This is a genomic window from Thermoactinomyces sp. DSM 45891, from assembly GCF_900119485.1.
GTDB lineage: Bacteria > Bacillota > Bacilli > Thermoactinomycetales > Thermoactinomycetaceae > Baia.
In genome coordinates this window covers 7,697-65,367 of sequence record NZ_FPJZ01000002.1, presented here as the reverse complement: position 1 = coordinate 65,367, position 57,671 = coordinate 7,697, and the positions used below count along the sequence as shown (strand labels likewise).

Here is a 57,671-nt window from a genome sequence, read left to right as displayed (position 1 = left end):
CATCATAGGGGTATTGCGTAGAAGGTGTAATAAGTGAATCTTGATCCCTTGGACATCCATCTTCGCACAAGCTTCAACCGTCTGTAGCATCATTTCGCGTGTTTCGCCCGGTAGCCCATGAATGATATGTACACAGGTTCGAATACCGTGTTTACGCAGTTTTTCTACTCCATCTAAGAAGCACTGGAAGTCATGAGCGCGATTAATTAAATCTGCCGTCTCTTCGTGCATCGTTTGCAGTCCCAGCTCTACCCAGAGATAGGTGCGTTGATTTAGTTCTGCAAGATATTCGACAACGTCATCTGGTAAACAATCCGGACGAGTAGCGATGGAGAGGCCCACAACTCCCTCTTGTTCCAAAACAGTCTCGTACATCTCACGTAGTTCTTCTACAGGTGCATACGTGTTACTAAATGCTTGAAAATAACCGATATATTTCGCATCAGGCCACTTATCGTGCATCTTTTTCTTTACATCCTGAAATTGTTTTACTAGATCATCTCTGCGGTTTCCAGCAAAATCCCCTGATCCACGTGCACTACAAAAAGTACAGCCTCCTGTAGTGATCTCTCCATCCCGATTCGGACAGGTAAATCCACCGTCTAAAGCCACCTTAAAAATCTTCTGTCCATGTACTTGTCTTAAATGAGAGTTCCAAGTATGATAACGCTTTTCTCCCCACATGAGAGGAGTAAGCTGATTGTGTTTCATTGATTGAGCCATGATTTTTCTACCTCTTTTCTACGTGTTTATTATACATGATCTATGTAGGGATGTTGAATAGCTATAGTGATGTAGGATTTCCATACAAAAATCGTATAAAAATGTCCTATGAGGAAAGATTATCCACTAATAAGTCTTATAGGGATGTGGAGGACTGTGGTAAAGCTTTATTATTTGAGCTGTGGATAGATACATGCCTTGGTCTATACATCATCCAATATCTGGTTTTACAATAACCGAATCCCACTCGATTCATGAGAAACCCACTGCCTGCAAAAGATAACCATAAGTGGATTCATTGACAATCCTTTTACTTGGTGTATTATTGGTTTATAAATAATTGTAGTACATATAAAAGTGTACTGAATACAGACTCATTATAGGTATTTTCACATCTGTTATACTACAGAGTAATCATTTTACTATAACAGTGCTACAAAGAAACTATGAGGTGATACAAATGGCAAAAACCACGAAAAGTGGAGGCGGTCTTGCAGGGGCTGAATTGCAAATTCAAGAAATGCAAGCGTTTCAAGTACTTTCTCCAGATGGAAAGGTAAACGAAGCGAATCTTCCTGAATTGAGCGATGATCAATTACGTGAACTAATGCGCCGTATGGTATATACACGTGTATGGGACCAACGTGCAGTTGGCTTGGCACGTCAAGGGCGTTTAGGTTTCTACGCTCCAGTATCCGGGCAAGAAGCTTCTATGATCGGAAGCCAATTTGCATTGGAAAAAGAAGACTTTATCCTACCAGGATACCGTGATATTCCACAACTTCATTTCCATGGTTATCCGATGTACCAAGGATTCCTTTGGTCACGAGGTCACCAACACGGTGGACAGATTCCGGAAGATGTAAACGTTTTAATGCCGCAAATCATCATTGGTGCACAGTATGTCCAAACTTCAGGTGTGGCAATGGCATTTAAACGACGTGGCGAGAAACGTATTGCAATCACATATACCGGTGATGGTGGAAGTTCACAAGGTGACTTCTATGAAGCGATGAACTTTGCTGGTGTATTTAAGCTCCCGGCTGTATTTATTGTTCAAAATAACCGTTATGCGATTTCAACTCCGGTATCCAAACAAACCGTTGCGAAAACCATTGCTCAAAAAGGCTTAGCGGCAGGGATTCGTAGTGTTCAAGTGGATGGAATGGACGTTCTTGCAGTATATGCAGCAGTGAAGGATGCGAGAGAACGTGCTCTAAACGGGGAACCTACTTTGATCGAGACTCTTTGTTATCGCCTTGGACCTCACTCGATGTCAGGGGATGACCCAACTCGTTATCGGATTAAAGATGAATCACCTGGTTATGAGGAAAACGAGCCACTCATTCGTTTCCGTAAGTACCTAGAGAGCAAAAATCTTTGGACAGAAGAAGACGAAAATAAAGTGATTGAAGAAACGAAAGCAGCTGTAGCAGAGGCAATTAAGAAAGCAGATCAATACGAGAAGATGACGATTCCAAACTTGATTGATACTGTATACGAAACAACGCCAGCTCATTTAGAAAAACAGAAACAAGAGTACTTGGCGAAGGAGGGGAAATAATCCATGGCAACAATGACGATGGTAAAAGCGATCAACGATGCAATGCGAATCGCACTCGAAAAAGATCCAAACGTGATGATTTTCGGGGAAGACGTGGGTAAAAACGGTGGTGTATTCCGTGCAACAGACGGGCTTCAAGCTAAGTTTGGAGTAGATCGTGTAATGGATACTCCTCTTGCTGAGTCGGGAATTGGTGGTTTGGCAGTAGGATTAGGTATACAAGGCTTCCGTCCGATTGCAGAGATGCAATTTATCGGCTTTATCTTTGAAGCGCTGGATTCCATTATGGTACAGGCACCTCGTATGCGTTTCCGGTCTGGAGGACGTTATCATAACCCAGTCACATTCCGTGCGCCATTCGGTGGTGGAGTGAAATCTCCTGAGCTTCATAGTGATAGCTTAGAAGGCCTCTTGATCCAGACACCTGGTATCAAAGTGGTATGTCCTTCAAACCCATATGATGCAAAAGGATTACTACTATCCTCGATTAAGGATAATGACCCTGTGTTTTTCCTTGAGCACTTGAAACTATATTTCTCTCTAAAAGGCGAAGTGCCAGAAGACGAATACACTGTGCCAATTGGGAAGGCAAATGTTGTACGTGAAGGTACAGATGTAACGATTTTCACATACGGCGCGATGGTTCATACTTCTGTGAAAGCGGCTGAAATCGCTGAAAAAGATCTAAATAAAAAAGTAGAAGTAGTCGATTTACGTACCCTGAGCCCACTTGATGTGGAAACGATTGTTTCTTCTGTTGAAAAAACACATCGTGCGATTGTGGTACAAGAGGCACAACGAACAGCTGGTGTAGCCCCTGAGTTAATTTCTGTGATTAATGAAAATGCTCTCCTCTCACTTGATGCACCAGTGAAGAGAGTGACCGGCTTTGATACCCCGCTAGGCCATCCACTGATTGAAGACGAGTGGATCCCGAATACGAAACGCATTGTGAATGCAATCGAAGAAGTTTGCAATTTCTAATTAGACTGATGGAACCCATCCTGTGAGTGGAACACTTGCCGGATGGTTCATTTTCGTAGAAATCGTTAAGGAGGAAACAAGTCCATGGCATTATACCAATTTCAGTTGCCAGACGTAGGGGAAGGAATTCACGAGGGTGAAATCGTTAAGTTGTTTGTAAAACCTGGTGATAAGATCGAAGAGTTTGAGCCGTTTGCTGAGATTCAAACGGATAAAGCAGTTGTAGAAATCCCTTCTCCTGTAACAGGTGTTGTGAAAGAATTGAAAGTAGAAGAGGGTCAAATCGCGATGGTTCATTCTGTTATTGCGGTGATTGAGGCAGAAGGCGAAGTTCCAGCAGCAGAGGGTACAGAAGAAACCCCAGCAACGGAAGAGAAGCAATCAGAGGAAGTAGCAAAAGAGACATCGGAAGAGAAGCCGTCTACTCCAGTAGCTGTCCAAGAGGAAGTAGCTTTTCATATAAATGTAAAAGCGATGCCTTCTGTGCGTAAGATGGCAAGGGATATGGGTGTAGACTTAACTCGTGTTAAAGGTACAGGTAAAAATGGCCGAGTATTAGCAGAGGATGTAAAAGCATTTTCTACTGGAGAGACAACCGAAGAAGTTGTATTGCCAACGGAAGCGATATCTGCTACAGAGTCGGTAGAAGAGACTCCTCAAGCTACCTCAGCACCAGCCACTCCAGCACCAGCAGCATCGAAAGCGCCACTGGAAAGTCATGGTACAGAGGAGCGTATGCCATTACGCGGTATTCGTCGTACGATTGCCAAGAGAATGGTAGAATCAAAGCATACAGCACCACACGTTACCATTATGGATGAAATAGACGTAACAGAATTGATTGAGCTTCGTAAATGGGCAAAAGATGAAGCAGCGAAAGCAAACGTCAAACTTACCTATCTACCATTTATCATGAAGGCTGTTGTATCTGCGTTGAAAGAGTTCCCGATGTTAAACGCTTCGATAGATGATGCGGCGGAAGAAATTGTTGTGAAGAAGTACTATCACATTGGAATGGCGGCAGCGACAGATAATGGCTTGATGGTTCCGGTTCTTCGCGATGCGGATCGTAAGTCGATTTTCCAACTGGCACAAGAAGTAACAGATAAAGCGGGCCGTGCTCGTGAGATGAAATTGGCGGCAGATGAGCTAAAAGGCTCGACATTCAGCATTTCCAGCTTAGGTAATCTAGGTGGACAAAACTTTACACCAATCATCAACCACCCTGAAGTGGCAATCTTGGGTGTGGGGTCTATTGAGCAGAAGGCAGTAGTCGTAGATGGCGAGATCGTCATTCGTTCGATGATGCATGTCTCTGTTAGCTTTGACCATCGCCTCATCGATGGAGACTTAGCAGCTCGTTTTATCAGTAAACTGAAGAAGTTGCTTAGCAGTCCAAAACTTTTAATGATGGAGATGTGATCACATGGTAGTAGGAGATCTAGCACAAGAAGTGGATGTAGTCGTAGTTGGTGCTGGCCCTGGTGGTTATGTAGCTGCCATTCGTGCCGCACAACTCGGCAAAAGTGTTGTTATCGTGGACAAAGATGAAGTAGGGGGCGTATGCCTCAATCGTGGATGTATTCCATCTAAGGCAATCATTAGCGCATCCGAGCGTTTGATGCACATTCGTGAAGCAAGTCATGTTGGAATCGAAGTTTCAGGCGATGTAACAGTAAACATGCCGAAGTTGATCGAATGGAAAAACGGAGTAGTGAAAAAGTTGACTGGCGGCGTAAGTCAGCTTCTGAAAGGAAATAAAATTGAAGTAGCCAAAGGTGAAGTCTATTTTACAGGACCTAACTCACTACGCGTTATGACAGACGACTCCAGTCAATCCTTCAAATATAACGATGTCATTATTGCAACCGGCTCTCGTCCAGCTGAGTTAAAAATTCTTCCTTTTGATGGTAAACGAATCTTGTCCAGTACAGAAGCGCTAAATCTACAAGAAGTTCCGAAGAAACTCATCGTAGTTGGCGGTGGGTATATCGGCTTAGAGCTCGGAACTGCCTATGCGAAGCTAGGTGCAGAAGTAACGATTCTCGAAGGAACCAAATCTTTGCTTCCTGGTACAGAAGCAACTCTTACTAAAATGGTTACTCGTAAGCTAAAAAAGCTAGGCGTAACCATCGTCACGGAAGCAATGGTACAAGGTGGCGAAGTGAACGGGGATGAAGTAACCGTTCGTGCAACTGTTAAAGGCGAAGAGAGATCGTTTGTGGCAGATTATGCATTGGTATCAGTAGGTAGAAAGCCGAATACGGAAGAAATCGGCTTGGAAAACGTAGGCGTTGAACTAGATGATCGTGGTTTTATTAAAATCGATAAACAGTGTAAGACAAATGTGTCGGGTGTATATGCAATCGGAGACTGTGCTGGTGGCGCGCTACTTGCTCATAAAGCAAGCTATGAAGGAAAAATTGCTGCTGAGGTATTAGCAGGGATGAATAGCGTAATCGATTATCAAGCCATGCCATTTGTTATCTTTAGTGATCCAGAGATTGCCTATACAGGTCTCACTGAAGAACAAGCAAAAGAAGAAGGCTACGAAGTGATAACCAGTCGTTTTGCTTTTGCGGCGAACGGTCGTGCTCTTTCAATGGAAAATGCAGATGGATTTGTCCAAGTGGTAGCAGAGAAAGAAACGAAGCAACTACTAGGCGTACAAATCGTCGGACCAGAAGCATCTTCCTTGATTTCCGAGGCTGTATTTGCGATTGAAATGGGTGCCAATGCAGAGGACATCGCCCTTACGATCCATGCACATCCAACGCTTCCAGAAACATTCATGGAAGCGGCTGAAGGGATCCTTGGGCATGCGATTCATATGGTGAATAAGAAGTAGTAAATAGTTAGTTCATATTGGTTTGGACAAAGAGGGTGGATCTACGAAAATAGATTCATCCTCTTTTTGTTGACTTATATTATCATGAAGAATATATTTATATGATATAAAAATGAGGAGATATGCGAAAAGTGACAACTCGAAAGAATGGTTTCATGATAAAGCGTGGCCTGGATGAGAAGGATCTAGAAGAGATAAAAAATTTATCTAAGATATGTAATGAATACGAAAAAATCGAAGTCAAACTAAACTGGGATATGTTACAGAGTCGCTCGAAAGAGGAAGTAAATGACTTTTTTTATTATGAAAATGGGATTCTAGTGGGGTTTTTGGGATTGTATGTATTTAACCTGCGTGAGGCAGAGATTGGAGGCATGGTGCTCCCAGATGCTCGTCGCAAAGGGATTTTCCAAAAATTATTGGAACAAGCGATCGAAGAGTTAAAGAGGCGAGGTATTCCGAATCTATTGCTCGTGGTCGATCACAATTCAGAGTCTGGTCAACGATTTGCCAAGGCGCAAATAGAGACCCAATATAAATTTTCTGAATACTGCATGACTCTGAGTGAGGCTAAGCAACAACCAAAGCGCTTTGAGGATGTAATGTTCCGAAAAGCGGAGCCTGAGGACGTCAATTTTATTGTCGATGGCATGGAGATTTCATTTCAGTTACCGAAAGGGGATATTAAGCCAGAGAGATTTCATCAGCCAGATACAAGGGCCTTTCTAATTATAAAAGGACAAGAAAAAATAGGTGTTTTATCTGTACAGCTTGGCGATGAGGGAGCATTTATCTTTGGGTTTTGTTTGCTTCCTGAGTATCAAGGGCGTGGTTACGGGAGACAAGTTCTTTCAGAGATTGTGCAGATGCTGTTAAAAGAAGGGGAAGCGACTCAATTTCTAGATGTGGCCAGTGAAAATAAGCGTGCATTGAAGTTGTATCAGGATTGTGGATTTGTCGTAATCGGATGCAATGATTACTTTGAAAAGAAACTTGGGAGATAGGAGAGATGAATAATCCATATATCCATTCGCACATTTCTAAAACCATTCCAATTATCCCGTAATTTTACAGCTCTTTGGACCGGTCAGATTTTATCTCATTTGGGCGATGCGGCATTGTGGGTTGTGCTCCCTCTTTGTGCATACTCTCTTAGTCAATCCACACTAGATATGGGATGGATTATGGGCCTTCTTATGCTCCCGCAAGTTATCTTACTGCCTTTTGCTGGTATGATTGTCGATCGGGTATCTCGTACTAAGTTGCTGATTATCACCGAATTGGTTCGATGTATATTAGTGGGGATCCTTACCTGTTTAAGCTTGTTACAATATTTATCTATTACCACATTATCCATTTTTGTAGTCATGTATGGCATGATGAATGCATTATTTCAACCAGCGTATATGGCTTTGCGTGCTCAAGTATTTACGGAGGATATTCGAAATGCGGCTCTATCCCTAACACAAATTAGCCAAGAGCTTGCTCGCTTAGTAGCCCCTGTATTAGGTGGAGCAATGGTAGGGCTTATTTCTGTAGGTGCGGGGTTTGGAACTGTTGCAGTCTTATTGTTTATTTCGATTGTTGTTCTCACTTTTGTACGAGTAGATAAGCCTACCTCCAAAAATGACACTTCCCCTGTGTTACATAACTTTAGACACGAATTGTTGGGAGGATTTATAGAGATTCGAAAGCATCCATGGATCTGGATCACCATCTTAGCATTTACGATTATAAATATCGGATTTGCAGGTATTACAACGATTCTTCTACCATGGTTAATGAAGGTACACCTACATCTCTCTGATCTCAGTTATGGTTTAGTGAGTAGTGCTGGAGCGATTGGAGCGATTATAGCGGCGTTATTTTATGGACGAAAAAGTACACATCGTCGTGGATATGTTGCCTATATTAGTGTGTTGATTAATTCAGTAGCATTAGCGTGTCTTGCTTTTGTTAGTACTACAGTGGGGATCATGATGCTAATAGCCATTGCCAATGGAGCGATCATGGTGTTTGCATTAATTTGGGAAGGAAGTTTATTGGAATTAGTGCCGGAGGAATCATATGGTCGTGTTGCCAGTTTAGATTTATTCGGGTCATGGACTTTGTTACCTATTGGAAATGTAATGAGTGGCTGGCTTGCTAGTTGGCTTGGTGGAGTAGAGGCAATTTGGCTGGAAGGCACATTAATGTTTTGTGTAGCTTTAGGTGTGCTATTTATCCCTGCTATCCGAAGGTTTAATTAAATCGTGCAAAGAGGATGAGTCTACACAAATAGACTCATCCTCTTTCTCAATCTCTATATCGGTTCACAAATGCTAGTAGTCCGTGTAAAGATAAATGTGTCATGAGGGTAATGACAATATAAATGAATATCCAAAATCCAAACCCCTCACGAAAGCCAATCAGATACCATAACGAGAAAAAAATACCTGTGATTGCAGAGCCAAACCACCAGTTACGAAATAGAACACAACTTAGCATTCCCCATATGACAGCAATTGTGGGGAAGATGACCGTGATGAGAATCGTGTGATCTGTATACATTTGCCAAAGCTCTTCCATAAATCGATCCCCCTTTATAGAGAACCACAGTATAATTATAACAAATTTATGTATTTTCTGATATATTATTCTCTAATTGTCTTGCTTAGGGAATAGGGTGATTGATCATGGCCATATATAGATAAGGATCCATATAATGACCATGATAAACAAATGGAAACCCTCTCAAAGTAGAGAGGGTTTCCATTTTACACTCTTATACTAACTCCAGCGTAACCATAGTCGTTAAGTCGATTTTTCTCTTTATACTGCCATTGAAGAGATGTATGGTGCGCTCGTCAGGCTCAATGCGATCGACAAAGCCGCAAAACTGTCGATGGCCAAAAGGTGTGCGGTAAACAAGTAGAATAGGGCTGTTGCTCTCATATGCTTTTTGAATTCGATCAATTAAGTCGATGGTATGCTCTAAGCTAAACATAGGTGCTTTGTGTTGATTTTGAAAAGGTTGTTGTACATGACCCGAATCTTTATGTATGTTCATCTTTATCACACTCCAGAACAAATGTTCTTATCTATATCTTAATCATACCCGAATATTTGTTCGTGTCAAGAAGGTGTGAGAAAAATAAAAAAACCTCTCTCATTTTAGAGAAGGTTTCGATTGGTCGGGATGACACGATTCGAACGTGCGACCCCCTGGTCCCAAACCAGGTGCTCTACCAAGCTGAGCCACATCCCGATAATCATATGTATTATTTCCAAACGACATATAAAATCCTACCATTAATATAGAATCTAGTCAACACTTATTTATAAAAAATTGCCCGTTTCGATCCGATCAGTTATGATAAAATGGAATAAATTTGAGAAGAAAATCTTTTGTTTATGAATTGTATAGCTTCTTTTCCAATCAGGATCTTTTATAAAGGAAGGGGCTTGGACTTGAAAACACATATTAAGATCGAAGTGCGTCCTACTGAAATTGATGTCATGGGCCATGTAAATAATGCAAAGTACCTAGAGTACATGGAGTGGAGCCGAGAAGACTGGTATAACAAAGTTGGGTTGCCTTTTGATGTATTTACAGAGATGAACGTGGGGACTGTATCTGTAAACATTAACATCAATTATCGCAAAGAAGCAAAGCTAGGACAGCATCTTACGATATCCACGGAACCACTTCGCAAGGGAAAGACCAGTTTTGTACTAAAGCATGAAATTTATAATCAAGATGGGGAACTTGTTGCAGACGCGCAAGTTGTTTCTGTTACCATCGACTTAAGTACTCGAAAAAGTGTGTTACTTCCAGATGCGCTACAAACTCACTTCCCCGAATGTTGTCAAGCTACATAGGACCAAAAAAACGATGATGCTTTTTTAGGAGCCTCATCGTTTTTTAATTAATTATTTTTCTTCATATCGCGAAGCTCTTCTAAGATGCCTTCGATTTCCATCATTGTAAGCTGACCTTGTTTCTTTTGAATCAATTGGTAGATTTCAAGAAGATCCTGGAAATGAGAGAGTCGAAAGTCTTGTGGAGAAATGAGGGCTGCATTTACAAGTTTTAAGCTAGATTTGATTTCTTCAACAACCCAAATAAGATTTTCTTCTGATGCTATGTGGCGATCCATAAGGAGAATACTTCCTTTCTAATTTAACTACTTCCCATCATTGTAACATGAGTAGAGGAGCTTGTCAGATGAACCAAGAGCCTTGTCTATATCCCGATCTCTATGTTCGTTTTTTGTATGAATTTCATGAGACGAGAGATTATTTTGAGTGCCATGAATTACTAGAGGATTTATGGATGGAAGAAGCGCGAGAGCCTTTTTATCAAGGGCTGCTTCAAATTGCGGTTGGACTTTTTCATCATCGAAATGAAAACATAGGTGGCGCTCGAAAAATGTTTGATTTGGCGTTGCAAAAATTAGCTTACTATCCGAATCATTGGATGGGAATCGATGTCCGGCAAACTCGTCAAAAAGTATCTATCGTGAAAGAAAAAATGGAGCAAGATCCATCCGTTCCGTTTGAGCCGATGGAGATTGTTATATTGGATAAAGTCTTACAAGAACTTGTTCATCAGTTAAAAACCAAGTGATTGTTTGATTAAAGCTAGGCTTTCTCTCGCTTTATGATAGGGCATAAACAAAACTTTGGAGTGGACAGGGGCGATGAGTGAATCTTTTAGTCCGGTTTGCTTCGCATACTGCAAAGCGCGCGTCATGTGGTAGTCATGTGTGATAATGACAATGTTATCGATCTGGGTATTGGTTAGTAACTTCATTGTGTTTTCAAGATTTTGCTGGGTGTTTGAGGACTGATCTTCTAGCAGAATCCGATCTTGAGGAACCTTTTTTTGTACAAGATATTCTTTCATAGCAAGAGCTTCCGTTACGCCTTCTTCTTCTAGTCCACCTGAAACAATGACGTATTCTACTTTTTTATCTCGGTATAGTTTTGCTGCTACCTCTAATCGTTCGACTAGGGCAGGACTTGGTTTTCCATTCCACAATGCTGCTCCTAGAACAACCCCAGCATCTGCGTGGGATGATTGAGTAGGGGTATCATCGTATTGGGATACCTTAAGATAGAAATATCCAATGATGAGAAGGAGAAGTAGGATAAAGGCTAGAGAGAGGGTTAGGATCCATTTTGTCATATTCATCATCTATTCTATTCCTCCTAGACTGGTTGTAGCAGGACATTTAAGTAAGTTGGCACTCAGATTGGAACGGTGGGTTTGGATGAGAGAGAATAAATTTTCCGTTATCACGGTTTAGGTCGATGATGAGTCCATCCATCCAAGCACGCTCCGCAGGAACCCACGTAAACGGGATGTTCTTTATTTTTATGGATTCGAAGTGAGGTAATACCTCCGTCAAATCAATGGCGAAGGAAGGAGTTCCGCAACCGGATGTGTGCGCCATCACACGAAATGCTAGCGATTCGTCTGCGTGTTCTTGATGTAGAATATAAAGTAATTTTGCTGCGGCTAAGTCGGATATTTGTACTTTCATGCTGTAGACCTCCTGTCGAACCTTCTAGATGAAATGATAGCAGAAAATGAAAGGTAGTGGAAATCCTACATATTTGAAATCAGTTCATATATAACTCGATTTCTACAGTGATGAGAATATGGTAAGATTAGGTTTGTAACCTTGTTAAGGAGGAGAATACATAATGGCACAAGAACGTCATGGAGCAATTACATTTAAAGGGGGTCCTGTGACCCTAGTAGGACCTGAGGTGAAAGTGGGCGATCAAGCACCTGAATTCACCGTGCTTGCAAATGATTTAACCCCAGTAACCCTCGCTAGTTCAGCTGGACAAGTTCGTCTGATTAGCGTGGTTCCTTCTGTAGACACCGGAGTATGCGATGCGCAAACTCGTCGCTTCAATGAAGCAGCGGCTAAATTAGATAATGCTGTTGTATTAACAGTGAGTATGGATCTTCCATTTGCTCAGAAGCGTTGGTGTGCGGCGGCTGGCATTGACCAAGTGCAAACAGTGTCTGATCATCGTGATGCTTCATTTGGTACGGCTTATGGCGTGCTTATTAAAGAACTTCGTCTATTAGCACGTGGGGTATTTGTGGTAGATCGTAATGATAAAGTGACCTATGTAGAGTATGTTTCAGAAGCTACGAATCATCCGAATTACGAAGCGGCTATCGAAGCGGCTAAAAAAGCTCTATAAGGATAGGAATGTTTCGAGAGGAAGCTTGGTGTCTATTATTAGATGCTGAGCTTTTTTAATTTGATGACAAAATAATAGGAATAATATCTTTCTTTATGTCTGCTTACCTGATATATTGTCTGTATATGGAAAAAGAGGTGGGTTCATGGAAGAACAACTAAAAGAACTTACGATGATGGTGAGAGCTATCTATGATCAACAATTAATCATGAATGCCAAGATAGATGGATTAGATAAGCGAGTTGGTAACATAGAAGATCGCTTGGACCGGATTGAAAACAGAATGGATGGCTTAGAGCAACGAATGGACAAGCTAGAAAACAGGATGGATGGCTTAGAGCAACGAATGGACAAGCTAGAAAACAGAATGGATGGCTTAGAACAGCGAATGGACAAGCTAGAAAACAGAATGGATCAAGTTGATCACATAGCAGAAAGTCTCAAACAAGGCACCCATAATCTTGACATCAAAGTAGATCGAGCAGTGGGCTTACTTGACCAAAAAGTGACCCAGATCGAGCAAGAAGGGGATGATACACAGGAACGACTCAAATACATTCGAACCGTTCTCATTCGCCATGATGAAGAAATCCTAGCACTTGGTTTAAAACGTACTGTATAAGATTACCTTCTAAATGATGCTAAGTTGACTCCCTATCTGTTTATTAGGAGCGAGTGGGTGTTCCTTGGTGAAAGATCATCTTCCATTTTTTATTAAATTGCCTCCAAATGGAGCTGCGTAACGTGTTTAGTTCTCGGATTTCATCATGAATATGATACGTTACCATAACTACATCATCTGCTAATGGATGAAGTTGAAACTGAGTAAGTGTTAGCTTTCGGGTATCACGAGAGCCAATCACATCATAATCCTTCCTTATCCACACATTTCCCGAACTACCAAATTCAAAATAGGTATCAGATAGATACTCTGCATAAAGTTCTTTCGTTGGTTTGAGTAATTTGGTTTCTAGTTCGAATAGGTAATTTTCTAGAATTGCTAGGTCTGTACGATTCAATTTATGACAACTCCTTTTTCAGTGAGATTGTATAACTAGAACAGCCTCCTTCACATCGAAAGAGGCTGTTCGTATGAAATCAATTACATGATTTAAACGTTCACTTCTGTACTAAGGATCTGACGAAGTACGGTTTGCAAGATACCACCATTACGGTAATATTCAACGTCTACTACGCTATCCAGACGTGCTTTTGCATCAAATTCTACAACAGAACCATCTGCTTTGTTTACACGAACTTGCAAGATTTGACCCGGTTCCACTTGATCGTTTAGACCTGGAATATCAATGATCTCTTCGCCTGTTAGATTGAGAGACTTCCAAGAGACACCGTTTGTGAACTCAAGAGGAAGTACACCCATTCCTACTAGATTACTACGATGAATCCGCTCGAAGCTCTCAGCAATGACTGCTTTGACCCCGAGTAGATTTGTACCTTTTGCCGCCCAGTCACGGGAGCTACCTGTACCATACTCCTTACCAGCGAAGATTACGAGTGGAATACCTGCTTCTTGATACTTCATGGAAGCATCATAGATCGAGGTTACTTGACCTGTAGGAATATGTTTTGTGACGCCGCCTTCTGAACCAGGTACCATTAGGTTGCGTAGACGAATGTTAGCAAAGGTTCCGCGGGTCATCACTTGGTCATTACCACGACGGGCACCATACGAGTTAAAGTCTTTTATATCTACATGGTTGGCTTGCAAGAGCTGTCCAGCTGGGCTAGATGGCTTGATATTACCTGCTGGTGAGATATGGTCGGTTGTGACGGAATCTCCAAGCAGTGCAAGCACACGAGCGCCTTGGATGTTTTGGATTGGCTCTACATCCGCAGAGAGATTTTGGAAGAATGGAGGCTCTTGAATATAGGTAGAGTCTGCATCCCAATCATAAAGTGTGCCTTCTGGAGCTGGGATTTGGTTCCAACGCTCATTGGCATCAAATACTTTGCCGTATTGCTCGATAAACTGTTCACGTGAGATCGCTTCGGACAATACTTCGCTTACTTCAGCAGAGGATGGCCAGATATCTTTGAGGAAAACAGGTTTTCCGTCCTTATCTGTGCCGATTGCTTCTGTTGCAAAATCGATATCTACTGTACCTGCCAATGCATACGCCACTACAAGCGGCGGAGAAGCCAAGTAGTTTGCTTTTACAGATGGATGTACACGACCTTCGAAGTTACGGTTTCCAGAGAGCACGGAAGCAACTGTCAAATCATTGGACTCAATCGCATGGCTGATATGATCTTGTAATGGACCGGAGTTACCGATACAAGTTGCGCAGCCGTAGCCGGCAATATGGAAGCCAAGTTGCTCAAGGGGATCCAGTAGGTTGGATTTCACTAAGTAGTCGGTTACGACTTTTGAACCAGGTGTAAGTGAGCTTTTTACAAAAGGTTTTACTTGAAGACCTAGCTCAACCGCCTTTTTCGCTACTAAACCAGCACCCAGCATAACGCTAGGGTTAGAGGTATTGGTACAACTTGTGATCGCTGCGATTACCACAGAGCCCGTTGTCAGTTCAAATGATTCACCATTTGGAGCTGTTACACTAGCCTTTTTCGCGATTTGCTCATCTGTTAGACCGAACCCACGATCTTCTACGGGCTTTTTAAGGGTTTCGTTCCACTCTTGTTGCATGTTAGAAAGTTCTACACGGTCTTGTGGACGCTTTGGACCTGATAAACTTGGCACGACTGTGCTAAGGTCTAGTTCAACCACATCCGTGAAGACTGGGTCTGGCGTTTCATCTGTACGGAACATGCCTTGAGCGCTGTAGTACTCTTTTACGAGTTGGACAAGCTCTTCATCACGGCCTGTGTTGCGTAGATAGTTAAGGGTTTCCTCGTCGATTGGGAAGAAGCCCATCGTTGCACCGTATTCAGGAGCCATGTTAGCCACTGTAGCACGGTCAGCGAGGCTGATACTGGAGAGACCTGAACCATAGAACTCAACAAATTTGCCGACTACCCCTTTTTTACGAAGCATTTCGGTTACGGTTAAAGCTAAGTCGGTTGCAGTTGCGCCGTCCGCTAGCTTTCCAGTTAATTTGAAGCCGATGACATCTGGCATGAGGAAGTAGAGAGGCTGACCGAGCATACCTGCTTCCGCTTCGATTCCTCCAACGCCCCAACCGAGTACACCAAGACCATTAATCATCGTGGTATGAGAATCGGTACCTACTAGGGAATCTGGAAAAGCGACGGTTTCTCCATTTTCTTCACGAGTTGCCACTACTGTTGCCAAGTACTCGAGGTTTACTTGGTGGACGATTCCGGTGGCAGGTGGTACAGCACGGAAGTTCGTGAAAGAGTCTTTTGCCCAACGAAGCAGACGGTAACGCTCTTCGTTTCGTTCAAACTCGAGTTGCATATTGTATTCGAGTGAGTCAGGAGTACCTGCTTTATCTACCATAACGGAGTGGTCGATAACAAGATCAACTGGGATGAGCGGGTTAATCCGTTCTGGGTTTCCACCTACACGCTCCATAGCAGAACGAAGGGCAGCAAGGTCGACTACTGCAGGAACCCCTGTGAAGTCTTGTAATACGATTCGTGCTGGTTTAAAAGCGATTTCTTTGTCTGAAGAAGAAGTATCCCAATTTGCAAGTTGTTCTACATGTTCTCTGGTAACTGCTTTCCCATCATGTTGGCGTACAGCGGCTTCTAAAAGAACCTTGATGGAATAAGGAAGTTTGGAGATATTTCCGATTCCTTGCTCTTCTAAAGTACCTAGTCGATAGTAAGTAAAATCTTTTCCATTAACGGTTAGTTTTGAGCGAGATTGAAAGAGATCTGACATTGAAAAGCCTCCTTTATAAAATTGCGTGAAATAAGTAAGTTTTGTTATTTTGTTTCACCAGATGAAACAGCGTTTCTTTTTCAGTACTCATTATACAACTAACGAAACGAAATTGTATAGTCTTTTATCTAGATAGAATAAGAATATTTTTAGTCCTTTCCTAACCTGTGCACAAAGCAGTATAATAAAATGAAACATTGTTTCAAATTTGGAATGAGGGACAAGGATGGAAGAGAAAAAGACCACAACCAGAGCGGCAGAGAGAGCCTTAGATATCCTCCTTTGCTTTGTGGGGAAACCAGAATTAGCGATGAGAGAGATTGTGGAGAAAACAGAATTAAGTAAGAGTACGGTCTTTCGTCTACTCGCTACCTTGGAAGCAAAAGGCTTTGTTAAACGTGATGCTGACACTGAGAAGTATAGCCTAGGCTTTCGAATTTGGGAGTTAGCTAATCATATTAATCGTTCTGATGATCCTGCCATTTTGTTCCTTCCTGAGATGGAGCGTCTCCGAGATGATATTGATGAAACGGTTAGTTTATATGTGAGAGATGGATTAGAGCGTGTACGGATTCAAGCGGTGGAGAGTCAGCAAGCGATTCGCCGGGTGGCCCCTATCGGCGCGCGACTTCCGCTATCGGTAGGGGCATCGAGTAAAGTGATCGTAGCCTATACGGAAGGTGATTTGTTAGGAAAAGTTCTTTTCGATCCTATGTGGCCTTCTGGGATTGACCGAGACTTATACATAAATCAATTACAAGAAATTCGCGCACGAGGATATGCGATTAGCATGGAAGAACGGGAAGCGGGAACAGCGGCCATCTCCGTAGCGATTCACAGCCGATCAGGCAACCTTGTTGCGGCTCTTGTCTTATCAGGACCGATCTCACGCATGAATGAAGAACAGATGATTCGTTATGTGCCCCGTCTCGTGAAAGCGGCAGAAGAGATGGGAAAGCTAGTTTAGGATGAATATATACAAACCAGTCCTCTCGAATAATGTAATCGTCCATTCGAGGGGAGGATTGGTTTGTTCAGTCGCTAAAAGGGAGCTAAAACGATTCGTAGACGTTCTTTCTTGATTTGGATACAATATAATGGTGAAGGAGGGATACACGTGTCACAAAACTTTTATTTTCAACAAATGCAGATGATGGTTCAACCTATGAGAGATGAACTAACTCGAATTGGTGTAAAAGAATTACGCACTCCAGAAGAAGTGCAGGAAGCATTCCAAGGTGAGGCGGCTAAAGGAACTTCTTTAGTGGTTGTAAACTCGGTTTGTGGTTGTGCAGCAGGACTTGCTCGTCCAGCAATCGCAGAATCCTTGAAACATGAGAAAACGCCCGATCATCTTTATACGGTGTTCGCTGGTCAAGATAAAGAAGCAACGGCGGAAGCTCGTCAATATTTCGAAGGGCAGCCACCTTCCTCGCCTTCTTTTGTCATCTTAAAAGACGGTAAATTAGTACATATGATTCATCGTCATGAGATCGAAGGCGTTTCATTGGAAGAGATTGCGGCGAATTTAACCAATGCTTATAACAAATATTGCTAGTCAATGAAAGAAACCTCTTGTAGAGTTGAAAGATAACTTCACAAGGGGTTTTTTGTATTATAGCTTACGGTGGAAGGCACTATACTAAAAAACAATCTTTTTGATATAATAAAAACTAATGAAAATACAGAATCTTTCCTTGGAGGATTATATGCGAGTGAATCGACTAATTTTAGGAGTAGTGGTAGCCAGTCTATGTGTTATGGCTATCGGTTGTGGAACGGATGCAGGGAAGCCAGAGAAGACAAAGGAGGAGCAGGCAACTGTCCAGAAAGTGGAGGACAGTGATCCAGTAGCACTTCATGAGCCAAAAGTGGAGAAGTATTTAAACAAGGTAACAGAGATGGATCTATTTCAGCTATCGAAAGAAGAGCAGGTTCTATACGATCAATTAAAACAGAAGTTTGATTATGCCTTATTAAAAGGAGTTGATCCCATTACCCAAACCAAACTATTGATTCATGCACGGGGAATGGGAGACCACGGATTGGAATATGATCTTTACCTACCTACAGCATCTAAAGATGAAGTCTTATTTAAAGCCGACAAGAATCAGATGCTTTCAGCTCCCGCTACACGTGAAGCTTATGTGAAGAAGAAAGCTGATACGAAAGTAATGGAAAAAGCAAAGTCATTAAGTAAGGCAAAAATGAGAGTAGTATACCATAAAGATTCGATCCCACCTATTATTCAGGTTGTATATGAAGTGATTGGTCAGGATAAAGGGGATTATCTCGCATTCCGAGAATATGAAGGTATTTGGAGGATGGAGTTTGATCTAAATACAGGCTTTAGTAATGACGTGGACGATGAAGATGGTGTACAAAACGAATCTTGAGAAAATGGCTTTAGTCTGAATAGGCTAAAGCCATTTATGCATGTAAAGGATCACTCATAAAAGTTAGGATAATCAGATAATTAATGCTGTATGATTTTGATGCGTAATATTTTCAAGTAACGAGAGATACTCCTTCTGTAAAATAATATGGGAATGAGACAACGCTTTGCCAATTGGATGAGTCTCAAGTATTTGAGGCCGAGGGAGTTTATGATCTAAACATAATTGGATCGTTTCTTCTATTTCCTCTGAATCCATTAATTGAATAGACATAAACAAACGTAAATCTATGTTCCATTTTTGTAAGTCCCTTTTTGCCGCACGTACTTCCTGAAAGTCTATTTTACTGTTTTCAGGGTTTTTCTTATTAAATATAAGGTCAAAGCAGAGAGTAAACGAAGTGAATGTATGTGTGAGTAGCATTTTCTCATGGATATGTAAATCATCTGCTAAAATTTGTATGGTTAGTGGATAAGGAGTTGATTGGATCAAGGTATCAACTGGATAAGGGTCTTGTAAATAATCAGTCCCGCTACATATAATCTCTTGGATAGAATGATTGAATGAATCGTATGATGTGAAGGAAGAACGAGCTCTATTCTCTATTTCGTCAACGATTTTTATTTTATTTAAGACTGAATGGTTTTCCAAAAAGGCAATGGTAGGAGAAAACAGAAATAGATTTACATGATCCATACTCGTGGTAATGATGTCCGATTCTATCTTTTTCACATCGAATAATTGGAGGTTTGTGTTGTTGACCCTATGGATTTGCCCGTTATTTTGCAAGACGATGTAGTTGCTATCGATTTCACGGTAGGCAATCATTTTTTTAGGATTCTCTTTATTCCACAATCAAACTCACCTCCTAACATCAGGGTTCTTTACAATTATCAAACTTACACTAAAAAAATATTGGTTGTAAAGAAAGGGATTCTTCGAATTAGATCAATTGATACAAATATGTAGCAATTTTTATTCAATTACAATCAAATTTGTATTAATATATAATAGAAGTTATTTTCAAACTTCAATACTTGCACTCACGGTTGATAATGGAACATTTACGAGACTGATTGAATGCTGAAAGGTGAGAATGAAAAATGGATTTCTCTAATGTTGGAGATAATATTAAACAATTACGAAAGACATTTGGCTTATCACAAAAAGAGCTAGCTGAAGGAATTTGTACACAAGCGCAGATTAGCAAGATTGAAAATGGATCCATTTATCCTTTATCGACCACGTTGTATTTAATCTCTCGCAAGTTGGGTGTGGATGTTAACTACTTTTTTGATATTTGTGAGACACCTCGACTTGATTACGCTCAAGAAGTCATCTTGTTAATTCAGGAGTATAAAAGAAAGCGTGATTATGAGAAGATATATCGTATTGTAAAGGCAGAAAAGACAAATCCTGTATTCCAAACACTCCGAAACAAACAGTTTCTAGTATGGCATGAAGGGATCTGTCTTTATTATTTGAAAAATAATAGTGAGGAATGTTTGAGTCTTTTAAAGCAATCTCTAGATATGACACTTAGTGCGATTGTTTCGCTACGAGAAATAGAAATCCTAAATAGCATTGCGATTATCTATTGTGAAGAGAAAAATTTTGTAGATGCGAACAAATACTTTGAAAAAGCAATTAAGCATTATGAAGTTTTGCCATATAAAAATGATGCCTCGATTATTGTTCGTATCTATTACAACTACGCAAAGAGTCTATCGAAAACAAGTGAGTATGAAAAGTCGATTGATTATTGTAATCGTGGTATTCGGATTTGTCGTTCGAATGAAACCCTTTATTCGTTAGGGGAGCTAATGTATCACCTAGGCTATAATTGGCTAAATCTAGGCCATCAGGCGAAAGCTATTCAATATATGAAAGAGTCCATTCAAATATTTGAGTTGCAACAAAATCAGCCTTTTATTCATTATGTCCAGGCAGAAATCACGAAGATATCAGATCACCAAAATCAGGAACAAGGGTAGATTTGTTATGGATGGGGATATCATGCTAGATTTCTTACTGGGTGTTTTCATTCGAATTTATCTAGGAAAGGGACATCCCTTTTCTTTTATTATTTTCAAATAAATATAATTTATTTAATACAATCTAAATAATATTATTAGAGTTATTTTTTTCATGAGATAGCATAGGAATTGATGCGAAATCGATATCTGAAGAGTAAGGAACTCTAACTAAGTCAGATTCATGATTACTCATTGCATTCTATAATACTTTCTACAGGCACCCAGTGCTTGAGAATAGAGAAAACGAGGTGACAATCTTGAAAAAAGTAAATTGCCTTCTATCCATGGTAGTAGTCGCTACGGTTCTGGGAACACCAGTATTGTATACCCTTCCATTTCAGCATTAGAAGTTTATAAATGATATTTTCTCTTGTAGTTACATGGAAATGCCGGCATGTAACTACATTCGTAGCTTGAATACAAATGTAATGAGAAAGTTACACCATGATTTACCCATCTGAACACCAAGGAGACTATTCTGAGTATGGTTTTTGTTTTGAAATTAGTCGGATACTATTTGCTATGTAACCTTTATTCATATTTGATGCATCGGTTATCTCATATACCGAGCAAGAAAAATCCGCTTTTTATCATTCATAGGGAGCATCATAAAAATAAGTATGATGATGCAAAACCAAGCTTACCTGACTGGCCTAATTATTTCTTATGGTTTGGAAATCTATACGCAACACTAGATGTCTGGATTACACTTACGCTACCGCACATTATTGTGATATGGATAGACCCGGTTCCAGGATTAGTATTGTTTGTGATCCACTATTTTTATGAAGTTTTCTTAGCTGCTACGGTATTAGATCATAATCCTCGTATTAAGGGGCCTATTACGAAAGTCCTTGCTGTAGGTGAGTATCATATGAACCATCATTACTATGTTAAAGGAAATTATGGTTTTTATATTACCTTCTGGGATTTTGTCTTTGGAACCGTTTATAAGAAATCACAGCAACATAGTAGGAAGAACAAGGCATAGAGGTGAAAGCACGTGATGTTCCAAGAAGGAAATCGTTTTCCACTGACACATCCTCAAAAGCGAATCTGGTATATTGAAAAGCTTATTTCGGATTCCCCTATGCACCATATTTGTGGTACAGCTGAATTAAAAGGGGAAATCAATCTACCGCATTTAGAAGAAACGGTTCTCCGCTTTTTGAAGAAACATGATTCATTTCACTTGCACTTTTTTGAGGAGAATGAAGAGGTTTATCAGACTGTAAGTGAATGTACGCTCGATAAAATTGATTTTTTCGATTTTAGTCAAGGTGATAATCCGTCAATTAGCCTGGATCAGTGGATTCGAAAAGAAATAGAAAAGCCGTTTTCGTTGATAGGAAATGATTTGTTTTATTTAGCAATATATCGAAAAAGCGAATCATGCTATGGATTATTTGTGAAGGTCCATCATTTGATTTTTGATGGTTGGTCTGTTCAACTTTTGGCCAAGCAGATTTGTGAAATGTATGAAGGGGTTGAAGAGGAACACAAAGCAGGCTCCTATATTGATTATATTGGTAAGGAACAACGATATTTACAGTCTGAAAGACTGATCAAGAATAAAGAGTTTTGGATGACGAAGTTTGAAACATTGCCAGAGCTTCTTTTTGCTGAGAATCAAGATGGATATGAAGGGAAGCGTAAATCGTTTGTCATGGATCCATCTTTTTCGGCGAAAATGAAGGGGTTATCGAAGAAGTATCAGTGCTCTTTGAACGAGTGGTACATTATGCTGGTACAAATCTACTTACACAAGATAGTAGGAAGACGAGATATTGTGATAGGTACACCTGTGTATAATCGCTCGGGCAAGAATGAAAAAGAGACGATTGGCATGTTTACGAGCACGATGCCGCTTCGGTGTGAGATCGATGTGGAATCTTCTGTAACGGAATACCTGAAGGCAGTGAAGCGAGAAATCAGACAATGTTATATGCATCAAAAATATCCGTATAACTTACTAGCGAATGATCTTCAGCTAAAGAAACATGGTTATGATTCTTTATTTCAACTTGCTGTGAATTACTATAATTTCCAAGCGAATAACCAACTGTTTGATCCGGAGGAGATTCATAACGGCCATCAGTTATTCCCTATGCAAATCGTAGTCAAGGATTGGTCCGAAGAAGGCAGTCTGCAACTAGATTTCGACTATAAAACAAGCATGTTTACAGATAAGTATGTCGAGCAGATGAATGCTCGCATCATATATTTGGCTGAGCAGATCTTTCAAAATCCGGATGTCTCGATCGGTAATCTAACCTTGTTATCAGATGCAGAAATGAAGGAGCTTGTATACGACTTCAATGATACAGATGCCGACTACCCGAAAGAAAAAACGGTTACGGAACGGTTTGAAGAACAAGTGCAACGTATACCGAATCATGTGGCGGTTTCCTGTCGAGATGAGTCTTTGACCTATGCAGAATTAAATGGAAAAGCGAATCAATTGGCTCGTTCTTTAGTGAAGTGTGGGATTGGACGAGGCGATATTGTTGGGATTTTTGCAGATCATTCCCTCGATCTTCCTGTAGCGATCTTAGGGATATTAAAAACGGGTGCCGCTTATGTACCGATCGACGTGAAAACGGCTACTAGTAGAATGGAAGAGATTCTACTAGATAGTGAAGCTTCTTCTCTCTTAACCAATCGAGAAGTACCTAAAGATATGAGTTTTACAGGACCTGTGATGAACTTCCAAGATCCATACTGGTATACGGGAGATTCATCTAATCTAGATGTGAAATATTCCCCGAATGATTTAGTGTATATGATCTATACGTCTGGATCTACAGGCAAACCGAAGGGTGTGATGATTGAGCATAGAGGCTTAATGAATTATGTTTGGTGGGCACAAAAGATGTATGTAAGAGATGTTCATGATTCTTTTGCACTATATTCCTCGTTAGCGTTTGACTTAACAGTTACTTCTATTTTTACTCCCTTAATAGGTGGCAATCAAATTCGAGTTTACCCCGAAAATGATGACAATTTCGTGCTTTACGATATATTGGAGGACAATCGAGTATCGATTATTAAGTTGACTCCTGCACATTTGTCCTTATTGCAAGGGCAGACGTTTCCGAATTCAACAGTTAAGAGACTAATTGTTGGGGGTGAGGAGTTAAAAGGGTCACTTGCGCAAAGGATCCAAGAGGCTTTTCATGGCAAGATTGAGATTTTGAATGAATATGGCCCAACTGAGACGGTTGTGGGCTGTATGATTCATCGATTTAATCCTTCTACTGATACAAAAGCTACGGTCCCGATCGGGATTCCGGCGGATAACGTACAAATTTACCTTTTAGATGAAAAGTTAAAGCCCGTTCCAAAGGGATGTATTGGGGAAATGTATATTTCTGGTGATGGTGTAGCAAGAGGATACTGGAATCGTCCCGATTTAACGGATCAATGTTTTATGGATAATCCATTTAAGACAGATAAAAAAATGTACAAGACAGGGGATCTAGCAAAATGTCTAGATCATGGCTTGATTGAGTACATAGGTCGTAAAGACCAGCAAGTAAAACTAAGAGGTTACCGCATTGAACTATCTGAGATCGAGTACCGTCTAATGAAGCTCCCTTATGTAAAAGAGGCAGTGGTGATCGATCGGATATCAAGTACGGGTCAAAAGCAGCTATATGCCTATCTCATAAAGACGATGGATGAGGATATTTCAGCTCTCACTATCAAGAAGGATTTAGCCAATGTACTACCTACATATATGATCCCTGCATACTTCCTATTTATTGATCAGATTCCGCTTACGAAGAATGGCAAGGTGGATCGAAATCAGTTGCCGGTAGAGGAGCCAAGTGTGATCGAAATAGACCCTGATCAAGTAGTGGATGATCGGGAACTACAAGTACTTATGGTGCTTCAAGAGATTTTGCAAATGGATTCCGTTCACTTACAAGATGATTTTTATCAATTGGGTGGCGACTCGATTAAAGCGATTCAAATTGCTTCGAAGCTGAAACAGGTGGGGTTGAAAATCCGTGCAAAGGATATACTGGCTCATTCTGCGATCCATGAGATGATGGCGTGTGTAGAGGTAGATAGGAACGAACAAAGCATTGAGCAAGGGATTGCGGAAGGAGTGATTCCTCTATCTCCGATCGCATCTTGGTTTTTCTCACAATCCTTTCAAGAGGATCATCATTGGAACCAATCGGTTTTATTAAATTTAAATGAGCGTGTGGAGATTGATCAGATTGAGGCGGTTATGGATGTACTGATTAGGCAACATGATACGCTACGAATCAACGTGAACAGAGAGGCTGGAATGATGTTTTACAATCCAGCTCATTTAGAGAGACCATTTCAACTGACGAAATTCGATCTATCTCATCTCTCGTATGAAAGCCAGCAGGTGGAGATGGAGCAACTTGGCCTTAAGTTAAAGTCTACGATGGATCTAGAGCAGGATTTATTAATTGATGCTTGTACTTTTGATTTAGGTAAGCAAGGGAAGCGATTATTACTTACTGCACACCACCTCATTATTGATGCGGTATCATGGAGAATTTTGCTTGGCGATATGGTTCAGTTACTAGAAAATCCAAATCGATCGGACGATTCACTAACGAAGACACATTCGTATCAATATTGGGTAAATGAATTGAATTCCTATGTGGCAAGACTGACAGAGGATGACATTCAATATTGGAAGTTGATTGGCAAGAGGACATCTGGTCTTTCGCCGTCTGCTGTCCAAAGAGAAGAAGCGCAGGGAGTCTTTACCCTTCAAGATCGCTTAAATGAAGAAGAGACTAGGGCATTATTAACCAGTGCCAATGAGGCTTTTCACACAGAATCAGTTGAGCTGTTGATTTCATCACTTGCGCTAGCGATAAAGGAACATACGAATCAAAGCCGTGTCTGCATCGAAATGGAAGGACATGGGCGTGAGGAATTTACGCATGGGCTTGATCTATCGAGGACGGTGGGATGGTTTACTAGTATGTATCCGGTACTTCTAGAGGTGGAAGACGAGGCGTTCTCTACACAGATGAAATCGATGAAGGAACAGATACGTAAGGTTCCGAACAAGGGGCTTGACTATCTGATTCTCAAATATATGTCGGATCGTTTGCAAGATGGAGATGAGCCATTAGTTCGTTTTAATTACTTAGGTGATTTTGATGCGACGGCTTATCCGAAATTCTTTACCTTTGCGAGTGAATCTTCTGGTTCCGAGACCGGTAAAAATCACCTAACAGCTGTGATGGATATAACGGCTATGATTATGAATCAGGAGCTACAGTTGTCCATTACGTATAACGAAAGCAGTTTTCCAACCGAGATGATCACCTCGTTCATGAAACAATGGATACATCATCTTAGAAGAATCATCGAGCAGTGTTGTAATCAGGAGCAAACACAGTTTACACCTTCGGACTTTGAAACAGTAAATCTAAGTCAGGAGGAATTAGATTTGCTGACCGGCATATAAAACCTATAACGATATGGAAGGAATTTTACATTGTCGCTTAATGCTTACTACAATCAAGACATTGAAAAACTGGAGATGTATCAACGGTTAATTCAGTATTGGAGCATGATGTTTGATCGTGAAGAAAAAATTGATGTGCTGGATAATATGAATTTTAATAAACAGTTGTTTCCTGAGATTTTTACGCTGAAGGAAATAGCTGATTTCCATCCGATCGAACCAGGATATACTTCGCCAGATGGTTATACGGAAATGCATGAGTTAATCCGCTCATTAGAGTATGCACGACTCATCAAGCAAGAGCCAGGGCGTGAAGGGATCGCGAAACGGCTGGCAAGTAAGGCGGGTATTGGCTGTGGGAACGGCTGTACCAATGTGATGAACGGGGTTATTAACTCGATTTTGAAAGTGAAGAATGAAACGGATCAAGTCGAGGCGCCAGAAGTTATTTTGATTTTGCCCAACTATACGGTGTATACAGCGCAATTATCGAATTTACATGGAAAAGTAAATCCTGTCTATGTATATACAAAACAGGAGAATGATTTCCTACCTACATTTGAAGAAATTCAAGGTGCGATTACCCCGAATACCGTTGCAGTGGTTATTACGTATCCGAATAACCCAGCGCAATCCACGTATGAGGGTGAAAAGGTACAAGAATTAAAGAAAATCGTAGATATGTGCCAAGAAAATCAGATCTACTTGGTTGTGGATAACATTTATCAAGACTTAGTGTTCCCGAGGAACCGACCGTTTACGGAGATCTTTAATCTGACGGATCGACTTGATTATGTGGTGAAAGTATACGGTTGTTCGAAAGATACGCCCTTTTACTCTGGCTATCGGACGGGCTACTGGTTCGGTGATCCTGCCTTGACGGATAAGTATAAATACGTGATTTCAGCGACGGAGAATAGTTTAAATACGCAATCTCTCGTGTATTTTACACTGAATCTGTATTTCAAATATCTCGCATTGAGTCAAGCAGAGCCTTCTGTAGAAGATATGAAGTATTTCTCTCAAGGGATCTTCGGATGGGGACAAGATGTGGATAAACAGCAGCTTTTTGACAAAATGAAAGAGCTTGGTTTATATCAGAAGTATTTGTCCAGATTGAAACAATCGGATGATGTACAGGAAGATGCTTTAAAACAAGTGATTCAGTTTGTGGAGCAATCAGATGTGTTCTCTGATTATTCGAATCAAAATATTGGCAATGTATTCTTTATCAAGATAAATCCGGAGTATACATTTTCGAATGATAATGAGTTTTTCAAGTTTTTATTCCATGAAGCGAAAATCGGCGTGCTTCCGGGGAACGTCTTTGGCATGCAACCAACTCTAGGTGATGTTTGGTTCCGTATTACCTTGATTCATGATCCAGTGGATGAAATTATTCGTCATTTGCGGAAGATCGAAGAGGCAGTGATTCATTCACACCAGTACGTATAGAGACAAGAAATGCGAAGGGAGTATGTTCATGGCACAATCTGTGCAACCGAATCAAATAGAAGACATTCTTACATTAACACCCACGCAAGAAGGGATTTTATATCACTGTTTAAAGGGTTCTGTACAACAAATGTATGTTGGTCAAGTGGCACTAGAAGTAGCAGGTCATCTTCATGTGTTGAATCTCGAAAAAGCGCTTCAGCATGTTGTGCAGGAGAATGAGTGCTTGCGATCTGTTTTTAGATGGGAGAAGCTAAGTCATCCGGTACAAGTGATTCTCCGTCAAATGAGTCATCACATTGTGGAGCATGATTTGACAAGCTTAAGTGAGCAGGAGCAGAAAGAGCGAATCGTTCAAATGGACGAGGAAGAACGGAGTAAAGGCTTTGATCTGACAAAGGGGCCACTACTTCGGATTTCGGCAAGTAAGGTGAGTGCAGAGCAGTATCGTGTGCTGATCAATTTTCACCATATTATGATGGATGGCTGGTCGCTGGGTGTATTTTTAAGCGAATGGTTTGGGAGATATGGGCAGCTTCAGTCGAATCAGATGAAGAAATCACAGCCAAAAACGAAGTATAAAGAGTATGTAAAATGGCTGAAGCAGCAAGAGACGGGCAAAGCTAAGCTGTTTTGGAATCGGGTGCTACAAAGCTGGGAGCCGACCACGAAACTCCCATATAAGCCTGATAGGAATGAAACTCATCTCCATATGAATTCGGTGGTGACATCTCTATCCGATATCATGCCAGAGGTAAGCCATTTTTCGAAAACATACGGTGTAACGCCAAATACGATTCTCAACGTAGCATGGGGAGTGATGTTGCAACGATATAGTGGTAGTGATGATGTTACGTTTGGACTAACGGTATCGGGTCGACCAGATGAGATGCAAGGTGTGGATCAGACAGTAGGTTTGTTTATTAATACGGTTCCGGTACGGGTTACGACTGAATCACAGCAAACGGTTGCGGAGTTAATGAGTGAGGTACATAAGCAATCGGTCGAGATGAAAGAGTATGAGTATTTACCGCTAACGGATATCCACTCAGCGGCAAAGCTTCGTGGGAATGAATCACTTTTTGATCATATTCTCGTATTTGAAAACTATCCACTTGATCAGAAATTGCTTGAAGGTGCGTACCATGATTTCCAAATTACTCAGTATTCGGAGTGGGAACTAAATAACTACGATTTGACGGTGGCGTTTCTCTTAGCGGGAGAACCGCAAATGAAATTTGATTATATGGATGGATTATTTGATCGCCAGACTATGGAGCGGATGGCGGAACATTTCCAAGTGGTGCTGAGGCAGATAATGAGTCGGCCTGATGAATTGGTTCAAAACTTGGATATCCTTCCAGAGTGGGAGAAACAGCTAACTCTTTTCCAGTTTAATCAGACGGAACAAGCGTTTCCAAAGGATAAAACGGTATATCAACTCTTTGTCGAGCAAGTAAAAGCGTCGCCTTCGATGAATGCGGTTGTTTTCCAAGATGAGAGCATTACTTATGAGCAATTATTTGAACGAGTTCAGAGATTGGTTGGAAAACTTCAGAGTTACGGGGTTGTTCCTGGAAATGTCGTCTCTATTCAGCTGGATTGGTCGATTGATATGGTTGTAGCGATCATGGGCGTACTGGGGACAGGTGCGGCATATGTGCCGATTGACCCCCATTATCCAAGTGAACGGATTGAGTATATCTTACAAGATAGTCGTTCACAACTGCTCATTACATCGACAGAATTCAAGGATTCTTCAAGTGAAATGATGTCCCATGTGCTAGTGCTCGATCATGAGGAAAGCGATGTTCCACATCATGAAGAATCTGAGTTTATGCAGGTAGTTTCTTCGCCGAATGATTTGGCTTATGTGATTTACACATCAGGATCAACGGGTCGCCCGAAAGGGGTCATGATTGAACAGGAATCCTTTGTTGAGTTTGTTACATGGGCGGTAAAAGAGTATGAGCATCGCTTAGGTTATCAAGTGTTGTTGACGAATTCATTTGCCTTTGATAGCTCTATTCAGCAAATCTTCCCGCCCCTTGTTTCCGGAGGAACACTTCATTTACTTCACCCAGATGTGAGAAAGGATGCTCGTCAATATCTGGACTACTTGAAACAGCATCGGATTAACAATATTGATGAGATTCCAGTGATCATGAATGTGCTGATTGAGCAGGTTGATGAATCGGATGAGTTACCTTTGTTGCCGGATTTGACTTGTCTTTCTCTAGGAAGCGAGTATGTACCGATTGAGCTAGTGAAGAATTGTAGAACGTATTTAAACCGAGATGGACGAATTATTAATGGATATGGTCCGGCTGAAGCATCGGTGGAGACGTGTACCTATCACTTTGATGGAAACTCTGAGCATGAGATTTCCCTTGTAGGTAAGCCGCGGGATAATACACGAGTTTATATCCTAGATCAGCAGGGTCGTCTATGTCCAATTGGGGTTTCTGGGGAAATTTGTGTGAGTGGAGTGGGTCTTGCAAGAGGGTATCTATATCAACCGGACCTGACGAATGAGAAGTTTATCGCGAATTCATTTAGCGGGATTCCAGGAGATCGACTCTATAAGACAGGTGACGCGGGACGTTGGTTAGCCGACGGTAATGTGGAGTATGTAGGTAGAATCGATAATCAGGTAAAAATTCGCGGCTTCCGTGTGGAGTTGGGTGAGATTGAAAATGTGTTGCTTAAACATCCAGATGTAAATGATGCGGTGGTGATCGCTCGTAAAAATGGTAGTGGTGACACAGAAATATGCGCCTTTTTAAAAGCAGAATCCAAGCTGACAAAGCATGATGTGAACGTATTCTTGGCGGATAAGCTACCCAATTATATGATTCCGATGTACTACGAGTATGTGGAATCGTATCCGCTTACGCCAAATGGAAAAGTGGACCGAAAAGCATTGGCTCAGTTGGCAATGGTCCCAGCAGTGGAGGAGCAAGATGTTTCAAGTTCGCGTCATGAGTTAGACGAACAGATCATAGCGGTATGGAAGGAAGTGTTGGGTCTCGAGAACGTAGGGATTTATACAAACTTCTTTGAAGCAGGTGGAAACTCGATTCAAATCATGCGGGCTTTCAACAAGTTGAAAAAGGTGCTCCCGGATTTATCTTTAGAGATTAGTGACTTATTTACGTACAATACGATCGCTTCTTTAGCGGATTTCGTGAATCAATCGAATGAAGTGTCCAAGGAAGAATCTGCTTTCACCGTCGAAGATCGTGAGGAATTAGCTGAGTCAATTGAAGCAACGACTACGAGGGATATCGCGATTATCGGGATTAGCGCAAAGCTACCGGGTGCGGATGATGTGGACGAGTGGTGGGAGTTGTTACGGGAAGGCAAAAGCAGCATTCAGGAAATTCCGGAATCTAGAATCAAGCTTGATCCAGGTCAAAATCCAGCGAAACAGTACCTACGCTATGGTTACATCGAAGGAATCGATCAGTTCGACCCGCAGTATTTTAACATCTCACCTAAACTAGCAAAAGATATGGACCCGAACCAACGAATGATGCTCGAGACGGTTAATTCGACGATTGAGGATGCAGGTTATCCACGTGAGAAGTTAGCGAATCAAAACGTAGGTGTGTTCATGGGATCGGTTATGCCGAGCTATATGAACCATGTAGATATCAAAGTGGACGAGCTATTGGCAAGTAATCTACCGGCGAATCTAGCGGGTCGTGTCTCCTATCATTTTGGTCTAAATGGGCCTTCGATGGTGATCGATACGGCATGTTCTTCCTCTTTAGTAGCCCTTCACTCAGCGATGAATGCGCTGCGCTACAGAGAATGTGAGATGGCTCTGGTGGGCGGCGTTCATATCGAGATTGATCATATTCGCAAAGAGATCGCGATGGGATCGGGAATAGTTTCGCCGACCGAAACATGCCGGGCGTTTTCGGACGATGCCGATGGAACGATCGGTGGAGAGGGAAGCATCTGCATTATGATCAAGCCGTTGGAAAAGGCTGTGGCAGATCAGGATCACATCTACGGAGTGATCAAGGGAAGTGCGGTTGTCCAAGATGGGGCAAGATCGAACGGGATGACAGCCCCTAGCCCTGATGCGCAAGCTGAGACGATCGTTCGAGCGTGGCAAGATGCGAAGATTGATCCAGCGACGATTTCCTATATTGAAGCACATGGTACAGGTACGAAGTTAGGTGATCCGATTGAAGTAAAAGGGATTCGAAAAGCGTATGAATCCTATACCGACCAAAAGCAATTTATTGCAATGGGCTCTGTGAAGACCAATATGGGGCATTTGGATAGTGCGGCAGGACTGGCAGGCTTAGTGAAAGCGGTATTAAGTTTTCAATATGGCATGATTCCACCATCCCTTCATTATACGAAGCCAAATGCTTTTATCGATTTTGAAAACTCTCCTGTTTACATCAATACAAGTCTTCAAACATGGGAGAAGCCAGAAGGACATCCACGAAGAGCAGGGATAAGTTCATTTGGATTAAGCGGAACCAATGTGCACGTTGTGGTAGAGGAATATGAGCAACCGAAAACAGCCTCCGATCAAGCGTATCTCGTTACGTTATCTGCTCCAACTGAGAAAGTGCTACATGAAAAAATACGGGATTTAGAGCGCGATTTAGCGAAAAAACGTGAGTATGAGCTAGCTGATATAAGTTATACCTTAAATTGCCGTCGAAATCATGATTCCTATCGTTTTTCAACGGTTGTGAGGGATCATGAAGAGTTATCTAAGGCATTAGAAGAGATGAAGGGAATGGCTGAGAAGCCTGTCAAACGTCCGAAGAAGGTCGTGCTCTGGATTCCAGACTATGAAGTAGGGATGGAAAAGGCATGGGACGGTTTGAGTCAAACGGGCTGGATCGATGAATCCATTATGAGTCAACATCAGCCACTCTTAGATCACTCGCAAGATCCGAAAGCGAAGGTTGTAGCATTTGCTTCAAGTCTCTACCATCTACTACGAAAACTAGGAATGGAAATAGAGATAGAGGGAGCAGGGCTGGGTGTAGTGGCTCGGGATTTTATTCTCGGAACGATTTCGTTTACAGATGTGTTGCAAGGAACGAACGAGAAAAACCAGACTATGGCAGACGTTGTATCCAAATTTGGAGAGGAGACTCTTGTTCTATCCGTAGGTAGTTGTATTATAAAGGATGTCTCTGCGGTTGGTTATGATGTGGAAGTACGAGACTTATTTACTCTTGAAAAGAAGGAACATGATTTCTTATCTGTGCTGTCGCATTTATATCAAATGGGTTATAACCTTCATTTTGAAGCGATCCAACAGGGAAGAACGGTCTCACTACCAACCTATCCGTTCCAACGTAAATCATACTGGTTTGAGCAATCGAAGAAACAAAAAAGAGGTTCATCCCTATTCAATCAAGATCATACAGAGTCTATCAAAGTAAAGGAAGAAATGATGTATACCTTTGAGTGGGTGGTGTCGGAATTACCAGTGAACCTTTCATCACGAGGGTTACAAGGTGCTGTCTTGATCATCACGGATCCTGATAGCGGAACCACTCATGCTTCATTGGTAGAAAAGTTTACCGATCATGGGCACCAAGTGATTCAGATTCATTATGGTAGGCAATACCGAAATGTGGCTGACAATCAAGTGGAGATCAATCCGCGAGAAGAAGAGCACTTTACGAGAGTGATGAAGGAATTAAGAGAATCAGGGGTTTCCATCGGAACCGTGATGGACCTATCTCGTTTCCAATCTACTTCTCTATCAAATGTCTCTATGTGGGACTATGAGCAGCTAGACGAGAAACTTGCTACTTCTCTTCAGTCAACGTTAAACCTAGTAAAGAGTCTCGCTACTCTGGGTACAAATCATCCAGTTTACACCTTCTTTGTTACCCAACAAGCATATTTGGTGGGAGCAAATGACCACTATGTGAATCCGCTACATAGTTCTACCCTTGCTTTAAGTAGAACGATGAACCGGGAATTTGATCAAGTTCACTCGTTTTGTATTGATGTGTGTGTGGACTCTTCCGATAAGATGGCTCAGATGATTTATGAGGAAGTATCGAAGAATAACATGATTCGAGAAGTGGCGTATCGTGGCGGAAAGAGATATACGAAAACGCTAAAGAGAATGCCGATCGAGTCGATGACAAAGCGAGAAATGATTCGAGAGAGCGGTGTCTACCTCGTAACCGGTGGAACGGGTGGGATTGCACAAGAGATCTGTCAGTCCATGGCGAAGAGACATAACGTGATCCTGATTCTCGTGGGCCGAACCAGTGAGCAGGACTTGAGTAGTCAACAAATAGAGTCGATGGATACCATTCGCAGGCTAGGTTCAGAGGTGCATTACTACCAAGCAGATGTTGCTAGTTTAGTAGAAATGAACAGCGTGTTGGATGATATAACGGCTCGTTTTGGCAAAGTGGATGGAGTGATCCATACAGCAGGTGTATTAGGGAAGCCCGTTTCTTTGCAGGATTCAAAACTGGAGGATTACACAACCGTCATGGAAGCAAAAGTGAAAGGGACGCTTGTTCTTGATCAGTTGTTAAAAGAACATTACGTCGATTTCTTCCTTGTATTTTCTTCCGTAGATGCCGTTCTTTCGGAAAAAATGATTGCTCCATATGCTTGTGCCAATGCATTCCTTGATAGCTATACATCCCTTCAACGGCAAATAGGGAAACGGTTTATCTCGATCCAATGGGGTGGATGGCAAAACACCGGGATGGGTGAAGTGAAGAGAGCAAAAGAGAATCATGCGTCTGTGGACAAAATTAAACGATTATCGCCACTCATTCTTGGGTTTAATCGGAATGATGGAGTGGCTGCGTTTCATACAGTCCTAGGTTCCAATGTAAGCCCTGCATTTGTAAGTGGCTTAAATCAAGAAGATATGGAGGAAATCCGTGGACTTTCCTTCTTTGGAATGGATTCACAATTAGTAGAAGCGAAGCCAGAAGCATCACAGCCTCAAGCTTCTTGGACATTCGAGCAGATTGTAGAAGTTGTTACAAACACATGGAGAGAGGTCCTAGAGTTTGAAGAGGACGAAGAGCTCGGTCCAGATGAGAGCTATTTCTCGCTTGGTGGGGATTCAATTCAAGGGATTGACATCATGGTAGAGTTATCGAATTTGTTTAGCTTGAAAATGGATGCGGATACGATCTTCCGTTTTGACAGTGTGCAAGCACTTAGTCAGCATATTTTCGATTCTCTTCACAAGCCGAAGAAGGCTCAAAAAATAAGATCGATTCCGAAAGCAAGACCGATTCAATAAGCAAGTTAGAAAGGTGGTGTTGATTGAACAATGATTGTTTATGACAAAGAGATGTTGGAGCGAAAGCAATATTGGTTAGATACATTTAAGAGAGAACCTGCTTTTCCATGTGTGCCATCTGATTTTCAAGAAACCGATCAAGTGCCTAAGAGAGCTAGTTTGCCTTTATCGGTAGATTCAGACGTGACCACTTCGCTCCTGCGCATTTGTAAGGGTTCGGATTTATTAATGTACACATTCTTACTAGCTGTTACGAAAATCTGGCTGTATAAATATAGCGGCCGGAAAGAAATAGGGGTGGGCGTTCCGTCACACTGTCCTACTCGGAAGTTGGTTCCAGTTGTTTCTAGACTGGAGCCAGCTCAATCGGCTAAGCAAGTGATTTTAGAGACGAAACGAAGTTTGACGGAAGCTTATCAAAATCAAGAGTTCCCGATTGCCCCTCTACTCGAAGAGCTGGGAGTGGGAATGAATGATCGGCTACCTTGGCTTACCTTGATTGTGTCGCTTGATAATATTCATGATCCCGATTTTATCGAAGCAGAGGCTCCTGATCTAGCGCTGATGTTTACAAAAGAAGATGGCATGTTGTCGGCGCGCTGGTTGTATAATCCATCACTGTATATGGAGTCTTCACTTGAGCAGTATTTCGGTCACTATACGCAGGCTCTTCGTTCTGTTCTGGCCGATTCATCGATTCCAGTTCAACAGATTGATCTGTTAACTGAGATAGAGAAGAAGCAATGGATCGTGGATTGCAATGATACGGGTGTGGACTACGAGCGAAATGCAACGTTATCCGAACTGTTTGAGCGTCAAGTGAGGCTCCATCCAGAAGCAATCGCGATTGAGGATGAAGGCCGTCAAATGACGTATCGTGAGTTAAACGAGGCGGCTAATCAATGGGCGAGAGTGATACGAAATAAAGGGGTATGTGCAAATCAGCCAGTTGGGATTATGTTACAACGTACGACTGAATTCATCATCGCTATCTTGGCTGTGACGAAAGCAGGCGGGATGTATGTTCCATTATCTACAGATTATCCGGCTGAGCGAATTCACTATATGTTAGAAGATAGCGGTTGCCTGATTGCGCTAACGACAAAGAACTTGTTATCGGAAATTGCCTTTGCAGGCGAATGGGTTTGTTTGGATGATGAGGGCGCCAATCAAGAAAACAAAGAGAATTTGCCTCTTCAAAACGGAGCAAATGATTTGGCCTATATGATTTATACATCTGGTTCTACTGGGGCCCCTAAAGGTGTGATGACCGAACATCGTTCTGTACACAATCTGGTGATTGGACATGAAAAGTTGTATAGAGGCCAAATCAATTCCCACGACCGCTTCCTTGTTTGTACCAATATTTCGTTTGATGCCAGCGTATTTGAAACGTGGCTACCTCTCCTTGTAGGGGCAACGCTCGTGATGTATGCAGGTGAGAAGTTTGATGTGATGCGGCTGGCGGCATCGATGGTACAGAAGGAAACAACCTTTGCCTTTATTCCACCCGCATTGTTGAATCCACTGTACGACGAGTTTAGGGGATCTGGTAGGAAGTTTCCGCTTACGAAGATGTTTGTAGGTGGAGAAGCGTCTAAAGCGGAGAATCTAGAAAATTATAAAGCGCTTAAACCAGAGTTAATGCTGGTAAATGCCTATGGTCCCACAGAAACGACCGTTATCTGCACGGGTTATCACTATCAATCAAAGGGCTTCACTGATCCAAGTGTGCCGATTGGGAAACCGATGGCGAACACGCAAATGTATGTCTTAAATGCAGATATGCAACCTGTTTCGAAAGGGGTTTACGGTGAACTATGGGTAGGTGGAGACGGGATCGCGAGAGGGTACTGGAATCAGCCAGAGCTCACCGCAGAAAGCTTTGTTGAGAATCCGTTTAGACCTGGGACGAAGATGTACCGTACAGGGGATATCGTGAAGTGGCTTCCGGATGGCAATCTACAGTTTATCGGACGAGCTGATCATCAAGTGAAGATTCGTGGTTATCGGATTGAACTAGGTGAGATTGAAAACCGTCTTACACATCACGAAGCGGTTCAAAATGCGCTTGTAGTGATCAAAGAGGATGCCCAGAGTGAGAAATACCTTTGTGCCTATGTAGAGATGAGTAGTGAGACCACAAATGAGGATTTGGTCGAGTGGATTGCGAAACGACTTCCTATCTATATGATTCCAAGTGCTTTTGTGAGAGTAAGTACGTTTCCGCTTACACCCAATGGAAAAATAGATCGTCGTGCGCTTCCAGAGCCAAATCAATCTCTCACCACCATCCACGACAAACAAGTGTATCTAGCTCCGCGTAACGAGTTAGAGCAGACTATGGTCCAGTTGTGGGGAGAAGTTCTACAAGTAGAGTCGATTGGCGTGTTAGATAACTTTTTTGCGATGGGAGGCCATTCACTCAAAGCACTTAATTTAGTGAATAAAGTGTCCAAGACATTCGAAAGAAGCCTACCATTATCCGTGCTGTTTAAAAATCCTACTGTAGCTTCGTTGTGTGAGGTGCTTCAATCTCATGACGACGACGCTTCTGGAAACTTAATTTTATTGAGTGAAGGGGACGAAGCGGTTCCGCCGTTGTTCGTGGTTCATGGGCAAGGCGGTGGGATCATAAACTTTGTTCATCTCGCTCAGGAGTTTGAATCGAAACGGACCATCTATGCCTTTCAGGCACTTGGTTACGATGACAGAGAGCCCATTGAGCTAAGTGTAGAGCAGATGGCGGAACGATATATTGCTGAAATACGTCAAATTGCACCAACAGGTCCCTATCACCTGATGGGCTGGTCTTTCGGTGGGATACTCGTCTATGAGATTACGAAACAATTAGAGGAACAAGGAGAAACGGTAGCCTATCTAGGCATATGTGACGTCAAGCCACGTTCGAAAGAAGAGTTACCAAAATGGGATGAAAAACGTGATCCGCTCATCCGGTACGCATTACTTCAAGGAATGGAAGAAAGCTGTCTAGCAAAGCGAAGTGAAGAAGAGCAACTTCAAGTCTGTCAAAAATTGATTGGTGATGAAGTATCGGATGGTGTACTAGAAGAGGAAGTGTCTCTTTCAAAACTACGCATTATCGCGATTAATGGTCTTGCACTCAGGAAGTATCAGCCAATAGGTGTGATACGCGCTGATATTCACTTGTTCTTGGCTTTAGAAGATAGTTTGCTTCAGGATGCACGGCCAGAAGAGATTGTGGATTTATGGTCAGGATTAACAGAAGGCCAGGTGAAGTCCTCCCTGACTGGTGGGGATCACTACTCGATGCTTGAGCCGCCTTATATTAAGCCACTGGTAGATATGATTTGTGGGCAGTTGGAGAAGCAGGATGGAGTGGGGAAAAAGTTGTTTATGAGTCGGGATATCGGAACGGATTAGGATGGAGTTGTTGGTTTAACGATATTGCGTGATCGAGGGCCCGGAGAGTCTGTTCGATCACGCTCAGATACCGATCCAGCAGGGATTAGAAACTGTCCGCTTCGTGTTCCTTCGCTAGGGCAGGTGCAAAACTCGCAAAGAACGCTCAGACAAGTTGCACCAAAAGCGCCCTACACTACGGCCCCCTACGCTAAGAAGGATCGCTAAGCATCGCTGTAATCGAACAGACCCTCCTCTCCCATTATAGCGATCTATAGTGAAACTGAGATTGAAGTGAAGAAAGTCTATGAGGGGCAATGTATTTGAGCAGTGGACAGATACATTGCCCGGGATCGCTTTGATCCAATCGCTCACAATCTGCCTTGAATAGACAAGGAAATAAACAGAAGGGAAGAAAACCATGGCAATCAGCACCCATCAAGAAATCAGTAAATATGAATTGTCGCATACTCAGAAACGTTTCTGGTTCACTGAACAGCTCGAATTTGTACAAGAAGCAAAAGTAAATGCTATGGCCCACGTATCTACTGCATTCACATTAAAAGGGAATCTAGATATTGTTCATTTCGGACAAGTACTCAGTGAATTAGTCAACCGTCATGATACACTACGAACCTGCTTCCGCGAAGAAGATGGTAAACCATTACAAGTAATTTATTCCAACATTGAATTTAACGTATTGATGGTGGATCTCACAACGGAGACGGTAAGTGCTCAAAAAGACTTCTTACAGCGACTAGTAGTGACCGAACTAAATAAACCGTTCGATTTAAATGAAGCACCGCTGCTACGTGCTACCTTATATAAATTATCTGAATCAGAGCATATGTGCCTCATTGTGGCTCACCATATTATTGCAGATGGTTGGGCAATTGATATCCTGATGTCCGAATTAGCAACGCTCTATCACGCGAGCGCAAACCAATTACCAAGCCCACTCGAACCACTAGCGATTCAATATAGTGACTTTGCACACTGGCACAATGAAATGCTAGATGGGGGAGAACTGGATGAGCAACGAAAGTTCTGGCTCGATCGCCTAGCTGGTGAGCTTCCTGATCTCAACTTCCCACTCGATTATTCGAGACCGTCTATGCAAAAGTTCGACGGAGACACTGTTGCGCTCAAGATTGACGGGGAATTGATGCAGAAGCTAAAGGTGGTGTGTGAGAAGTTAGACGTGAGTCTCTATATGTTTTTGCTAGCTTCCTTTAACGTGCTTCTTAGTAAGTACACACGAAATACAGATATTATCGTGGGAACTTCCCTTTCGGGGCGTGTTCATCCGGAGGTGTCTAACTTAATCGGTTGCTTTATTAACGCTTTGCCTGTGCGGAATGAGGTGAAGGGAGAAGAATCATTTCAAGACTTCGTAAAACGAGTGAAACAATCAGTCCTGGAAATCTACGCAAATCAAGAATATCCATTTGACCGGATTGTAGAAGAATTGGGAGTGGAGCGCAATCTAAGCCGTAACCCCATTTTCGATGTCATGTTTGAAGTCCATACTCTTCGCACGGATAAACATGCAGAAGTAGAAGTAAGTTCGGATCTTACTCTCTCATTCGAAAAATCATTAGACCATATTCGTTATTCAGGATTTGATTTTGCTTTTGAGTTATTCCAATCAGAAGGAAAAATTGATGGTTATATCCAATACTGCACCGCTTTATTTAATCGAGAAACGATAGAGCGTTTAAGTCGTCATTTTGTTCAACTCGTTCGCCATGTGGTAGAGAACCCGGGAAAAAAAGTATGTGAAATGGACATGTTATGTGATGAAGAAAAAAGACAAGTTTTAGAACAATTTAATGACTTGAAGAGTTCGTATCCTGTCCAAGTTCCAATGCAACAACTTTTTGAGGAACAAGTTGCACGGACGCCTGAAGCGATCGCTGCCAGTTTCGAAGGAGAAGAGCTTTCCTACAAGGAGTTAAATGAACGGGCTAACCGCTTAGCACATCTGTTACGTTCGAAAGGAGTAGGTGTAAACCAATTCGTTTCCGTCGTAAGTGAACGAAATCTGGAGTGGTTAACGACGATCCTTGCTATTTTCAAAAGTGGTGCTGCGTATGTGCCTGTGGATCCAAATCTTCCAGATGAACGGATTGCCTACATTATTAAAAACAGCGAATCAAAGGTAGTGGTGACGCAATCTGCATTTGTGGAGCGTTTAAAAGCTCATGCGGGTGAGATGATCCAGACGATGGTTTCGTTGGATGAGCAAGATTTGAATGAGTATAGTGCTGAGAATCTGAAGATGTTGAATGCATCGACAGACCTTGCTTACATGATTTATACATCAGGCTCTACAGGGAATCCAAAAGGTGCTTTAGTGCGCCATGACGGCATGATTAACCATCTGTTTGCGAAGCTTGAAAGCCTTGGTATCGGAGCAGAGGATGTCGTGGTGCAAAATGCATCTGTCAGCTTTGACATTTCTGTGTGGCAAGCGCTTGTTGCTCTCTTAGTCGGAGCGAAGACGTCCATCGTTTCTTTTGAAGTAGCTCGGGATCAAGCTTTACTACTAGAGCACTTGCATAAAGAACAGGTGACCGTGCTGGAAACGGTTCCAACACTACTATTTGCCTTCCTCGATACGGTTCGCGGACTAGAGAAATTAGATCGAGAGTTACCACGGTTACGCTGGATGATTGCTACGGGGGAAGAGTTACCTGTGAAGCTAGTAAACAGTTGGTTTGAACTATACCCACATATCAAGTTGATGAATGCGTATGGTCCTACGGAATGTTCGGATGACGTAACCCAACATGTTATGTCCGGACGAATTGAGTCAGAGCAACGGGTCCCAGTTGGGCAGCCGCTTGCTAATTTGAACTTGTACGTCGTGGATCAATACAATCACCTCGCTCCAGTAGGAGTAAAAGGGGAGATTTGGGTTAGTGGGATCGGTGTGGGAGATGGTTATTGGAAAAATACAGAACTTACTCAAGAGAAATTTATATCTAATCCATTTTCAGTCGATCCGTCCCATTCTCGTGTATATCGGACAGGTGATTTAGGGCGTTGGATGCCTGACGGATCGATAGAATTCTTTAGCCGCATCGATTTCCAAGTAAAGGTTCGTGGTTTCCGAATCGAGCTAGGTGAGATTGAAAGTGCCATTGGCAACCATCCACAAGTAGACGAAGTAGCGGTGATCGTGAAGAAGGCTGCTGATGGTGATAATACGTTAGTTGCGTTTTACACAAGTAAAGAGTTATTAGAAGCGAATACATTGCAAAGCTACCTGCGTGATATTTTGCCATACTATACGGTTCCAACTCATATCATCCGCATCGAACGTATGCCACTTCTCACAAGCGAAAAAATAGATCGCAATGCATTAAAGAAATGGAAGTTGGAAGAAGGTACACAAAGAGGTGTAGCACTGCCGACGACTCAAACGGAAATCGAGATTGCTTCTATCTGGCAAGAAATACTCGGACTGGAGCAAGTTCATGCGGACGATAATTTTTTCCATATCGGTGGGCACTCGATTAGTGCGGTAAAAGTGATTAACCGAATCCGTGATCGTTTTCAAATCAAGATGGCGCTACAACAAGTATTTATTACGCCAGTGTTGAGTGAGCTATCGGGTGTCATTGATACAGAGATTGTCAAATTAGAGCGCTCTGACGCGGACGATACGAAGAAAATAAACGACAACCCGCTACAACCGATGCCAAAACAAGAGGCGTACTTATTAGCTCCAGTACAGCTACCAGAGTGGTACTTGCACCATCTTGAGCCAGATAACCCGTTTTATAATGTCAGCTTTGATGTGATGTTCCACGGAGAAATGAATCTCGAGGCATTTGAGCGAGCATGGCAAACGATTGTAGATCGTCATGCGGTGTTACGAGTTTCCTTCCGTAATGAAAATGGAACTCCATACCAGATAGTGGCTCCACGATTGGAGATGAGACTTTCAAACATATACGAGGATTACACACACGTAGCGGAAGATAGGGTTCATGAGGTGACGAAGGAACTAGCCTACGCACATGCGAACCAGCTATTTCACTTCGAGACAGGCCCATTATTTTATACCAAGTTAGTAGAGTTTCCAGGGAAACAGTTTCTCTTTATGTTTGTAAGTCACCATATTATTTGGGACGAAACCTCTTCGATGAACTTGATGAGAGAATTGAATGAACTATACAACGCATTTGTGACGAATCGTGAGCCTCAGTTGCCGGCACTTGTGATTGACTATGTTGATTATGCCCAGTGGATGAATCGTTCGATTGAAGAAGGATACCTAGAAGAGCAGCGCCAATATTGGTTGACGAAATTTGCTAATGCTCCGAAAGGGCTTGATCTACCGACAGACTATCCGAGACCGCCGATGGTTACGTTTAATGGTGGAACGATTTTAGGAAGGTTCGATCCGGAACTACAAAGGCAGGTTATGGATTTTTGCCAGAAAAACAACATCACCCTGTACATGTTTTTATTAGCTGTTTTAAACCTGTATGTACACCGTTTGAGCGGTCAACAGGACTTTGTCCTCGGCTCACCGATTCAAAATCGTGATGATATGAAGTTAGAAAATATGCTGGGACTGTTTGCCACAGCGATTCCACTGCGTTGTCTGATTGAAAAAGAGATGACGTTTGAACAGCTAGTTGCTCAAAGCAGACAAACGGCGATCGAAGCATACGATAACCACATCTATCCAAGTAATTTCGTGGTAGAGCAGATCGAAGCAGATGTAGATCTATCGCGATCGAAGCTCTTTACGATCATGTATGGCTTACAAAATAACAAGCAGAATCTAGTAAAAAGTCTCCAGTTTGAAGGGCTCACTTGCAACTTTAAACTATATGACTTTATTGAGAGTAGCTCTCGTTTTGATTTGACCTTTGCTTTTGACGAACTGGAAAGCGGTATTGAAATCAACCTGAACTACAACTCCGATTTGTTTAAGAAATCAACAGCAGAGAGGATTGCACAGCAATTTATCCTGTTGACGGAACAAGTCGTACGCACACCCGAAAAAGCCCTTCATGCCTATTCGTTAGTAGCAGACGAAGAGAAACAAATGATGGTGGAAGAGTGGAATCAAACGGATAGCAACTTTAATGGGCATATCTGTATCCACGAAAAGTTTGAGCAACAAGCAGAGAAGACTCCGGATCATATAGCGGTTCAGCACAACAATCTGGCTCTCAGCTACCGTGAGTTAAATGAGCGAGCCAATCAACTAGCACATATTCTGCACGAGCTAGGCGTGGAGTCGGAGCACAAAGTGGGCATTACGTTAGAGCCGTCAGCGGATATGCTTATAGCACTCATAGCTGTACTAAAAGCAGGTGCTGCATTTGTACCAGTAAGTCCAGAACTACCTACAAACCGTCAAAAGACGATTATCGAACGAGCAGACATTGAGGTTCTGATTACGGCGAGTGAATTTGTAAACGACGATGTAGAGTTTAATGGACAGATCATACAAATGGATATAGATCGGTCTCGAATCAATACGAAGTCTAAGCAAAACCTAGATCTCTCTCTCTCTTCTAATCAGTTGGCCTATGTCTTATTTACTTCGGGTACAACGGGGACTCCTAAGGGGATTGAAGTAGAGCATCGGGGTGTTATCAGCTTATTTGAATGGAGTGGTCGGAAGTATTCACTTACGGATGCGGATGCAACGCTATTTATGACCCCGTATACCTTTGATGCATCTCTGCTGGAAACGTTTTGGCCGTTGATGTTTGGAGCGAAGGTAGTTGTTCCAAACTATGATGAGTTGAAGAATCCAGTTGCTATAGGTCAGTTGGTGGCGAAGCATCAGATCACGATTCTCCAATTTGTACCGGTATTGCTGGAAGCATTTATAAATGCGAGAAAGAATAACGAGTTTCCGCAAACCCCATCGCTCCGTTATGTGATTTGTGGTGGTGCGGTACTGACACGAGAGTTGAGAGATAAGTTTAGAAGCCAGTTTACCTGTCATCTAAGCAATCACTACGGCCCAACAGAGGTGACGGTTGATGCGATTACCTTTGACTGTAATGAGCCATTTGAAGGCAATGTGGTTCCGATCGGGAAGCCAATCGGCAATGCCAAAGTGTACTTGTTGGACGAACAAATGAATCTTGTGCCAGTAGGGATGCCGGGTGAAATCTATATTGCTTCCGTTGGGTTGGCACGTGGATATTTGCATGATGTAGATGCGACGAATCGAAGCTTTGTACCAGATCCGTTTTCTACCAATCCTCAGTCACGTTTATATAAGACAGGGGACGTTGCTAAATATCTCGAGGATGGAAACATCGTCTATATGGGGCGGATCGACAACCAAGTGAAGGTACGCGGTAACCGAGTCGAGCTAGAAGAAGTGGAAAATTGGCTATCTTCGCATGATTCGATTCGCAACTGTGCTGTGATTCATATGAAAGACGAGCGGATGGATGGGCTGGTTGCCTACGTGGAGCTAGATCAAGAGGGGACTTCGCTTCAAGTAGGAGAAGAGAAGTTGAAACTATATACTCTCTCCCAGATCCCAAGTCTAAAGACTCGTATGGATGAGCTTCATTTATCAGCATGGCCGGCTTATTTTGCGGGAGAAGAAGTGCAGCGTGAATATTGGCCGAAACTGTTTCATCAATTTTCGCAGTATCAATTTGCGTTGATAGACCAATCAGGACGTGTGTTAGCAGGCGGAAATACGGTTCCGATTTACTGGGATGGTACACACGATGACTTGCCGCAAGGTTGGGATGCTGGCTTAGTAAAGGGCTTTACGGATGCGGATAAGGGTGTGGAGCCAAATACATTACTCGTTCTTGCTGGAGTAGTAGACGAGTCGTGCCAAGGAAAAGGGCTCGCTGCTATGTTGGTAAAAGCGTTTAAACAATTAGCGCTTGGGCATGGGCTGGAGCGATTGATCGTTCCTGTGCGACCAACAGGGAAACATGCGTATCCAGATCTCAGCTTTACAGAATACAGCGAACTGCGCCGAGAAGACGGCCTACCAGTTGATAACTGGTTACGTACACATGAGCGTGTGGGCGGAAAAATCCTCAAGATGGCGACTCACTCTCAATATGTAAAAGCAAGCGTTACCGACTGGCAACAATGGACGGGGACTCACTTTACACAAAGTGGCGCTTACTCTATACCTGATGCACTGCAGCCGGTGCAGGTCGACTTGGAACAAGGTGTCGTAGAATACTGGGATCCAAGTGTTTGGATGGAACATCCGGTCACGTCGGACACATCGTATACATGGGAGTATAACGATCCAGAGAAGATCCAAAGCTTCCTAAAGCAATTTATACCTGAGTATATGGTTCCGCAACAATACATGTTTCTCAGCCATATGCCGCTCATGAATAGTGGGAAAATTGATAAGAAATCGTTGCCAGAACCAACTTTACTTCTTCAGAACCAAAGAGAGTTCGTCCTACCACAAAGCAAAACCGAAGAAGAGATTCTCGCTATCTGGAAAGAAATTTTGCAACTGGATGAAATCAGTGTAACGGATAACTTCTTTGATTTGGGTGGCCACTCATTGAAGGCGACCCAAACGGTTACTAGGTTGACGAAATCATTTGGGATTCAATTTAACCTTCGAGAATTGTTCCAAGCGGTTACGATTCGTAGTTTGGCTCAGTTAGTAGAGTCCAAACGAGATTTGCAGCCGACGAGTGGAACCTCATTCAAAAAAGTAGAACGACGCACAAGAACCAAAAAATAGTTTCCTATTTAGAGTGTTGGGTGGGGACATACTCCACCCGGCATCTTGTATAGAAAAGAGGTAGAGGTAATGACGAACATAGAACGATATGAGTCTTCATCTGCACAGAAGCGACTCTATCTAATTCATCAATTGCAAACGATGAGTACCGCCTATAATCTTCCTCTCGTGATGATCGTGGAGGGGGTGTTTGATAAAGTCCGTTTTAACGAAGCAGTAAACAAGCTGATTCAGAGGCATGAAGCTTTACGAACGAGCTTTGTGGAAGAAAAGGGCGAAGTATTACAGCAAGTTTATGAGTCGATCGATATGAGAGTCACGGACCGAGGAATAGTAGAAGACAAGGATGTCGAAAAGCTGGTGCACTCCTTTATTAGGCCTTTTGATCTACAGAAAGCCCCCCTGCTTCGTATAGAACTGGCTGATCTTTCGCCGAAGAAGCATGTTTTGCTGATGGATATTCATCATATTATTGCCGATGGGACATCTATTCGGACCATGTTGGAGGAAATTCTTGCTTTTTACAATGGAATGGATCTACCGGAACTAGATGTTCAGTATGTTGATTTTGCTATCTGGCAAAATGATTTCTTTCAATCTGAAGAGATGAAAGCACAAGAGGAGTACTGGATATCTACCTTTGCAGAAGAGGTGCCTGTGCTTCAGCTTCCACTCGATTACCCACGTCCACCTGTGCAAACGTTTACCGGTGATCGGCATTCGTTTACCCTTGATGTCGCTTTGACTGCACAGATTCAAGATTTCGCGCGCCGAGAAGGTGTGACGCTCTATATGTTTTTGCTAGCGGCATACAACTTGTTACTAGCGAAATATAGCGGTCAAGAATCGATTGTGGTAGGTACACCGATTGCAGGACGAAAACATGTGGAGTTTGAGCGCATCGTGGGCATGTTTGTGAATACACTTGCGATGCGTAACGAACCGAAAAATGATAAAACATTCCGCGCTTTCTTGCAAGAAGTAAAGACCAATGCGCTAAAAGCATATGACAATCAAGATTTTCAATTTGAAGAATTAATCGAGCGATTAGGAATTACTCGTGACCGGAGCAGACATCCATTATTCGATACGATGCTAGCTGTACAAAACACGGATAAATCGGTTATCGAATTTGCCGGTCTCAGTTTCACTCCGTATGAACTAGAAAATAAAACAGCTAAGTTCGATCTATTTGTAGAGGTATTTGACCATGAGCAGGAACTAGAATTCCACCTTCAATACAATACAGGGCTATTCCGCGAAGAATCGGTGAAACAGTTCGCTATTCATTTGGAAAATATCATTCAAGATGTGTTATCTCATCCAGAGAAGAAGTTGTGGGAGTTTGAACTCATAACTGAAGAAGAGAAACAACAGCTTCTCACAATGGGATCAGGATATAAACTGTACTCTCCAACCGATAAAACGATTACTCAATTATTTGAGGAGTATGTAGCGAAAACGCCAGACCATGTAGCCCTTGTGTACGGTCAGAGACAACTTACTTATCGTGAATTGAATGAACGAGCGAATTGTCTGGCACGAACGATACGAGAGACAGGCATCCAGTCAGATTCATTTGTTGGGATAATGGCGGATCGATCTGTTGATATGCTAGTTGCCATCTATGCGGTGCTAAAAGCAGGTGCGGCGTATGTGCCTCTAGACCCAGACCTACCAACCGAACGGATCGCTTATATTTTAGATGATAGTAAGACTCAGGTACTGTTAACGCAGGAAAAATATCGTGGGAAATTGGACTATGCAGGAGAAACTCTCTATCTAGAAGACGAATCACTCTATCAGAGTGACGGTAGTAATTTAGAGACAATTAACACCTCGCAAAGTATTGCCAATGTGATCTATACGTCTGGATCGACTGGGAATCCCAAGGGTGTAATGATTGAACATCATAGCATCGTAAACCTACTATGTGCGTTGCAAGATCAGTATCCATTTGGCGAAACAGATGCTTATTTACTAAAAACCACTTTTTCGTTTGATGTATCTGTGGCGGAGTTATTTGGCTGGTTCTTTGGAGGGCGGCTCGTCATATTAGAACAAGGGCTGGAAAAAGATCCGTTTCGTATGTTACGAGCGATTGATCAATATCAAGTAACCTATCTCAATCTTGTTCCGTCGATGCTTTCCATCCTTCTGGATACAATCACAGAAGACAAGCTAGTGATGTTAAATAAACTAAAATACTTGTTTGTGGCAGGGGAAGCGATCACGCAGCCTGTCATTCATAAGTTTTATCAACTGACCCGTACGGTCCAGCTAATAAATCTATATGGACCTACGGAAATGACGGTTTATGCTACCGGATATCCTTTAAGCAAAGATGAGGATCACATCCATGTTCCAATCGGGAAACCACTTGCGAATATGGAGGCATATATTGTAAATAGTCATTCGCAGCTACAACCAGTCGGAGTGATTGGAGAGTTATGTTTAGCAGGTAGAGGGATTGCAAGGGGTTATTTAAATAAGCCAGATTTGACCGAAAAAGCCTTTATTGATCATCCGCACAGGCCTGGAACGAAAATGTACCGGACGGGTGATATTGCCAGATGGCTTCCTTGTGGAAATATCCAGTTTTTCGGACGGAGTGACCATCAGGTAAAAATCAGAGGATATCGAATCGAGCTTGGAGAGATCGAAACGAAGCTACTAGAGCATCCAGCTATTCAGAAAGCGGTAGTGGTTGCTCATAAAAATGAACGAGGCGATTTCTCACTATGTAGCTATCTCGTTTCAGATGGCAAATGGACCTTTACAGAGCTGCGTAAGCACTTAGCCAAGTCACTACCTGATTATATGATTCCTTCTTACTGCATGGAATTAGAAGAGTTGCCGCTCACACCGAACGGCAAAGTAGATAAGCGAGCTTTACCAGATCCCACGATTGAAAACCAACTTCATAAAAAATATATTGCTCCAACCAATAAGGAAGAGACGGTCATAGCGGAAATATTTCAGGAGATATTAGGTGTGGAACGGGTTGGACTGGATGATCATTTCTTTGAATTAGGCGGACATTCTCTTAAAGCGACGATGCTAATCCTACATGTCCACAAAAAACTAGAAGTAGAGTTGCCGATGCGTGTAGTTTTTAATCATCCGACTGTGAAAGAGATAGCGGAGTATATCCGAGGTGCAGAAACACATGATTATGCTTCTATTCAACCGATTGAGAAACAACCCCATTATTCAGTGAGTTCAGCGCAAAAGCGGATGTATGTCATGAGTGAAATGGCTCCTGAAAGTACGGCTTTTAATATAAACAGCACGATGGTGATCCAAGGGGACCTTGACTATGGTTGGTTCGAAAACATCTTTAATCAGTTGGTTCAGCGTCACGAATCGCTACGTACCTCGTTTGAGTTAGTAGATGGGGAACCTGTTCAGATTGTACAGGATGAAGTTGTTTTTGAACTGGAAGTGATGGAAGCAAAGTGGGAGGACGCAAATCAATGGATCAAGCGCTTCATCCGCCCATTTGACTTGAAAAAAGGGCCACTTATCCGTGTGGGACTGATTCAGGTAGAACCTACTGTGCATCTATTCACCATCGATATGCATCATATTATTTCGGATGGAACCTCAATCGGCATTTTAATCAAGGAATTTATCCGACTATGTCGTAGGGAATCACTCTCACCATTACGTATCCAATATAAAGATTTCTCTTCTTGGCAAAATGAGGTTCTACAGTCTGATATGACGAAGAAACAGGAAACGTACTGGCTTGAGCAGTTTAAAGGCGATATCCCGATTCTACAGTTGCCAACGGATTACCCACGTTCAGAATCAGTTGATCATAGAGGGAACTCTGCCTTGTTTCAAGTAAGCAAAGAGCAGGCGGATCTTCTATATCAATTCTCACGAGAAAACGAGACGACTTTATTTATTCTCTTGCTCGCTGCATACAATATCTTACTTTACAAATATACAGCACAGGAAGATATTATCGTCGGGACACCCATCGCTGGAAGGCAACATATCGATTTAGAAAACGTGGTAGGGATGTTTGTTAATACGCTACCGATTCGTAACCAACCAGCTGGTAAAAAGACGATTCGAGAGTTCATAAAGGATGTAAAGAATCAAGTATTTGCTGCTTATGAGAATCAGGGTTATCCGTTGGAGGAGCTTGTATTCAAATTAGGAATCGACCGTGCGGCAAATCGGAATCCGCTATTTGATACTATGCTCGTGGTGCAAAATATGGAGATTCCAGAGATTGAGGTTGATCATCTCCAGTTCCAGCCTTATGAAGAAGAGTCACATACTTCACAAGGGGCTTTAACTTGGGCTGCGATTGAAGGCGACGAGGGGTTATTCATAGTTGCGGAATATCAAGTAAGCCTGTTCAAACAAGAAACCATCGAAATAATGGGGCAAGACTACCTCACAGTTCTACAAAAAATGATGATGAATTTGGATGAAACCATTATGGAATTGTCCATTCGTGAAAAACAAGAAACAGATGCATCAGACGCTTTAAGTGCGCTGGATGAAGAATTCGCCTTTTAAAGGGTTGGGAATGGGGAGGATCGTCTCTTATATGCTAGAGAAATTACAAAAGCTGGGTCACTTAGTGGGAAGTACGCCACTGGTTCCATTGGAACATCCATCGATCCATTTATATACAAAACTTGAATACCATAACCTGATGAATAGTGTGAAGGCCCGTACAGCCTTTTATATGTTATCATCTGCGATCAAAAGAGGGGAGATTCACCAAGACACGACGTTGATTGAATCTTCATCTGGCAATCTGGCCATTGCGCTCGCAACGCTTTGCCAATACCTGAAGATCAAATTCATCCCAGTCATTGACCCGAATATTAACGGAGTGTATGAAGATTTATTACATTCTATCTCCTATAAAGTGGTAAAAGTGACAGACCGGGATGCGACGGGTGGATTCCTCCTTACACGTCTAAATAAAATACAAGAACTACTTTACTCGATTCCAAATGCGTATTGGACGAATCAATATCAAAATCCAGATAATTACTATGCGCACTATCACGGAATCGGCACCGAACTAGTCCAACATTTCGAAACGTTAGACTATGCATTTATTGGAGTTGGGACGGGCGGAACGATTTCAGGGATCTCGAATCGTCTAAAAGAAGCGTTTCCTAATGTGAAAGTAATTGCTGTGGATAGTGAGGGGTCTGTCATTTTCAATGATATGCCAAAAAAGAGATATATTCCGGGTATTGGAGCAAGCACGGTTCCTGAGCTAGTGAAACGTGCTGTGATCGATGAAGTAGTTCATATCTCGGAACAGCATACAGTAGAAGGATGCCATCAATTATTTGAAAATCACGGGATCTTCGCCGGAGGATCCTCTGGAACATCTTATTATGCAATCAATCAATATTTCCAAGATAAAACCTTCGTTCGAAAGCCAAATGTGGTCTTTCTATGCCCAGATAACGGTGTTCCATATGTGCAGACGGTTTATAACGCAGAATGGATCAAGTGGCTATCGAATCAATCGGCTTTCATATCGTAATGAAACATACATGGAGGGATTTACATGCTTTATTTAAACACAGGACATATCAAACAAATGGGCGTGGAGTGGCACAAAACCGTGCAGGTGATTCAGAATGCTGTCCAAAATTTGAAAGAAAAACATTATGCACAGCCTATCAAGCCTTACTTGCGATTTAAAGATCAACGGAATCGGATTATCGCGATGCCTGCCTACATCGGAGGGGATTTTGAGGCAGCAGGAATTAAGTGGATTGCTAGTTTCCCGAAAAATATTGATAAAGGAATACAGCGAGCACATTCGGTTACGATTCTAAACGATTCCGATACTGGAAAGCCTTTCGCTACCTTCAATACAGCGATCGTGAGCGGAATCCGTACGGCTTCAGTATCAGGGCTTATCATCCAAGAGTTTGAAAAAGTACGGGATCTAACTGATATAAAAGTGGGCATTATCGGTTTCGGTCCAATCGGCCAGTTACATCTCAGTATGGTTACGCATTTACTAGGAAGTAAAATATCATCCATCACTTTATACGATAAAAAAGGGGTTAATCAAGAGCATATACCAGCAGAGATTCTAGCTAAAACCAACATCGTCGATTCCTATGAAGAAGCGTATCAGGATGCAGATATTTTCATTACATGCACAGTTGCTGCGGAAGGATATATCGACCAGAAGCCGAAAGACGGCGCGCTCTTACTAAATGTTTCACTTCGTGACTTTAAACCACAGATTCTTGACTATACGAAATCGATCATAGTGGACGACTGGGAAGAAGTTTGTCGTGAGAATACGGATATCGAAGTGATGCATCGTGAGCGGAATCTACAAAAAGAGGATACATACTCCATTGTAGATGTGGTGTGCCATGATGCGATGAACCGTCTCGGGGCAGAGAAAGCAGTTTTATTTAATCCGATGGGAATGGCGATTTTCGACGTAGCGATTGCTACCTATTATTACCGATTAGCAGTGGAAACAGGGTCTGGGGTCCAATTGGAAGATTAGATACGGAAAATAGATTGGATTTTGGGGTTAAAGAGGGGGTTCTACCATGAATAGTGTGATTTCTTCACTAGCTTTAGTATCGGCGGAGCAAATTTATTTCCATGAATCACATGAAAATGAACGGCTAGGCAAAATATGCAAATCGATAACTGAAGAGGGCTATTTGAGTAATCCACCGATTGCGATGCAGCTATCGAATGAAAAATATCTTCTATTAGATGGAGCCCATCGGTTGATGGCCTTAAAGGAACTCGATTGTAAGAGAATCGTGGTCCAATTAGTAGAAGAAAAGGATGTTTATTTAAGTGCTTGGAATCATCTCCTCCCACAGGATGCTTGGTGGGAGGAGTTACAACAGTGTCCTTATCTTCATTGGGCTACGGAACCGGAGGGTCGCAAGTGGCTTGCTCATATAGTGTTACCTAGTGGAGAAACATATTATTTATATTCTACAAATGAGAGCGATGAGATGTTGGATCAATTAACAGCATGGCACCATATTGTAGGACTCTATCAACATAAATGCCATGTTCGTAGAATTCCAAATGGTTCTCACATTGAACCACAGGATGGAGAAGTGTTTATCTGTTATCCGCAATATACTTTAGATGGATTAAAGAGAGTCGTAGAATCCAATCGATTAATGCCAGCCGGGATCACCCGCTGTATTGTAGAAGGTCGTTTATTGAACTTACGAATTCCATTGGAAATACTTCAATCTGAAAAACTTCCAGTGGAACAATGGCAAACATTACGTAGCAAATGGATGAATAGCCTACGTTTCTATACAGAGCCAGTCTACGTTTGTGAAGCGTAACGTCATAGAAAAGGAGTGATCTGATGAGAGTTTTTAGACTGATACTCCTAAGCTTTATTGTATGCTTAGGTAGTTTTACCCCTCTACTCGCAAGTGCACAGCAGGAATTGCTACATACGACAGTGGAAGATGTAGAGAAATTTATAAACGACCAAAAAGAGGCTGGGAAAATCCCCGGTTTGGCCATCGTCGTCACGCAGGGTGATAAAACTTTATATCAAAAAGGGATTGGATATGCTGATGTCAAGCAACAGAAAAAGATCGAAGGAAATACACTATTTGAGATTGGTTCAACCAGCAAAGCCTTTACCGCCCAAGCGTTATTTCAGCTAGAAGAAAAGGGACTCATCCACTTAGATGATCCCATTACCAAGTATATCCCATGGCTGACTTTGAAGTATCAAGGGAAGCCTACCCAAATCACGGTGGAGCAGTTTCTTCATCATACAAGCGGGGTCCCATTTCAATCTATTGGCCAAATTCCTAGTTCCACATTAGAAGATGCACTGGAGAAGACTGTACGAAAGTTAGTAGGTACTGAATTAACACATCGTCCCGGTGAAAAATTCGAGTATGCTACGATCAACTATGATGTGTTGGGTTATGTAATTCAACGCGTTTCAGGTCTTTCGTTCGAAGAGTATATGCAGAAGAATGTATTTCCAGAAATAGGATTAAAAGGTACATATATTCAAGGGGATGTGCCGATGGACAAAATGGCGACAGGATACAAGGCGGGCTTTACTCGAGCACTTGAATACAAAGCGCCACTCTTTCGAGGCAATAATCCGGCTGGTTATGTCGTTTCAAGTATCGAAGATATAGAGAAGTGGTTAAAAGTTCAGACAGGCAGTGTGAAGGTGAGTGAAGCGGTTAGTAAACGAATCACAAAGTCACACGAACCAGACCGAAAGGTGGCACCGGATCTAGATGGTTCTTCTTATGCAGCAGGATGGTCTGTCTATCAAAATGGCGATGGCGGCCAAATCGCACATAGTGGAAATAATCCTAACTTCTCTTCATATTTTGCCTTTCGTCCAAAAGATCAACTTGGAGTAGCTGTGTTAGCCAATATGAATTCAGATTATACGGCTGCGATCGGCCAAGGAATCATGAATATGATGAACGAGAAAAAAGTGACAAAACTCACATCTGATATGTATGTGAAAGTGGATCAAGTTGCAACAGCCGTTACGTATATTCTCGGGACAATGGCACTCATTACCCTCTTCTTTTTATCTCGCATGGTGATTCAAATCCTCAGAGGGAAGCGTACATTTGTAGGGGTTGGATTGCGTACAGCTTTCCTAACGGCGATGTTATGGGCCATTATGGGTGGAACCTTTGTGGGAGCGATGTACTATCTGCCAGAAGTTTTCTTTCAGGGACTCCCGTGGAGCTTTGTCTATGTATGGGGTCCGATTACGATTTTGACAGCCATACTCTCACTCGGAGTTGTGGGAATGTTGTTTTGCCTGTACGCTGTATTGGCAAAGCTTTTTCAAAAAAAAAACGATAAACCCATCTTTTATTTAGGTGTTCTTAGCTTAATCGGCGGTCTGGGAAATGGACTTATTATTTTCATGATCAATTCAACGCTTGCTTCGGATAAAGGTTTTAATCCCGTTTTATTTGGCTACTTTATCATGGGAATCGCTATCTATGTGATCGGCGAGAAAATGGTGCGAACCAAATTAATCGACATCACTAATAACATCGTCTACGAAAAGCGCATGGACTTAATAGGGAAGATACTCGGCACCTCCTATCAAAATTTCGAATGTATCCCAGATGGGAAAATCTATGCCACATTGAACAATGATACCGAAACCATAAGCAGATTTTCTACGATTGTGATTACCGGAATTACAAGTTCTGTAACTCTGATGTTTTGCTTCATTTATCTGGGATTTATTAATTTTTACGGATTACTTGTTTCGCTCGGGGTTATTCTTCTATCAGTAGGACTTTATTTCATCATCGGTCGTTCTGCCAACCTTATGTGGGAGCAAACACGGGATATCCAAAATGTGTTTTTCAAATTTATCAATGATATTGTGGGTGGCTATAAGGAGCTGTACCTACAAAAAGGAAAACGTGCGGACTTTCATCAAGCAATAGAAGAGAGCTGTGATGCTTATCGGACCAAGAGGGGTCTAGGAGAGAAGAAGTTTGTCAATGTTTTTGTGATTGGGGAATTGCTGTTTGTATTTGTCATCGGGGCGGTTGCCTTCTTCTTTCCTATCTTGTTTCCAGAGATTCAAAAAGAATCATTGATTAGTTACGTATTCGTCTTCTTGTATATGACGGGTCCTGTTCACGGAATCTTAAACTCATTTCCAGAGCTATTTCGCATTCGAATAAGCTGGAAGAGAATGAATGAATTAACGTTGGATCTCACTTCAGCCGCTCAGGTGGAGAAAGTAACAATGAGTGAAGAGCAAAAATCCGATGTTACTTCTTTACAGATAGAGGATGTGATTTATCGATATAAAAGTAAATCGGGAGAGGCATTTTCTGTGGGGCCACTCCAGTATGAGTTTCAGTCGGGAGAGATTGTCTTTATAACAGGAGGAAATGGGAGTGGAAAGTCCACATTAGCCAAGCTAATTACGGGGCTTTACTCTCCTGATTCCGGACAAGTTATGATGAATCATAAACCGATTGATTCAGCGGAAATAGGCTCTCATTTCTCTACTATCTTTAGTGATGTGTATCTATTTGATCGTCTATATGGGATTAATACAAATCGCAAACAAGCGGATATCGAACACTATTTAAAATTGCTAGAAATCGAAGATAAGATATCGGTAGATGAGAGTGGGGCCCTTAGTACTATTAATCTTTCAACCGGACAACGGAAACGGGTCGCACTTATGATTAGCTATTTGGAAGACAAGCCTTTCTATTTATTTGATGAATGGGCTGCCGATCAGGACCCGGAGTTTAGAAGATTCTTTTATGAAAATTTGTTACCTGATTTGAAAGAGCGGGGTAAATGTGTGATTGCGGTTACCCATGATGATGGGTATTTCCATTTAGCGGATCGGGTCATTAAGATGGAGTATGGCCGGATTTTGGACTTGGGTAAGGTGGAGGAGAAGGAGAGTCGGGTTGTGTAATAGGACTCTTTCTTCTAAATTAATGGTATAATGTAAAAACATTTATGCTAAATAAAAAATTAAGGAGATATACTTATGACAACTCAGTTGAAATCAAACAAAACCTTTCCTGTTCTAGAAACAGAACGTCTCGTTTTAAGAGAAGTTACCCCTGCCGATGCCGGGGATATGCTGATCTATTTATCAGATCCAGAGGTGATGAAATACTACGGACTTGCCCCTTTTGAATCAGAACAAGATGCGCTAGATGAAATCGCTTGGTATGCCAGTATTTTTCAAAAGAAAACGGGGATTCGCTGGGGTATTACTCTAAAAGGCACTGATCAAGTTATCGGTAGTTGTGGCTTCCTCAACTGGTCATCTGATCATTATCGTTCAGAAGTTGGCGCTGAGTTATCGAAAGAACATTGGAATAAAGGAATCATGACTGAGGCATTTCAAGCCATCCTCCAGTACGGATTTGACCACATGGAGCTTGTTCGAATCCAAGGATTAATGGAACTCGAAAATGTTGCTTCATGGAAGCTATGTGAAAAAAGTGGCTTTATTAGAGAAGGCTTATTGCGAAAATATGAATATACAGTTGGGAAGTTTGACGATATGTATATGTATTCATTGTTGAAAGAAGATTTTTTAGCGATGTCCTAATTGAATGATTAGATAAAAGAATAATCCCCTTATATGGCGAGGTGCCGTATAAGGGGATTTTTTATTGTGATTAATTATATGCATGGGGATTAACTAGGATATTTTTACAATATTTACTGTAACAGCAAGTGATTCATTAAATATCGCGTAATCATTTGTGCCTTGTGTGTTAACAACTTGTAATATACCAGAAGTGATATCTGCTGATAAATCAACAATATACGTTTGAGTTCCAGTTAGGAAGTCGTTGACATTTTCAAAAGTCATCATGGAGCCACTCTGAACCAAGTTGTTTAAACGTAAAGCTACTGATACATTGTCTGGGGGAGTGGTTGGTCTAACAAAGACAGAGTAAGAGACTAAATAGATGTGACCATTGGTTAGAGTAATATCTGTACCTGTAGGTGTAAAGGTAATATCTGCTCCTCCGTTATTAACTAGTACTGTATCTAATGGTATCGCTACCGGGGAAGCTGAGGTCCCGGTTACACCCGTTATTCCAGTACTGCGTGCAATCAGCATATTACTGGTGCTAATAGCTCCGGTAGGTCCTGTGGAACCTTGAGGCCCTGTGGAACCTTGAGGCCCTGTGGAACCTTGAGGTCCCGTGCTACCTTGAGGTCCTGTGCTGCCTTGAGGTCCTGTGCTGCCTTGAGGTCC

Annotated in this window: 36 protein-coding genes and 1 tRNA gene (1 of these 37 cut by a window edge); 26 read left to right on the top strand and 11 right to left on the bottom strand. The window is 42.1% G+C overall.

The window, feature by feature from the left end; translation table 11 throughout:
• Positions 1 to 723, bottom strand: partial view of a tRNA modification radical SAM protein MnmL/YtqA gene (mnmL, locus tag BT147_RS03440; RefSeq protein WP_072330989.1) — the 5' portion only. Its footprint begins 252 nt before the window's first position; only the first 723 of its 975 coding nucleotides appear in the window; it begins with the start codon at positions 721 to 723; the stop codon falls past the left edge of the window.
• A gap of 460 nt (positions 724 to 1,183) precedes the next feature.
• On the opposite strand from mnmL, the gene pdhA reads away from it, so the two are divergent.
• The 6 genes from pdhA (at position 1,184) to BT147_RS03410 (ending at position 8,368) form a co-directional block, all read left to right on the top strand.
• Complete coding sequence (pdhA, locus tag BT147_RS03435) at positions 1,184 to 2,287, top strand: pyruvate dehydrogenase (acetyl-transferring) E1 component subunit alpha (RefSeq protein ID WP_072330987.1); 1,104 nt, start codon at positions 1,184 to 1,186, stop codon at positions 2,285 to 2,287.
• A 3-nt stretch (positions 2,288 to 2,290) separates the two neighbouring features.
• Positions 2,291 to 3,271, top strand: a complete 981-nt coding sequence (locus BT147_RS03430; protein WP_072330985.1) for an alpha-ketoacid dehydrogenase subunit beta — start codon at positions 2,291 to 2,293, stop codon at positions 3,269 to 3,271.
• Positions 3,272 to 3,355: 84 nt separating this feature from the next.
• Entirely contained in the window at positions 3,356 to 4,693 is a 1,338-nt protein-coding gene (locus BT147_RS03425) for a dihydrolipoamide acetyltransferase family protein (RefSeq protein ID WP_072330983.1), read from the top strand.
• 4 nt (positions 4,694 to 4,697) lie between these two features.
• A complete protein-coding gene (gene lpdA, locus BT147_RS03420; protein ID WP_072330981.1) occupies positions 4,698 to 6,119 on the top strand; it encodes a dihydrolipoyl dehydrogenase in 1,422 nt (473 codons plus the stop codon).
• Positions 6,120 to 6,250: 131 nt separating this feature from the next.
• Entirely contained in the window at positions 6,251 to 7,123 is an 873-nt protein-coding gene (locus BT147_RS03415; RefSeq protein WP_177239655.1) for a GNAT family N-acetyltransferase, read from the top strand.
• Positions 7,124 to 7,132: 9 nt separating this feature from the next.
• Positions 7,133 to 8,368, top strand: coding sequence for an MFS transporter (locus BT147_RS03410; protein ID WP_072330979.1), 1,236 nt, complete (start codon positions 7,133 to 7,135; stop codon positions 8,366 to 8,368).
• 46 nt (positions 8,369 to 8,414) lie between these two features.
• Here the strand turns inward: BT147_RS03410 and BT147_RS03405 are convergent, their stop codons facing one another.
• The 3 genes from BT147_RS03405 to BT147_RS03395 form a co-directional block, all read right to left on the bottom strand.
• A complete protein-coding gene (locus tag BT147_RS03405) occupies positions 8,415 to 8,687 on the bottom strand; it encodes a DUF2651 family protein (RefSeq protein ID WP_072330977.1) in 273 nt (90 codons plus the stop codon).
• Positions 8,688 to 8,883: 196 nt separating this feature from the next.
• A complete protein-coding gene (locus BT147_RS03400; protein ID WP_072330975.1) occupies positions 8,884 to 9,168 on the bottom strand; it encodes a YolD-like family protein in 285 nt (94 codons plus the stop codon).
• Positions 9,169 to 9,289: 121 nt separating this feature from the next.
• Positions 9,290 to 9,366, bottom strand: a tRNA-Pro gene (locus BT147_RS03395).
• Positions 9,367 to 9,569: 203 nt separating this feature from the next.
• Here BT147_RS03395 and BT147_RS03390 point away from each other — a divergent pair.
• The gene (locus BT147_RS03390) at positions 9,570 to 9,980 is read left to right on the top strand and encodes an acyl-CoA thioesterase (RefSeq protein ID WP_072330973.1); all 411 of its coding nucleotides are present in this window, start codon (positions 9,570 to 9,572) and stop codon (positions 9,978 to 9,980) included.
• A gap of 47 nt (positions 9,981 to 10,027) precedes the next feature.
• On the opposite strand, the gene BT147_RS03385 is transcribed toward BT147_RS03390, so the two are convergent.
• Complete coding sequence (locus BT147_RS03385) at positions 10,028 to 10,258, bottom strand: DUF1128 family protein (RefSeq protein ID WP_072330972.1); 231 nt, start codon at positions 10,256 to 10,258, stop codon at positions 10,028 to 10,030.
• Between the two features lie 68 nt (positions 10,259 to 10,326).
• Between BT147_RS03385 and BT147_RS03380 the strand changes: the two genes are divergently transcribed.
• Positions 10,327 to 10,728 carry a DUF309 domain-containing protein gene (locus BT147_RS03380; RefSeq protein ID WP_072330970.1) on the top strand — a complete coding sequence of 134 codons (402 nt, stop codon included), beginning with the start codon at positions 10,327 to 10,329 and terminating at the stop codon, positions 10,726 to 10,728.
• On the opposite strand, the gene BT147_RS03375 is transcribed toward BT147_RS03380, so the two are convergent.
• Both BT147_RS03375 and BT147_RS03370 read right to left on the bottom strand, forming a co-directional pair.
• Positions 10,714 to 11,298, bottom strand: a complete 585-nt coding sequence (locus BT147_RS03375) for a YdcF family protein (RefSeq protein WP_072330969.1) — start codon at positions 11,296 to 11,298, stop codon at positions 10,714 to 10,716. The genes BT147_RS03380 and BT147_RS03375 overlap by 15 nt on opposite strands.
• A 37-nt stretch (positions 11,299 to 11,335) precedes the next feature.
• Complete coding sequence (locus BT147_RS03370) at positions 11,336 to 11,647, bottom strand: iron-sulfur cluster assembly accessory protein (RefSeq protein ID WP_072330968.1); 312 nt, start codon at positions 11,645 to 11,647, stop codon at positions 11,336 to 11,338.
• Positions 11,648 to 11,810: 163 nt separating this feature from the next.
• On the opposite strand from BT147_RS03370, the gene tpx reads away from it, so the two are divergent.
• A complete protein-coding gene (tpx, locus tag BT147_RS03365; RefSeq protein WP_072330967.1) occupies positions 11,811 to 12,326 on the top strand; it encodes a thiol peroxidase in 516 nt (171 codons plus the stop codon).
• Positions 12,327 to 12,471: 145 nt separating this feature from the next.
• Positions 12,472 to 12,948, top strand: a complete 477-nt coding sequence (locus BT147_RS03360) for a coiled-coil domain-containing protein (protein WP_072330966.1) — start codon at positions 12,472 to 12,474, stop codon at positions 12,946 to 12,948.
• 43 nt (positions 12,949 to 12,991) lie between these two features.
• Here the strand turns inward: BT147_RS03360 and BT147_RS03355 are convergent, their stop codons facing one another.
• Positions 12,992 to 13,345 carry a nuclear transport factor 2 family protein gene (locus tag BT147_RS03355; RefSeq protein ID WP_072330965.1) on the bottom strand — a complete coding sequence of 118 codons (354 nt, stop codon included), beginning with the start codon at positions 13,343 to 13,345 and terminating at the stop codon, positions 12,992 to 12,994.
• Positions 13,346 to 13,437: 92 nt separating this feature from the next.
• Positions 13,438 to 16,152 (bottom strand): aconitate hydratase AcnA, encoded by a 2,715-nt coding sequence (gene acnA, locus BT147_RS03350; protein WP_072330964.1) that lies wholly within the window; start codon positions 16,150 to 16,152, stop codon positions 13,438 to 13,440.
• Between the two features lie 226 nt (positions 16,153 to 16,378).
• Between acnA and BT147_RS03345 the strand changes: the two genes are divergently transcribed.
• From BT147_RS03345 to BT147_RS03335, 3 genes are all read left to right on the top strand, one after another.
• A complete protein-coding gene (locus BT147_RS03345) occupies positions 16,379 to 17,119 on the top strand; it encodes an IclR family transcriptional regulator (RefSeq protein WP_072330963.1) in 741 nt (246 codons plus the stop codon).
• Positions 17,120 to 17,296: 177 nt separating this feature from the next.
• Positions 17,297 to 17,710 carry a BrxA/BrxB family bacilliredoxin gene (locus BT147_RS03340; RefSeq protein ID WP_143187919.1) on the top strand — a complete coding sequence of 138 codons (414 nt, stop codon included), beginning with the start codon at positions 17,297 to 17,299 and terminating at the stop codon, positions 17,708 to 17,710.
• Positions 17,711 to 17,867: 157 nt separating this feature from the next.
• Positions 17,868 to 18,548: a hypothetical protein gene (locus tag BT147_RS03335; RefSeq protein WP_143187904.1), complete on the top strand. Its 681-nt coding sequence runs from the start codon at positions 17,868 to 17,870 to the stop codon at positions 18,546 to 18,548.
• A gap of 72 nt (positions 18,549 to 18,620) precedes the next feature.
• Here the strand turns inward: BT147_RS03335 and BT147_RS03330 are convergent, their stop codons facing one another.
• Entirely contained in the window at positions 18,621 to 19,403 is a 783-nt protein-coding gene (locus BT147_RS03330; protein ID WP_072330957.1) for a hypothetical protein, read from the bottom strand.
• Positions 19,404 to 19,651: 248 nt separating this feature from the next.
• Between BT147_RS03330 and BT147_RS03325 the strand changes: the two genes are divergently transcribed.
• The 13 genes from BT147_RS03325 (at position 19,652) to BT147_RS03265 (ending at position 57,011) form a co-directional block, all read left to right on the top strand.
• Positions 19,652 to 20,542 carry a helix-turn-helix domain-containing protein gene (locus BT147_RS03325; protein WP_072330956.1) on the top strand — a complete coding sequence of 297 codons (891 nt, stop codon included), beginning with the start codon at positions 19,652 to 19,654 and terminating at the stop codon, positions 20,540 to 20,542.
• Positions 20,543 to 21,068: 526 nt separating this feature from the next.
• Positions 21,069 to 21,575 (top strand): sterol desaturase family protein, encoded by a 507-nt coding sequence (locus tag BT147_RS03320; protein WP_072330954.1) that lies wholly within the window; start codon positions 21,069 to 21,071, stop codon positions 21,573 to 21,575.
• 15 nt (positions 21,576 to 21,590) lie between these two features.
• On the top strand, positions 21,591 to 26,054 hold the full coding sequence (locus BT147_RS03315; RefSeq protein WP_072330952.1) for a non-ribosomal peptide synthetase: 4,464 nt from the start codon (positions 21,591 to 21,593) through the stop codon (positions 26,052 to 26,054).
• Between the two features lie 30 nt (positions 26,055 to 26,084).
• Entirely contained in the window at positions 26,085 to 27,509 is a 1,425-nt protein-coding gene (locus BT147_RS03310; protein ID WP_072330950.1) for an aminotransferase class I/II-fold pyridoxal phosphate-dependent enzyme, read from the top strand.
• A gap of 28 nt (positions 27,510 to 27,537) precedes the next feature.
• Positions 27,538 to 34,785 (top strand): hybrid non-ribosomal peptide synthetase/type I polyketide synthase, encoded by a 7,248-nt coding sequence (locus BT147_RS03305; RefSeq protein WP_072330948.1) that lies wholly within the window; start codon positions 27,538 to 27,540, stop codon positions 34,783 to 34,785.
• 30 nt (positions 34,786 to 34,815) lie between these two features.
• Complete coding sequence (locus tag BT147_RS03300) at positions 34,816 to 38,190, top strand: non-ribosomal peptide synthetase (RefSeq protein ID WP_072330947.1); 3,375 nt, start codon at positions 34,816 to 34,818, stop codon at positions 38,188 to 38,190.
• A gap of 400 nt (positions 38,191 to 38,590) precedes the next feature.
• The gene (locus BT147_RS03295; RefSeq protein WP_072330946.1) at positions 38,591 to 45,898 is read left to right on the top strand and encodes a non-ribosomal peptide synthetase; all 7,308 of its coding nucleotides are present in this window, start codon (positions 38,591 to 38,593) and stop codon (positions 45,896 to 45,898) included.
• Positions 45,899 to 45,967: 69 nt separating this feature from the next.
• Positions 45,968 to 50,437 carry a non-ribosomal peptide synthetase gene (locus BT147_RS03290; protein ID WP_072330944.1) on the top strand — a complete coding sequence of 1,490 codons (4,470 nt, stop codon included), beginning with the start codon at positions 45,968 to 45,970 and terminating at the stop codon, positions 50,435 to 50,437.
• A 31-nt stretch (positions 50,438 to 50,468) separates the two neighbouring features.
• Positions 50,469 to 51,431 (top strand): 2,3-diaminopropionate biosynthesis protein SbnA, encoded by a 963-nt coding sequence (gene sbnA / locus BT147_RS03285; protein WP_072330942.1) that lies wholly within the window; start codon positions 50,469 to 50,471, stop codon positions 51,429 to 51,431.
• Between the two features lie 24 nt (positions 51,432 to 51,455).
• Positions 51,456 to 52,424: a 2,3-diaminopropionate biosynthesis protein SbnB gene (gene sbnB, locus BT147_RS03280; protein WP_072330940.1), complete on the top strand. Its 969-nt coding sequence runs from the start codon at positions 51,456 to 51,458 to the stop codon at positions 52,422 to 52,424.
• Between the two features lie 46 nt (positions 52,425 to 52,470).
• Positions 52,471 to 53,241: a ParB N-terminal domain-containing protein gene (locus BT147_RS03275; protein ID WP_072330938.1), complete on the top strand. Its 771-nt coding sequence runs from the start codon at positions 52,471 to 52,473 to the stop codon at positions 53,239 to 53,241.
• Between the two features lie 23 nt (positions 53,242 to 53,264).
• Positions 53,265 to 56,363, top strand: a complete 3,099-nt coding sequence (locus BT147_RS03270) for a cyclic peptide export ABC transporter (protein WP_072330936.1) — start codon at positions 53,265 to 53,267, stop codon at positions 56,361 to 56,363.
• 75 nt (positions 56,364 to 56,438) lie between these two features.
• A complete protein-coding gene (locus BT147_RS03265; protein WP_072330934.1) occupies positions 56,439 to 57,011 on the top strand; it encodes a GNAT family N-acetyltransferase in 573 nt (190 codons plus the stop codon).
• A 93-nt stretch (positions 57,012 to 57,104) separates the two neighbouring features.
• Here BT147_RS03265 and BT147_RS15730 read toward each other — a convergent pair.
• A partial coding sequence (locus BT147_RS15730; RefSeq protein WP_072330932.1) for a collagen-like protein occupies positions 57,105 to 57,671 on the bottom strand: 567 nt, incomplete at its 5' end.

Bases quoted from the DNA above. Each gene is read 5' to 3' on its own strand.
- pdhA (WP_072330987.1), top strand. From the start codon at position 1,184: ATGGCAAAAACCACGAAAAGTGGAGGCGGTCTTGCAGGGGCTGAATTG.
- BT147_RS03430 (WP_072330985.1), top strand. From the start codon at position 2,291: ATGGCAACAATGACGATGGTAAAAGCGATCAACGATGCAATGCGAATC.
- BT147_RS03425 (WP_072330983.1), top strand. From the start codon at position 3,356: ATGGCATTATACCAATTTCAGTTGCCAGACGTAGGGGAAGGAATTCAC.
- lpdA (WP_072330981.1), top strand. From the start codon at position 4,698: ATGGTAGTAGGAGATCTAGCACAAGAAGTGGATGTAGTCGTAGTTGGT.
- BT147_RS03405 (WP_072330977.1), bottom strand. From the start codon at position 8,687: ATGGAAGAGCTTTGGCAAATGTATACAGATCACACGATTCTCATCACG.
- BT147_RS03400 (WP_072330975.1), bottom strand. From the start codon at position 9,168: ATGAACATACATAAAGATTCGGGTCATGTACAACAACCTTTTCAAAAT.
- BT147_RS03385 (WP_072330972.1), bottom strand. From the start codon at position 10,258: ATGGATCGCCACATAGCATCAGAAGAAAATCTTATTTGGGTTGTTGAA.
- BT147_RS03380 (WP_072330970.1), top strand. From the start codon at position 10,327: ATGAACCAAGAGCCTTGTCTATATCCCGATCTCTATGTTCGTTTTTTG.
- BT147_RS03375 (WP_072330969.1), bottom strand. From the start codon at position 11,298: ATGATGAATATGACAAAATGGATCCTAACCCTCTCTCTAGCCTTTATC.
- BT147_RS03370 (WP_072330968.1), bottom strand. From the start codon at position 11,647: ATGAAAGTACAAATATCCGACTTAGCCGCAGCAAAATTACTTTATATT.
- tpx (WP_072330967.1), top strand. From the start codon at position 11,811: ATGGCACAAGAACGTCATGGAGCAATTACATTTAAAGGGGGTCCTGTG.
- BT147_RS03360 (WP_072330966.1), top strand. From the start codon at position 12,472: ATGGAAGAACAACTAAAAGAACTTACGATGATGGTGAGAGCTATCTAT.
- acnA (WP_072330964.1), bottom strand. From the start codon at position 16,152: ATGTCAGATCTCTTTCAATCTCGCTCAAAACTAACCGTTAATGGAAAA.
- BT147_RS03345 (WP_072330963.1), top strand. From the start codon at position 16,379: ATGGAAGAGAAAAAGACCACAACCAGAGCGGCAGAGAGAGCCTTAGAT.
- BT147_RS03340 (WP_143187919.1), top strand. From the start codon at position 17,297: ATGCAGATGATGGTTCAACCTATGAGAGATGAACTAACTCGAATTGGT.
- BT147_RS03325 (WP_072330956.1), top strand. From the start codon at position 19,652: ATGGATTTCTCTAATGTTGGAGATAATATTAAACAATTACGAAAGACA.
- BT147_RS03320 (WP_072330954.1), top strand. From the start codon at position 21,069: ATGGTTTTTGTTTTGAAATTAGTCGGATACTATTTGCTATGTAACCTT.
- BT147_RS03315 (WP_072330952.1), top strand. From the start codon at position 21,591: ATGTTCCAAGAAGGAAATCGTTTTCCACTGACACATCCTCAAAAGCGA.
- BT147_RS03305 (WP_072330948.1), top strand. From the start codon at position 27,538: ATGGCACAATCTGTGCAACCGAATCAAATAGAAGACATTCTTACATTA.
- BT147_RS03300 (WP_072330947.1), top strand. From the start codon at position 34,816: ATGATTGTTTATGACAAAGAGATGTTGGAGCGAAAGCAATATTGGTTA.
- BT147_RS03295 (WP_072330946.1), top strand. From the start codon at position 38,591: ATGGCAATCAGCACCCATCAAGAAATCAGTAAATATGAATTGTCGCAT.
- BT147_RS03290 (WP_072330944.1), top strand. From the start codon at position 45,968: ATGACGAACATAGAACGATATGAGTCTTCATCTGCACAGAAGCGACTC.
- sbnA (WP_072330942.1), top strand. From the start codon at position 50,469: ATGCTAGAGAAATTACAAAAGCTGGGTCACTTAGTGGGAAGTACGCCA.
- sbnB (WP_072330940.1), top strand. From the start codon at position 51,456: ATGCTTTATTTAAACACAGGACATATCAAACAAATGGGCGTGGAGTGG.
- BT147_RS03275 (WP_072330938.1), top strand. From the start codon at position 52,471: ATGAATAGTGTGATTTCTTCACTAGCTTTAGTATCGGCGGAGCAAATT.
- BT147_RS03270 (WP_072330936.1), top strand. From the start codon at position 53,265: ATGAGAGTTTTTAGACTGATACTCCTAAGCTTTATTGTATGCTTAGGT.
- BT147_RS03265 (WP_072330934.1), top strand. From the start codon at position 56,439: ATGACAACTCAGTTGAAATCAAACAAAACCTTTCCTGTTCTAGAAACA.